This is a genomic window from Corallococcus sp. M7, from assembly GCF_054512695.1.
On record NZ_CM137252.1, the window covers coordinates 4,322,684 to 4,379,045 of the forward strand.

Annotated in this window: 53 protein-coding genes (2 of these 53 cut by a window edge); 33 read left to right on the top strand and 20 right to left on the bottom strand. The window is 68.2% G+C overall.

From position 1 onward, the window contains the following. A protein-coding gene (locus ACX114_RS17665) for an SgcJ/EcaC family oxidoreductase (protein WP_459299261.1) crosses the window boundary here: on the bottom strand, nt 1-18 show its beginning. It extends 441 nt beyond the left edge of the window; the window shows 18 of its 459 coding nt (coding positions 1-18); its start codon is at nt 16-18; its stop codon lies off the left edge, out of view. Nucleotides 19-80: 62 nt separating this feature from the next. On the opposite strand from ACX114_RS17665, the gene ACX114_RS17670 reads away from it, so the two are divergent. Continuing rightward, on the top strand, nt 81-1,019 hold the full coding sequence (locus ACX114_RS17670; protein ID WP_459299262.1) for a LysR family transcriptional regulator: 939 nt from the start codon (nt 81-83) through the stop codon (nt 1,017-1,019). Nucleotides 1,020-1,023: 4 nt separating this feature from the next. Then, nucleotides 1,024-1,257: a hypothetical protein gene (locus ACX114_RS17675; protein ID WP_459299263.1), complete on the top strand. Its 234-nt coding sequence runs from the start codon at nt 1,024-1,026 to the stop codon at nt 1,255-1,257. 111 nt (nt 1,258-1,368) lie between these two features. Here the strand turns inward: ACX114_RS17675 and ACX114_RS17680 are convergent, their stop codons facing one another. Continuing rightward, nucleotides 1,369-2,427, bottom strand: a complete 1,059-nt coding sequence (locus tag ACX114_RS17680) for an SDR family oxidoreductase (protein WP_459299264.1) — start codon at nt 2,425-2,427, stop codon at nt 1,369-1,371. A gap of 115 nt (nt 2,428-2,542) precedes the next feature. Here ACX114_RS17680 and ACX114_RS17685 point away from each other — a divergent pair, with 115 nt between their 5' ends. Further along, nucleotides 2,543-3,445, top strand: coding sequence for a LysR family transcriptional regulator (locus ACX114_RS17685; protein WP_459299265.1), 903 nt, complete (start codon nt 2,543-2,545; stop codon nt 3,443-3,445). 10 nt (nt 3,446-3,455) lie between these two features. On the opposite strand, the gene ACX114_RS17690 is transcribed toward ACX114_RS17685, so the two are convergent. The 4 genes from ACX114_RS17690 to ACX114_RS17705 form a co-directional block, all read right to left on the bottom strand. Further along, nucleotides 3,456-3,938 carry an SMI1/KNR4 family protein gene (locus ACX114_RS17690; protein WP_459299266.1) on the bottom strand — a complete coding sequence of 161 codons (483 nt, stop codon included), beginning with the start codon at nt 3,936-3,938 and terminating at the stop codon, nt 3,456-3,458. Nucleotides 3,939-3,948: 10 nt separating this feature from the next. Beyond that, nucleotides 3,949-4,485: a hypothetical protein gene (locus tag ACX114_RS17695; protein WP_459299267.1), complete on the bottom strand. Its 537-nt coding sequence runs from the start codon at nt 4,483-4,485 to the stop codon at nt 3,949-3,951. Nucleotides 4,486-4,636: 151 nt separating this feature from the next. Beyond that, a complete protein-coding gene (locus ACX114_RS17700) occupies nt 4,637-5,542 on the bottom strand; it encodes a hypothetical protein (protein WP_459299268.1) in 906 nt (301 codons plus the stop codon). Between the two features lie 72 nt (nt 5,543-5,614). Further along, entirely contained in the window at nt 5,615-6,022 is a 408-nt protein-coding gene (locus tag ACX114_RS17705) for a hypothetical protein (RefSeq protein ID WP_459299269.1), read from the bottom strand. 182 nt (nt 6,023-6,204) lie between these two features. Here ACX114_RS17705 and ACX114_RS17710 point away from each other — a divergent pair, with 182 nt between their 5' ends. After that, entirely contained in the window at nt 6,205-7,098 is an 894-nt protein-coding gene (locus tag ACX114_RS17710; protein WP_459299270.1) for a helix-turn-helix domain-containing protein, read from the top strand. On the opposite strand, the gene ACX114_RS17715 is transcribed toward ACX114_RS17710, so the two are convergent. After that, nucleotides 7,001-7,564 (bottom strand): NADPH-dependent FMN reductase, encoded by a 564-nt coding sequence (locus ACX114_RS17715; protein WP_459299271.1) that lies wholly within the window; start codon nt 7,562-7,564, stop codon nt 7,001-7,003. The genes ACX114_RS17710 and ACX114_RS17715 overlap by 98 nt on opposite strands. Before the next feature lie 224 nt (nt 7,565-7,788). Between ACX114_RS17715 and ACX114_RS17720 the strand changes: the two genes are divergently transcribed. Genes ACX114_RS17720 through kdd form a run of 3 tightly spaced genes read left to right on the top strand, consistent with a single transcriptional unit; the run spans nt 7,789 to nt 10,911 of the window. Next, nucleotides 7,789-8,829, top strand: a complete 1,041-nt coding sequence (locus ACX114_RS17720; RefSeq protein ID WP_459299272.1) for a uracil-DNA glycosylase — start codon at nt 7,789-7,791, stop codon at nt 8,827-8,829. Between the two features lie 34 nt (nt 8,830-8,863). After that, nucleotides 8,864-9,871 (top strand): alpha/beta hydrolase, encoded by a 1,008-nt coding sequence (locus tag ACX114_RS17725; RefSeq protein WP_459299273.1) that lies wholly within the window; start codon nt 8,864-8,866, stop codon nt 9,869-9,871. Nucleotides 9,872-9,885: 14 nt separating this feature from the next. Then, nucleotides 9,886-10,911 carry an L-erythro-3,5-diaminohexanoate dehydrogenase gene (gene kdd, locus ACX114_RS17730; RefSeq protein ID WP_459299274.1) on the top strand — a complete coding sequence of 342 codons (1,026 nt, stop codon included), beginning with the start codon at nt 9,886-9,888 and terminating at the stop codon, nt 10,909-10,911. Here kdd and ACX114_RS17735 read toward each other — a convergent pair. From ACX114_RS17735 to ACX114_RS17745, 3 genes are all read right to left on the bottom strand, one after another. Next, entirely contained in the window at nt 10,908-12,683 is a 1,776-nt protein-coding gene (locus tag ACX114_RS17735) for a glycosyl hydrolase family 18 protein (RefSeq protein WP_459299275.1), read from the bottom strand. The two genes, kdd and ACX114_RS17735, sit on opposite strands and share 4 nt — an antisense overlap. Nucleotides 12,684-12,849: 166 nt before the next feature. Next, on the bottom strand, nt 12,850-13,473 hold the full coding sequence (locus ACX114_RS17740) for an ankyrin repeat domain-containing protein (RefSeq protein WP_459299276.1): 624 nt from the start codon (nt 13,471-13,473) through the stop codon (nt 12,850-12,852). A gap of 75 nt (nt 13,474-13,548) precedes the next feature. Then, nucleotides 13,549-15,093, bottom strand: a complete 1,545-nt coding sequence (locus tag ACX114_RS17745; protein WP_459299277.1) for a catalase — start codon at nt 15,091-15,093, stop codon at nt 13,549-13,551. Between the two features lie 327 nt (nt 15,094-15,420). Between ACX114_RS17745 and kamD the strand changes: the two genes are divergently transcribed. Genes kamD through kce form a run of 5 tightly spaced genes read left to right on the top strand, consistent with a single transcriptional unit; the run spans nt 15,421 to nt 19,462 of the window. After that, nucleotides 15,421-16,971 (top strand): lysine 5,6-aminomutase subunit alpha, encoded by a 1,551-nt coding sequence (gene kamD / locus ACX114_RS17750; protein ID WP_459299278.1) that lies wholly within the window; start codon nt 15,421-15,423, stop codon nt 16,969-16,971. Beyond that, nucleotides 16,968-17,453 (top strand): hypothetical protein, encoded by a 486-nt coding sequence (locus ACX114_RS17755; RefSeq protein ID WP_459299279.1) that lies wholly within the window; start codon nt 16,968-16,970, stop codon nt 17,451-17,453. Before kamD ends, ACX114_RS17755 begins: the two co-directional genes overlap by 4 nt. Nucleotides 17,454-17,457: 4 nt before the next feature. Beyond that, a complete protein-coding gene (gene kamE, locus ACX114_RS17760) occupies nt 17,458-18,243 on the top strand; it encodes a lysine 5,6-aminomutase subunit beta (RefSeq protein ID WP_014396340.1) in 786 nt (261 codons plus the stop codon). After that, nucleotides 18,240-18,638 carry a 3-aminobutyryl-CoA ammonia lyase gene (kal, locus tag ACX114_RS17765; RefSeq protein WP_206795532.1) on the top strand — a complete coding sequence of 133 codons (399 nt, stop codon included), beginning with the start codon at nt 18,240-18,242 and terminating at the stop codon, nt 18,636-18,638. Before kamE ends, kal begins: the two co-directional genes overlap by 4 nt. Then, nucleotides 18,635-19,462 (top strand): 3-keto-5-aminohexanoate cleavage enzyme, encoded by an 828-nt coding sequence (gene kce / locus ACX114_RS17770; protein WP_223761997.1) that lies wholly within the window; start codon nt 18,635-18,637, stop codon nt 19,460-19,462. Before kal ends, kce begins: the two co-directional genes overlap by 4 nt. A gap of 84 nt (nt 19,463-19,546) precedes the next feature. Here kce and ACX114_RS17775 read toward each other — a convergent pair whose 3' ends face one another. After that, nucleotides 19,547-20,995, bottom strand: a complete 1,449-nt coding sequence (locus ACX114_RS17775) for an FAD-dependent monooxygenase (RefSeq protein WP_459299280.1) — start codon at nt 20,993-20,995, stop codon at nt 19,547-19,549. 91 nt (nt 20,996-21,086) lie between these two features. On the opposite strand from ACX114_RS17775, the gene ACX114_RS17780 reads away from it, so the two are divergent. The 7 genes from ACX114_RS17780 to ACX114_RS17810 all read left to right on the top strand — a co-directional run bounded on the left by ACX114_RS17780 (nt 21,087) and on the right by ACX114_RS17810 (nt 26,127). Further along, nucleotides 21,087-21,713: a TetR/AcrR family transcriptional regulator C-terminal domain-containing protein gene (locus ACX114_RS17780; RefSeq protein WP_459299281.1), complete on the top strand. Its 627-nt coding sequence runs from the start codon at nt 21,087-21,089 to the stop codon at nt 21,711-21,713. A gap of 163 nt (nt 21,714-21,876) precedes the next feature. Continuing rightward, a complete protein-coding gene (locus tag ACX114_RS17785) occupies nt 21,877-22,653 on the top strand; it encodes an SDR family NAD(P)-dependent oxidoreductase (protein WP_459299282.1) in 777 nt (258 codons plus the stop codon). Continuing rightward, nucleotides 22,643-23,437, top strand: coding sequence for a class I SAM-dependent methyltransferase (locus ACX114_RS17790; RefSeq protein ID WP_459299283.1), 795 nt, complete (start codon nt 22,643-22,645; stop codon nt 23,435-23,437). Before ACX114_RS17785 ends, ACX114_RS17790 begins: the two co-directional genes overlap by 11 nt. Before the next feature lie 91 nt (nt 23,438-23,528). After that, on the top strand, nt 23,529-24,080 hold the full coding sequence (locus ACX114_RS17795) for a hypothetical protein (protein WP_459299284.1): 552 nt from the start codon (nt 23,529-23,531) through the stop codon (nt 24,078-24,080). Nucleotides 24,081-24,207: 127 nt separating this feature from the next. Next, nucleotides 24,208-24,594 (top strand): hypothetical protein, encoded by a 387-nt coding sequence (locus tag ACX114_RS17800; protein WP_459299285.1) that lies wholly within the window; start codon nt 24,208-24,210, stop codon nt 24,592-24,594. An 82-nt stretch (nt 24,595-24,676) separates the two neighbouring features. After that, nucleotides 24,677-25,621 carry a hypothetical protein gene (locus tag ACX114_RS17805; protein ID WP_459299286.1) on the top strand — a complete coding sequence of 315 codons (945 nt, stop codon included), beginning with the start codon at nt 24,677-24,679 and terminating at the stop codon, nt 25,619-25,621. A 110-nt stretch (nt 25,622-25,731) separates the two neighbouring features. Beyond that, nucleotides 25,732-26,127: a LysM peptidoglycan-binding domain-containing protein gene (locus ACX114_RS17810; RefSeq protein ID WP_459299287.1), complete on the top strand. Its 396-nt coding sequence runs from the start codon at nt 25,732-25,734 to the stop codon at nt 26,125-26,127. Between the two features lie 56 nt (nt 26,128-26,183). Here ACX114_RS17810 and ACX114_RS17815 read toward each other — a convergent pair whose 3' ends face one another. Beyond that, a complete protein-coding gene (locus ACX114_RS17815) occupies nt 26,184-26,864 on the bottom strand; it encodes a hypothetical protein (protein ID WP_459299288.1) in 681 nt (226 codons plus the stop codon). Between the two features lie 59 nt (nt 26,865-26,923). Beyond that, complete coding sequence (locus ACX114_RS17820) at nt 26,924-28,483, bottom strand: ChaN family lipoprotein (RefSeq protein ID WP_459299289.1); 1,560 nt, start codon at nt 28,481-28,483, stop codon at nt 26,924-26,926. 112 nt (nt 28,484-28,595) lie between these two features. On the opposite strand from ACX114_RS17820, the gene ACX114_RS17825 reads away from it, so the two are divergent. Then, on the top strand, nt 28,596-31,781 hold the full coding sequence (locus tag ACX114_RS17825) for a TonB-dependent receptor plug domain-containing protein (protein WP_459299290.1): 3,186 nt from the start codon (nt 28,596-28,598) through the stop codon (nt 31,779-31,781). Further along, a complete protein-coding gene (locus tag ACX114_RS17830) occupies nt 31,781-33,013 on the top strand; it encodes a 5'-nucleotidase C-terminal domain-containing protein (RefSeq protein ID WP_459299291.1) in 1,233 nt (410 codons plus the stop codon). Before ACX114_RS17825 ends, ACX114_RS17830 begins: the two co-directional genes overlap by 1 nt. Here the strand turns inward: ACX114_RS17830 and ACX114_RS17835 are convergent. Further along, complete coding sequence (locus ACX114_RS17835; protein WP_014396356.1) at nt 32,948-33,157, bottom strand: TIGR04563 family protein; 210 nt, start codon at nt 33,155-33,157, stop codon at nt 32,948-32,950. The genes ACX114_RS17830 and ACX114_RS17835 overlap by 66 nt on opposite strands. Before the next feature lie 435 nt (nt 33,158-33,592). Between ACX114_RS17835 and tilS the strand changes: the two genes are divergently transcribed. The 10 genes from tilS to tsaE all read left to right on the top strand — a co-directional run bounded on the left by tilS (nt 33,593) and on the right by tsaE (nt 45,497). Then, a complete protein-coding gene (tilS, locus tag ACX114_RS17840; protein WP_459299293.1) occupies nt 33,593-34,963 on the top strand; it encodes a tRNA lysidine(34) synthetase TilS in 1,371 nt (456 codons plus the stop codon). A 181-nt stretch (nt 34,964-35,144) separates the two neighbouring features. Beyond that, nucleotides 35,145-37,061 (top strand): ATP-dependent zinc metalloprotease FtsH, encoded by a 1,917-nt coding sequence (gene ftsH, locus ACX114_RS17845; RefSeq protein WP_459299295.1) that lies wholly within the window; start codon nt 35,145-35,147, stop codon nt 37,059-37,061. Nucleotides 37,062-37,279: 218 nt separating this feature from the next. Continuing rightward, nucleotides 37,280-38,011 carry a CBM96 family carbohydrate-binding protein gene (locus ACX114_RS17850; RefSeq protein WP_459299297.1) on the top strand — a complete coding sequence of 244 codons (732 nt, stop codon included), beginning with the start codon at nt 37,280-37,282 and terminating at the stop codon, nt 38,009-38,011. Continuing rightward, the gene (locus tag ACX114_RS17855; protein WP_459299299.1) at nt 38,008-39,318 is read left to right on the top strand and encodes a hypothetical protein; all 1,311 of its coding nucleotides are present in this window, start codon (nt 38,008-38,010) and stop codon (nt 39,316-39,318) included. Before ACX114_RS17850 ends, ACX114_RS17855 begins: the two co-directional genes overlap by 4 nt. 159 nt (nt 39,319-39,477) lie before the next feature. Next, nucleotides 39,478-40,701: a dihydropteroate synthase gene (gene folP, locus ACX114_RS17860; protein ID WP_459299301.1), complete on the top strand. Its 1,224-nt coding sequence runs from the start codon at nt 39,478-39,480 to the stop codon at nt 40,699-40,701. A gap of 164 nt (nt 40,702-40,865) precedes the next feature. Then, on the top strand, nt 40,866-42,260 hold the full coding sequence (gene glmM, locus ACX114_RS17865) for a phosphoglucosamine mutase (RefSeq protein WP_014396361.1): 1,395 nt from the start codon (nt 40,866-40,868) through the stop codon (nt 42,258-42,260). Between the two features lie 101 nt (nt 42,261-42,361). Next, complete coding sequence (locus tag ACX114_RS17870) at nt 42,362-43,087, top strand: pyridoxine 5'-phosphate synthase (RefSeq protein ID WP_120550607.1); 726 nt, start codon at nt 42,362-42,364, stop codon at nt 43,085-43,087. Between the two features lie 6 nt (nt 43,088-43,093). Further along, nucleotides 43,094-43,468, top strand: a complete 375-nt coding sequence (locus tag ACX114_RS17875) for a holo-ACP synthase (RefSeq protein WP_120588133.1) — start codon at nt 43,094-43,096, stop codon at nt 43,466-43,468. A 14-nt stretch (nt 43,469-43,482) separates the two neighbouring features. Continuing rightward, entirely contained in the window at nt 43,483-45,015 is a 1,533-nt protein-coding gene (locus tag ACX114_RS17880; RefSeq protein ID WP_459299304.1) for an NAD(P)H-hydrate dehydratase, read from the top strand. Then, nucleotides 45,012-45,497, top strand: a complete 486-nt coding sequence (gene tsaE, locus ACX114_RS17885; protein ID WP_459299306.1) for a tRNA (adenosine(37)-N6)-threonylcarbamoyltransferase complex ATPase subunit type 1 TsaE — start codon at nt 45,012-45,014, stop codon at nt 45,495-45,497. Before ACX114_RS17880 ends, tsaE begins: the two co-directional genes overlap by 4 nt. A 1-nt stretch (nt 45,498) precedes the next feature. Here tsaE and ACX114_RS17890 read toward each other — a convergent pair whose 3' ends face one another. From ACX114_RS17890 to ACX114_RS17905, 4 genes are all read right to left on the bottom strand, one after another. Then, nucleotides 45,499-46,368: a class II glutamine amidotransferase gene (locus tag ACX114_RS17890; RefSeq protein ID WP_459299308.1), complete on the bottom strand. Its 870-nt coding sequence runs from the start codon at nt 46,366-46,368 to the stop codon at nt 45,499-45,501. An 87-nt stretch (nt 46,369-46,455) separates the two neighbouring features. After that, complete coding sequence (hutI, locus tag ACX114_RS17895; RefSeq protein WP_459299310.1) at nt 46,456-47,721, bottom strand: imidazolonepropionase; 1,266 nt, start codon at nt 47,719-47,721, stop codon at nt 46,456-46,458. A gap of 2 nt (nt 47,722-47,723) precedes the next feature. Continuing rightward, a complete protein-coding gene (locus ACX114_RS17900; protein ID WP_459299312.1) occupies nt 47,724-48,443 on the bottom strand; it encodes a hypothetical protein in 720 nt (239 codons plus the stop codon). Further along, a complete protein-coding gene (locus ACX114_RS17905) occupies nt 48,443-48,709 on the bottom strand; it encodes a transposase (RefSeq protein WP_459299314.1) in 267 nt (88 codons plus the stop codon). The genes ACX114_RS17900 and ACX114_RS17905 overlap by 1 nt, the downstream gene beginning before the upstream one ends. 578 nt (nt 48,710-49,287) lie before the next feature. Between ACX114_RS17905 and ACX114_RS17910 the strand changes: the two genes are divergently transcribed. Next, nucleotides 49,288-52,035 carry a restriction endonuclease gene (locus ACX114_RS17910; protein WP_459299316.1) on the top strand — a complete coding sequence of 916 codons (2,748 nt, stop codon included), beginning with the start codon at nt 49,288-49,290 and terminating at the stop codon, nt 52,033-52,035. 726 nt (nt 52,036-52,761) lie between these two features. After that, complete coding sequence (locus ACX114_RS17915; RefSeq protein ID WP_459299319.1) at nt 52,762-53,895, top strand: PIN-like domain-containing protein; 1,134 nt, start codon at nt 52,762-52,764, stop codon at nt 53,893-53,895. Nucleotides 53,896-54,521: 626 nt separating this feature from the next. Here ACX114_RS17915 and hutU read toward each other — a convergent pair. Together hutU and ACX114_RS17925 are read right to left on the bottom strand one after the other, a co-directional pair. Beyond that, nucleotides 54,522-56,177 (bottom strand): urocanate hydratase, encoded by a 1,656-nt coding sequence (gene hutU, locus ACX114_RS17920; protein ID WP_459299321.1) that lies wholly within the window; start codon nt 56,175-56,177, stop codon nt 54,522-54,524. 108 nt (nt 56,178-56,285) lie between these two features. Continuing rightward, nucleotides 56,286-56,362, bottom strand: partial view of a hypothetical protein gene (locus tag ACX114_RS17925; protein WP_459299322.1) — the 3' portion only. Its footprint extends 355 nt past the window's final position; 77 of the gene's 432 nt are visible here — the last part of the coding sequence; its start codon lies beyond the right edge, outside the window — the gene reads right to left on this strand; it ends in the stop codon at nt 56,286-56,288.

Consider the following 56,362-nt stretch of genomic DNA (forward strand, 5'->3'; position numbering starts at 1 on the left):
TTCAGTGGGGGATGACATGGGACCTCGCTTTCTGTGCCCATGACTACGGCCCCTGGGGCCATCTCCACCAGTGATGGTCCATGATGGTTAGAATCACGGGTGTGAATCTCTCCGCCATCGACCTCAACCTGTTCCTCGTGTTGCACGCGGTGTTGGAGTCCGGCAGTGCAACGGGTGCGGCGCGGGAGCTCCACGTCACGCAATCCGCGGTGAGCAACGCACTGGCCCGGCTTCGCGACGTGCTGGGGGATCCGCTGGTGGTGCGCAGCGGAAGGGGACTGGTGCCGACGCCACGATGCGAGGAGCTGCGACCATTCATCGCGTCCGCCGTGGACCAGCTCCGGTTGGCGCTGGAGGGCGGGCAGGGCTTCAAGCCGGAGACGTGCACGCGGACCTTCACCGTGGCGGGCGCGGACCACCACGGAGTCTCCGACGTGCCGAAGCTCGCGGCGCTGTTCGCGAAGCGTCTTCCCGCCGGGCTCCTGCGCGTCGTGAGCATCGACTACCTCGTGGAGCGGGATGGCCTCGCCACGGGAGCGGTGGACGTGGCGCTGGGGCCACCAGAAGCCACGAGGCCGGGGTGCCACGCCGAACCGCTGTACACGGATGACGCCGTGCTGCTCGTGCGCCGCGACCATCCGCGCATCCGGGGCAAGACACTGACGAAGGCGCTCTACAACACGTCGAAGCACATCGACCTGCACCTCGCGGAAGGCCGACCGGGCATCGGGCACCAGCAGCACGCGCGCATCCTGAAGGAGCACGGGCTCACGCGGGAGGTGGGGCTCGCCGTCCCACACTTCTTCGCGGCGGCCATGGCGGCGGCCCGGTCCGACCTGGTGGCGGGAGTGCCCCGCCGCGTCGCCAAGGCCTTCTGCGACATGCTGCCCCTGCGCACGGTGGAGATGCCCTTTCCGTCACCGCGCATGACCAAGAGCCTCATCTGGCACACCCGGACGGACGCGGACCCGGGTGCGCGCTACTTCCGCTCGCTCGTGGTTGAAGCGCTGAGGGAATGACCTCATGTCGAAGACGAAGAAGCGGTTGAAGATGAGTAGGAAGTACAGGGTTGCCTACATGGCGCCAGAGGGTGCCCCTCAAGAGGCATGTCGCTTACTCGATGCACTCCCGCAGGAAGCCCCACTGGCCGCGATCATCACGAACTGCCGTGAGCTCAAGGTCGAAGCCGTTCTCAGCGCGGAGGATGGAGAGGCCCAAGGGTGGGTGAACGCGGACGGAACGTACCGGCTCGATTGAACGGGCTTCCGTGCGTGGCAGGCACGTGTCCGCCGGGTAAGAAGGCTGCCGCAGTGCTCAAAGCCACTCGACTTCGCCCAGGTGGGCATGTCCCGGCTGACCGCGAAGCGCTCAGGGAATGACCTTGCGGCGGCGGTAGTCCTCGAAGACCTCGCGGAACATCGTCTCTGTTTCGATGTGCCCCGGGAACCCGTGGCGGCGCGCCTTGGACGGGTCCGCGAGGAAGTCGAAGTTGATCGAGAACACCCCCTGGGCATGACGCCAGGGGTTGATGTCCGTGTAGGGATTGGGAGCGAGCCCATGCTTCGCCACCATCCTGTCCCAGAGCGGAGCCTTGTCCGCCATCACGTCGACCAGTGACATGGGCAGGGGAGGGGCCACCTCCAGGTCGAACATGCGAGCAATCTTCGGCCACAGCTCGCTCCACCGGAACTGGTCGCCGTTGTTGATGTTGAAGGCCTGGTTGGCGGCCTTCGGGCTTGTCGCCGCCCACAGCATGGCGTGCGCCAGCAGCCTTGCATCCGTGATGTCCATGAGGATGTCGTACGCGGACGGCGGCCCGGGGAAGCGCAGCGGAAGGCCCAGCTCCTTCGACATGGACGCGTACACGGAGATGGCCAGCCCCAGGTTCATCGGCGTCCCCATCGCGTAGCCCACCACGACGGACGGGCGGAGCGCGGACCACGTCCACGCCTTGCCCTGTTGCCGCTGCTCCAGGAAGTCCTGCTGCTCCACGTTGAACTCGGGAGGCATGTGGTGCGCGTCCGTCTCCCGGGCGGGCGTCTTGAACGGTCCCAGGTGCGCGCCGTAGACCTTGTATCCCTGCATCAGGTTGATGTGCTGGAGGTTCCTGGCGACGGGCTCCACCGCGTTCACCACGTTGACGAGCATGGCGACGTTGGGCGCCACCAGCTCCGCGGGAGTCGGCCGATCCTGGTAGGCGGCGTAGAAGATGTGCGTCACCTGCGTCAGGCCGCTCAGCTTCTCGCGGCTGTCGGCGGCGTCGAGCAGGTCCACGGGGATGTAGCGCACGCCCTGGCGAGCTTCGCCACCGCGTCGCGACAGGCCGATGACCTCCCAGCCTCCGAGCGACTCCAGGTGTTCGATGAGATTGAGGCCAGCGATTCCATGGGCCCCGACGACCAGGGCCACGTTCTTGGGGGAAGACATGGGGATCTCCATGCGGCCCCACGTGGATCCGTTTCCGGGCCGCACGGGTCTAGTATTCGTGGGCCTCGTTACGCAGTAGAGCTGCCCCAGGCACAAGGCTTGTGAGTTCAATTCAATGGCGCGTCTGGAAATCAATCGCTCCGGGGAGATGGAGGTCTTCGTCCGGGTCGTGGAGCAGGAGGGGTTCTCCGCGGCGGCGCGGACGTTGCGGATGACGCCGTCGGCGGTCAGCAAGCTCGTCGCGCGGCTGGAGGCCCGCCTGGGGGCGCGGCTCATCCACCGCAACACCCGGGGCTTCCAGCTCACCTCCGAGGGCTGCGTCTTCTACGAGCGAAGCCTACAGGTGCTCGCGGAGCTGGAGGCCGCCGAGCGCGGTGTCACAACCCATGACGCGCCATCGGGCCGCGTGCGCGTGAACACCAACGTGCCCTACGGCACGCACGTCCTCATGCCACAGGTGCCCGCGTTCCAGGCCCGCTACCCGGGCATCCGCCTGGACATCGAGCTCACGGACCACGTGGTGGACCTGCTGGAGGATCGCGCGGACGTGGCCATCCGCGCGGGCCCGCTCAAGTCGTCCAACCTCGTCGCGCGCAGGCTCGGAGAGACGCGCAAGGTCATCGTGGGTTCACCCGCGTACCTGAAGCGCGTGGGAACGCCGAAGTCAGTCGCGGACCTGGGACGGCATACGCGCATGGGCGCCAGTCACACGCCCGCGTTGGAGCAGTGGCCCCTCGTGGAGCGCGGCGCCACTGTGAACGTGCCTGTCTCCGGCACGCTGTTCGCGAGCGACGGCGAAGCCTTGCGGCAACTGGCGCTCACGGGTGCAGGCCTCGCGCGGATCGCGGCGTTCCAGGTGCACGAGGACCTCAAGGCCGGACGGTTGGTCGCGGTGCTGGAGGATCGCAACCCCGGGGACACCGTGGTCTTCCACGCAGTGTTCCTGGAGCCCACGAAGCACCTCCCGGCGCGCATCCGGGCGTTCCTCGACTACTTCGCCGAAGTGGGCATGGGCTGACCGGGCACGCCTATTCCGCCGATGTTTCGCTGCCAAGCCAGAATGCCTGATTGCCGCTACGAAGGGCCTTCTCCAAGAACTCACCGAAGGATGCGGTGATCTGCTCAACGACCGGATACGTCTCGTGAAATGCGTCAAGCAGGACGAATCTGCCATCGACCTGATTGGCCACGTCCACGAGTACGTAGTCGCCGTCCTGCAAGTAGAGGAGCGTGTACCAGGATGCGGCTCCGAACGTATCGGTGTCCTCATGTCTCATCCTGATGCGCGCGCGTTCAATTTCGCTGAGCGGAAGAATTCGGTAGTTCGGCGCCTTCTCTCGTGGAGCAAACAACGTGGCGCCGTCGCAGTGCAGATAGAAGGCGCGCAGGTCATCATCCAGTCGCCAGCCTACACGTGCCTCGAAAGCTTCGACCTCTGTATGGGTGGCCGGAGGGTTGGGGTAATGGTGCGCGGAGACTTCAGCGAGCAGGCGCCGCATGAGCGTCGTCATGGTGTCGTCCTCAGTCGACGTAGGGCCGCGCGGGGCCGGGGGTGAGCCACTTGCCGCCCGGTGCATAGCAGGCGGGGTACTCCTTGCTGAAATGGTCGTGCACGTCTGGAGGCGTGGGGAGGATGTTTCCGGGGGCGGTGGCAGGGCCTCCGTGCGCGAGGTCGAAGATGTGGTGGCCTGGCCAGGGGTCCTTGCCTGCCGGCCACGCGCCGAACTCCTGGGCCCAGTCCTCGCGGAAGCCGGGACGCGCCTTGTTCCACTGCGTGCGCAACTGCTTGAGGTTGGACGCTGCCGGATAGTCACAGCAACAGTGGGTGATGGCCATGCGTCCACCTGCCTCCGCGGGCATGAAGAAGTAGCGCCCCTTCCAGTCTCCCTTGATGTCGGCCAGCCACATGCAGCCCATGAGTGCATGGCCCTGCGACGCGCACTTTGACTCGCAGCGGGACAGGAACTCAGCACTGCACTGCCAGGGCCCGTAGTAGATGGTCGTCTGGAGTTGCCCTCCGTCCGGTGTGCTGACGACCGGCGCCACCCACTTCGCCATGGCGGGCTTGCCCGTGGTGCCGATCGTGGCCGAGCCACACCCGAAAAGAGCAAGGACGATGGCTGCAACGGCGGCACATCGAATCGGCGGAGTGGTCTTCACGGCGACGCGTGATAGCGCGGCGTGCCCGCGTCCGACAATCAAGCTCGGGCTAACGCAAGCCCACGGACGCGACCTGTCCCGGCACCGCTTCCACGCCGTGAAGGAACGTGTACTGCTCCACGTGTACGGACTCGTGGTAGTCGGGCTCTTCACCTTCGTCAGCCCAGTTCACGCGATCCATGCGGATGAGCCGCGATGAGTACGGCAGCAGCGTCGCGGGATCCGTCACCAGCTCCAACTCCAGCCGCGCGTAGCGGCCCTGCGTGTCATCCTTCTGGCCCACGGGCTCGCGCACGACGTGCAGCCTCGCGCATCTGGGCTCAGGCACGGCGTCGGAGCAGGGCACGCCTACGTCCAATTGCTGGCGGTCCTCCGCGGGCACCTCTTCGGACTTCTTGAGGCCAGTGCCTACGGCAATCGTCGATTCAATGACCTCCAGCTTGCCCGGCTTGAAACGCCCGCCATGCCAGCTGCCCACCCACTGGTTCCACCGGTCGCGGGCGTCCTGCTCCAGGCCATTCGTGAGCGCCTTCACCATCTGCGCCTTCTTCCGGGGGCTGACCGGCAGCGCATCCAACAGGTCCTGACCGGGGCCTTCCTCCAGTGGGTCGATCCCCTGGAAGTCTCCCTGCGCGTCGATGATGGATGTGGCCAGGGGCTCCACGAAGGCAGGGAAGGGGGCCTCCGTCACCTCCACGTCGTGAATGCCCAGTCTCCGGGAGCCCTGTGCGTCCGCAGGGCCCAGCGTCAGCGTGAAGCGACGCTGCGCTGTCCTCCGGTCGCTCCAATCCGTGCGCACATCCACCGTGTGGACCACCCGCATGATGGATTGCTCCGGCCAGCCGTAGCGCAGCGACACCAGGTCCCGGTTCAACAGACCGCCCATCGTGGCGCAGCCCATGACACCGGGAAGCAAGACGGCGACGAAGAGCCACGGGCGCGCGAAAGAGGCCATGTCCCGTCACGATAACAACGCCAGCCTGTCCGCGCGGCACGGCGGGAATCCCGAACCGCGCGGACCGGACACTCAGGCCATGGCCGTCGTGGCCCCACGCCGCAGGCCCGCGTACTCCAGCGCCGCGAACACCGCGACCGCCAGCGCCTGCGCCATGACGAACGCCACCCCCAGGCCCGTGGGCGTCGTCGGCCCGTGCGTCAGCAGCAGCACGCTGTCCACCACCCACATCGCGTTCACCGCGACCACGCACCACACCGGCCAGGCGGGCAGGGTGGCCCGCGCCGCCAGGTACACCAGCAGCAACGCGAAGGGGATCAGCCCCAGCCCCGCCGCGCGCAGGATGCCCGGCTCCAGGCCCGTCAGCGCCCCGAGCGGATCCGCCGCCAGCGCCCCCAACAGGCCCGTTGCTCCGCTGGCGACTCCGTCCAGCAGCAGCACGCGGCGCAACAGGCTTCCCGACACGTTCGTCTTGCTCATGGCACACGTCCCCTTCAGTGGAATGGATGAACGCGACGGCGCGGACCTTGGGAAGGCCGTCCGTCGTTGATGGACAAGATGCGCGGCCGGGTGCGCGACGTCGATTACCTCCGAGGGAATGGAAGCGATGACGTGCGCCTCCTATCTTCCCCTCCATGACGAGCCTTCAGCAGAGCCGCCCCGTGGGAGAACTGCTGCGCGGCTGGCGGCAGCGGCGCGGGCTGAGCCAGATGGACCTCGCGTTGCGCGCGGAGGTCTCCACCCGTCACGTGAGCTTCCTGGAGACCGGCCGCTCCCAACCCAGCCGCGACATGCTGCTGCACCTGGCGGAGGAACTCGACGTGCCTCTGCGAGACCGCAACAGCCTGCTCGTCGCCGCGGGCTTCGCGCCCGTCTTCGCTGAGCGCTCCCTGGACGATCCCGCGCTCAACGCCACGCGCGAGGCCGTGGAACTGGTGCTCGCGGGCCATGAGCCGTACCCGGCGCTGGCGGTGGACCGGCACTGGACGCTCGTCACCGCGAACCGCGCCCTGGGTATCCTGATGGAGGGCCTGGCGCCAGAGCTCCTCACGCCTCCCATCAACGTCCTGCGCCTGAGCCTGCACCCCCAGGGGCTGGCCTCCCGCATCGACAACCTGCGCCAGTGGCGCGACCACGTCCTCCACCGCCTCACCCGGCAGGTGGACGTCTCCGCGGACGCCACGCTCGCGGCGCTGCTGGAGGAACTGCGCGGCTACCCGGTGCCGGAGCCCACCCCGGACGCGAAGACGCGCGACTTCGGCGGCGTGGTGGTGCCGCTGCGCATCCGCACGTCACTGGGATTGCTGTCGTTCTTCGGCACCATCACCGTGTTCGGCACGCCCGTGGACATCACGCTCGCGGAGCTGGCCATCGAGTCGTTCTTCCCGGCGGACCCGGAGACGGCCGAGGCGCTTCGGCGGGCCGCCACGGAGCGGACCGCCAGGACACCTGAAGCCGCTACGGCTTCACGCGCACCGTGCGCAGCGCCGTGCCCCAGGACACGACCTGATCCAGCAGCGTGTTCACCTGCTTCTCCTTCGCAGGGTCCGGCTTGAAGACGGTGTAGTGCTCGAAGTCGGTGGCGAGGAACAGCTGCACCTGCGCGCGCACCGTGGCCATCTGCAGCTCTGCGGCGACGAGGCGCAGCTGCTCCACCGCTCGCACGCCGCCCGCGCTGCCGTAGCCCACGAAGCCGGCGGCCTTGTTGTTCCACTCCCGGTAGACGTAATCGAGCGCGTTCTTCAGTGCTCCGGACGTGCCGTGGTTGTACTCGGGAGTGACGAAGACGTACGCGTCGTAGCCCTCCACCGTCGCGCTCCACCTCTTGGTGTGCTCCTGGGTGTACTTGCCCGCGGACGGAGGGGTCGGCTCGTCCAGCAGGGGCAGGTTGAAGTCCTGGATGTCGACAAGCTCGTACGTGGCGTCGCTGCGCTTCTTCGCGATGTCGTGGACCCAAGCCGCGACTTTGTCCGCCTTGCGGCCGGGCCTCGTGCTGCCGACGACGATGGCCACCTTGATCATGTGCGAGGAACTCCTGGGAAAGGTGCGTGGAACCAGCGCCCGGCATCTTCCCCAGGTCCGCCCCGTGGCCAAGGGCGTTACGCCGCGGGTGTGTCCTGATTCGACCAGTGCCCGGGGGCTCCGCCCGGAAGGTGGCGCAAGCCCCGACCCTGGGCTAAGCGTACAGGCAACTTCGCCGGCTGCTTCCTTGCGCCGGGACGGTCCCTCCGATACCGATCACCCCCGTGAACGACGACACGCCTGATTCCACGCAGGAGCTGGCCGACGTGCTCCAGGACGTGCGCCGCCACCTGCTCTGGCAGGAGGAGACCGCGGGCCGCTCGCTCCTCGTCGACGCGAAGGTCGCCGCCGAGCTCCAGCAGCAGCGCGCCGCCGCCTCGTCCGTGCGTTCCATGATCGCCCGGACCAAGGCCCCCGAGGCGGCCGCCGCCCCCCTGCCTCCCCGGCCCCCGGCGGAGTCCCCGACGCGCGACACCCTGCACGCCGCGATGAAGCAGCCCCTGGGCGCTTCCCGTCCGCTGGCCGCCGCCACTCCGCCTCCCGCCGCCCCCCTGGCCGCGTCGCGTCCGCTGGCCTCCGAGGGCCCGTCCCCCCGTGTCGCGGTCCCTCCGGTCCCGGGTGTCCCCGGCGTGCTCCTGGACGTGCCCAAGTCCACGCCCCGTTACAACGGCGCGCTGCCCGGCGTCGTGGAGGGCGAGCGCCCCACGCTGGATCAGATCCGCCGCGAGCTGGGTGACTGCCGCCGCTGCAAGCTGTGCACGGGCCGCAAGAACATCGTGTTCGGCTCCGGCAACCCCCGTGCGGACCTGGTGTTCGTGGGCGAGGGCCCCGGTGAGAACGAGGACCTCCAGGGCGTGCCCTTCGTGGGCGCCGCCGGCGACCTGCTCACCAAGATGATCGGCGCGATGGGCTTCACGCGGAACGACGTCTACATCGCGAACGTCGTGAAGTGCCGCCCGCCCGGCAACCGCAACCCGGAGCCGGATGAGATCGCCGCGTGCGAGCCCTTCCTGCGCTCGCAGTTGCTCGCCATCCAGCCCAAGGTCATCGTCGCGCTGGGCAAGTTCGCGGCGCAGACGCTGCTCAGGGACACCACCCCCATCACCAAGATGCGGGGCCAGTGGCGCGCATACGAGGGCATCCAGCTCATGCCCACCTTCCACCCCGCGTACCTCCTGCGCAACAGCGCGGAGAAGCGCAAGGCGTGGGAGGACCTGCAACAGGTGATGAAGCTGTTCGGCAAGCACCCGGGCTCCAGCGCGTAGAACGCGCGGCGCACCGCGACCAGGAGAAGCACCGATGAAGGGCGTGCTCGAGACGCGTGAAGTGCATTCCCCCGCGCTGGAGAACAACCCACTGGGAGATCCGGCCCGCCGCCGGCTCACCGTGTACCTGCCGCCAGGCTACGCGGAAGGCTCGCAGCGCTATGCGGTCGTCTACTTCCTGCACGCCTTCGGCAACGGCGGCGGCTCGTGGACCAACGCGTCCGGCTTCTCGCCCTCCGTGCCGGACCGCCTGGACGCGCTCATCGAGCAGGGCGCCATCCCGCCCGTCATCGGCGTCTTCCCGGACGCGTGGACGAAGCTGGGCGGCAGCCAGTGGGTGAACAGCGACGCCATCGGCCGCTACCGCGACTACCTGGTCAAGGACATCGTCGGCTTCGTGGACAAGACCTTCCGCACGCTGCCCAGGGCCGCGTCCCGCGCGGTGGTGGGCCACAGCTCCGGCGGCTACGGCGCGCTGGTGATGGGCCGCTACCACCCGGAGATCTTCTCCCTGGTGGGCGCGCACGCGCCGGACTCCTACTTCGAATACTCGTACATGCCGGACCTGCCCAAGGCCGCCACCGCGCTGATGAAGGCCGGCGGCGTGGATGCGTGGGTGACGGAGCTGCGCCAGCGCGCCGTCGCCACCAAGGTGCGCGGCGACGACTTCCCGGTCATCAACATCCTGGCCATGGCGGCGGCGTATTCGCCGAAGAAGGGCGAGCCGCTCAACCTGGAGCTGCCCTTCGAGCAGCACAACGCGAAGCTGCGCCTGGACGTGTGGAACCGGTGGCTCGTGCACGACCCCGTGCGCTTCGTGCCCAAGTTCATGGACTCGTTCCGCAAGCTCAAGACGGTCTACCTGGACGCCGGCACGCGCGACGAGTTCAACCTGCGCTGGGGCACGCGCATGGTGGCGGACGACCTGAAGGCCGGCGGCGTGGACGTGGCCCACGAGGAGTTCGAGGACGGGCACTCCGGCGTGTCGTACCGCTTCGAGCGGTCGCTGTCGGTGCTGGTGCCGCTCCTGGCTCGGGACTGATAAGGGGGGAGCCCATGGATACCTACGGACTGTCGCGCGTCATGGGAGAGAAGGGCGTGCTGCCGCAGCGCGCCCGCAAGCTGGACCCCTCGCTGCCCTGCCGTGAGGCGGAGCTGCTCATCGACGTGGAGAGCCTCAACATCGACGCCGCGTCCTTCAAGCAGATCAAGGACGACGTGGGCGGCGACCCCGCGCGCATCGCATCCCGCATCCAGGACATCGTCCGTGAGCGCGGCAAGATGCAGAACCCCGTCACCGGCTCCGGCGGCATGCTCATTGGCCGCGTGAAGGAGCTGGGCGCGAAGCACCCCGCCAACGGCGTGCTCAAGCCGGGGGACCGCATCGCCACGCTGGTGAGCCTGACGCTCACGCCGCTCGTCATCGAAGAGGTGAAGGCGGTGCACGCGGACATCGACCGCGTGGACATCCGCGGCCATGCGCTGCTCTTCGCGAGCGGCATCTACGCGAAGCTCCCGGAGGACATGCCGGACACGCTGTCGCTGGCGGCGCTGGATGTCTGCGGCGCGCCCGCGCTGGTGGCGCGCCACGTGCGCCCGGGCATGACGGTGGCGGTGCTGGGCGCGGGCAAGAGCGGCGCGCTGTGCCTGGCGCAGGCCCGCCGCAGCCTGGAGAGCCGCGGCAAGCTGCTGGCGCTGGACATCTCCCAGAAGGCGCTGGACGCGCTGTCCGCCATCGGCCTGTGCGACGAGGCCCTCAAGGTGGACGCCACCCAGGGCGTGGACGTGATGGAGGCCGTGTCCAAGGCGACGGGCGGTCAGCTCTGCGACCTGGTCGTCAACTGCGCCAGCGTGGGCAACACGGAGATGGCGTCGCTCCTGTCCGTGAAGGACGGCGGCACGGTCATCTTCTTCTCCATGGCCACCAGCTTCACCACGGCGGCCCTGGGCGCGGAGGGCGTGGGCAAGGACGTCACCATGCTCGTGGGCAATGGCTACGTTCCCAACCACGCCGCCCTCACGCTGGACCTCCTGCGCACCGAACCGTCGCTGCGCCAGCTCTTCGAGTCCCGCTACGTCTAGGGCTTGAGGAAGGCCGTGTGCACGGCCTGCATCAGCGGATCCTTGGAGCCCAGGGCCTTGGTGCGCATGTGGCCCTGGTTGATGGTCCAGATGATGCTCCCGCCCAGGCCCTTCTCCCGCGCCCAGCGGCCCTTCTCCGACACGGACGCGACGTCCTCGTAGGAGATGTAGTTGCAGGACTGCGGGCCGTACGCGGTGGGGAAGGAGAGGTAGGGCGCCTTGGCGACGTCGTCCCAGCGGTACGCCTCCGGCGAGTAGTAGAGGGCCTGGATGTTGGCGTAGCTCATCGCGTTGTCGCTCTGCTCCTCCGCGATGTCGTCGCGCCCGTCCAGCGGGGTGCCCGGCTCGGTGATGCCCTTCCAGCAGGTGCCGAAGAAGCCCACGCCCACGCCCATGCGCTGCGCCGGCACGCCCGCGTCCAGGAACGCCTGCACGGAGCTGGCGACGGAGCTGGGGTGTCCGGAGCTCTCACCGAAGAGCGCGCTGGAGTGCCAGCTCTGCCACTGCCCCCAGTGGCCGCTCATCTTGTAGGCCATGATGTTCATCTGATCCACGCGGGCGGCCAGCTGCCGGTGGAACTCCGCGTCCACCTTGCCCAGCGGGAAGTTGGAGTTCACCCAGCCCACCGGCACCGTGATGATGATGTTCTCGTCCGCGGCGCGCAGCTCATCCAGCAGCGCCAGCAGCGGCGCGCTGTCCTGCGGCAGGAGGATGGGCTCCCAGTCCACGTCCACGCCGTCGAACTGCAGCTCGCGCATGGTGGTGATGATGTTGCGCACGAAGTTGCGGCGCTTCTCCAGCGTCTCCGTCGCGCCCTTGAAGCCGTCGTACTCGCCCATGCCGCCCAGCATCAGCAGCGCCTTCTTGCCCGCCGCGTGCGCCCGGTGTGACAGGGCCCGGGCCATCTTGGGGCCCTCCACGGCGTCCACGTCGAAGTCGGTGTAGAGCGTGCCGTCGATGCGCGGACGGATGCGGCCCACCACGATGTGCGTGAGCAGGGACATGTCCACCGAGTCCACCGGATACAGGTCGCGCTGGTAGCCCACCCAGTAGCCCATCACCCAGTTGGTGGGCGCGCCGCCCGGACGCGGCGTCACCGCGGACGTCTGGCGCGTGCAGGGGCCTTCGCCCATCTCGTTGGCGGCGCAGACGGTGAAGGAGTACGCCGTCCCGTTGTCGAGGCCCTCGATGAGCGTGCCCGACGCGGGCGCGTCCACCCGCTGCACCCGGCCGCCCGGCTCCACCATGACCTTGAAGTACGACAGCGGCCGTCCGCCGTAGCTCGCGGGCGCGAGCCAGCTCACGTACGCCTGGCCATTGCCCGCGGTGGGCACCACCGAGCGCGGCTGTCCCGGCACCGTGGGGTTCGGGATGCTCATGCCCGCCTTCGGCGTCACCAGGTCCGTCTCCACGGAGGCCTGGCCCTCGCCCACCGCGTTCACCGCGGCGACCTTGAAGACGTAGGTGAAGCCGTTGTTCAGCCCCAGCACCGTGGCCTGCGTGTCGGGCACCTTCACCAGCGCGCCGCCGCACTCGGGGACGCAGCGCACCACGTAGTAGAGCAGCGGGCTGCCGCCATCGCTGGGAGGCACCGTCCACGTCACCAACGCGGACGCGTCTCCGGCCTGCGCGACCACCTGCTTCGGCGCTTCAGGGGGCGTGAGCGGAGGCGCGGGTTCATCCGGACCTCCGCCAAAGTCGCAACCGCTCAACATCACCGCGAGGGCCAGACCCACCCACCCGCGCACTGGCATTGCCCGATGGCTTTTCATCCCTGCACTCCTGGAAGGACGCGCGATGTTATGCGGCCAACCCCCCACTTGGAGTCAAGGCAAGCTGGAAAAATGTGGCAATTTTGTATGAATTGGAATTCGTGCATTAAGCCGACTAATCCCATCCCTCCAGGGAATCACAAAACCTCAGCAGATGGGAAATCGGTCATTCGAGGACGGCTGCTGTAGGGGCTGCCGGGGCGGGTACGGCGGGCGCCACGGGGGCGGCGGGGACCTGGGTCTGGGCCCAGTCATTGGCGGAGCGGCCGCTGGCGTCGCGCAGCGCGGGGGAGGCGCCCTGGTGGCGCAGCTGGTCGGCCACCTCCGTGCGGCCGAAGAGGACGGCGAACATCAGGGCGGTCTGGCCCAGCCGGTTGGTCTGGTCCACCGCGCAGGGCTGGGCGGAGAGCAGCTTCACCACGTCCGCGTAGCCCTTGAAGGCGGCGCCCATGAGGGCGGTGTTGCCCCGGCTGTCACCCGCGCACGCGTCCGCCCCGGCGTCGAGCAGCGTCCGCACCGTCCGGGTGTGGCCGTGGTAGGCGGCGAGGATGAGGGGGGAGAAGCCTCGCGCGTCGCGGGCCTCCACGGGCGTGCCGGCCTTGACGAGCCCCTGGACGATGTCCGTTTCGCCCTCGCGCGCGGCGGCGAGCAGGTAGCGCTCCGCATCGCTGGTGGCGAGCAGCCGTCCGGCGGGCGTCGCCGGTGCGCGCAGGGACATCCACGCGGCGGTCAGGACCGTGCACACCAACATCACCAGACCCAGCGAACCGAGCAGCAGCTTGCGAACCATGAGGGCATCTCCAGGAAGAGGGTGAAGGGGGAGACGGGGCCGCCGTCGTGTCACCGGCGGCCCGGCGAAGTCAGGTCACGGCACGCTGTTGGTGGCGAGCGGGGCGAGGGTGGCCTTCGCGTCGTCCAGCTTCACGTTCACGGCCTTGGCCAGGCGCGTGCCGTAGTCCGCGTTGGCCGCGTAGAAGTGGCCCACCATGCGCGCCTTGACCTTCGCGTCGCGCACCTGGCCCAGGTCGCCGGCCAGGTTCTGGATGAGCCGCTCCTTGCCGCCCGCGTCGAGCGACAGCCAGAAGGCGCCCGCCTGCGAGAAGTTGTCCGTCTTCTCGATGGGGCGCTGCTGCGTGGTGCCGGTAAGCGGCGCGTGGGAGAAGAGGGCGGAGGGCGTGTCCTGCGTCTCACGCGTGATGCTGGGCTCGTAGTTCACGTCCGACTTCGTGTTGCCGCTGTTCATCGCGCCGGCCTGGCTGTTGTTGTTCACCGCGGCGCGGGCGCGGTTCACCGGCAGGGACAGGTAGTTGGCGCCCAGGCGGTAGCGCTGCGTGTCCGCGTAGGAGAAGAGGCGGCCCTGCAACAGGCGGTCCTCGGACGGCTCGATGCCCGGCGGCATCACGCCCGGAGCGAAGGCGGACTGCTCCGTCTCCTCGAAGAAGTTGTCCGGCGTCTTGTTGAGGGTGAATTTGCCCAGCTTCACCGGGGGCAGCTTGTCCTTGGGCCAGTCCTTGGTGGCGTCCAGCGGATCGAACGTGAAGCTGTCCAGGTCCTTGGGGTCCAGCACCTGCACGCTCAGCTCCCACGAGGGGAACTTGCCCGCCTGGATGTTCGTGTAGAGGTCGTGCGTGGCGTGCTGGAAGTCCTCGCCGCCCAGCTTCGTGGCCTCCGCCGCGGTGAGGCCCTTCACGCCCTGCTGCGACTTCCAGTTGAACTTGACGTACTTCACCTGGCCCTTGGCGTTGACGAACTTGAAGGCGTGCACGCCGTTGCCGTCCATCTGCCGGTAGTTCGCCGGGATGCCCAGGTCCGAATAGAGCTGGGTGATCATGTGCGTGGATTCCGGCTGGTGGCTGAAGAAGTCGAAGTAGCGGTTCGGGTCCTGCCGGTTGGTGACCGGGGAGGGCTTCAGCGAATGCACCATGTCCGGGAACTTGATGGCGTCACGGATGAAGAAGATGGGCAGGTTGTTGCCGACCAGGTCCCAGTTGCCCTCGTCCGTGAAGAACTTCAGCGCGAAGCCGCGCGGATCGCGCAGCGTCTCCGGCGAACCGCTCGGGTGGATGACCGTGGAGAAGCGCACGAACATCGGCGTCTTCTTGCCCTTCTGGGAGAAGACGGACGCGCGCGTGAGGCTGGAGAAGTCGCCGTAGCTCTCGAAGGTGCCGTACGCGCCCACGCCTCGCGCGTGCACCACGCGCTCCGGGATGCGCTCGCGGTCGAAGCGCGCGAGCTTCTCGATGAGGGCGAAGTCCTCCAGGAGGATGCCGCCCCGCGGGCCGGCCGTCTTGGAGCTCTGGTTCGTGCCCAGCGGCGCGCCCGAGTCGGTGGTGATGGGGGGCGGATTGCCGGCGGCGAGGACGGGGGCGCCAGACAGCAGGACGGCGAGCATCAACGAGCGTTGGTTCAAGGGGAACTCCTTGGGTTACGGGGGAACCGGGCCACCCCTAGAGCACGCCTCGTGCCGAACCCTCAGTCCTTGTGAATTCAATGGGTTGAGTTCAGGCTGGGCGTTCTCTCCACCGCCATTTCGGTGGAGACACCGAACTCCCGGTGCTGCTCACCACTGATTTTTCGGTGTTGTATTCAACAACGAAATTTCGGTGGAGGCTTGCGGCGCGCGGCGTTCGCGTGATGCGTCTCGCCATTCAAGAGGCGCGGTGCGGCATCGTTTGCTGGCGGTGCGAGGGCCTGTGTTCTTGAGCCGAAGGACGCGGCGCTCGGGTAGGGTGCGCGCATGTCAGGCCCGTTCATCGACGACGCGCGGATTGCCGAGGCGCGCAAGCTGGCGGACGAGATCGTCAATCCGATCTTCGACCTCATCCAACGCAACACCACTGTCTCCAATGAGCGCACCGTCTTGCGCTTCTTTGGCATTTCCGGCGCGGGTGCGCGTGGCGTGCCCCTGGCCAACCTCATGGTGGACAAGCTTCAGTCCGCCGGAGTGCTCAACCGGGGCGCCGCGTACTGGTACGGCCGCGCGCTGCAACTGGGCGCCAGCAGTCCGCTGGACGCCGTGGAGCGCATCACCGCGCTGCCCACGGACAAGCTGGGCGCGCTGTCTCCAGAGATGGAGGCCAACCTGCGCGACGCCGTGCGCGAGGAGGCCCGCGCGGCGATGACGGAGCTGAAGTCCCGCATCGCCCAGCGCAACGCCCTGCGCGAGCAGTTCCCCATGTCCCCCGCGCCGCACAAGTACGTCATCGTCGCCACCGGCAACATCTACGACGACGTGGACCAGGCGCGTGCGGCGGCGCAGGCGGGCGCGGACGTCATCGCGGTCATCCGCTCCACGGCGCAGTCGCTGCTGGACTACGTGCCCCACGGCGCGACCACGGAGGGCTACGGCGGCACCTACGCCACCCAGGAGAACTTCCGCGTGATGCGCGAGGCCCTGGATGACGAGAGCCGCAAGCTCAAGCGCTACATCCAGCTGACCAACTACTCGTCCGGTCTGTGCATGTCGGAGATCGCCTTCTGCGCGGCGTACGAGCGGCTGGACATGCTCCTCAACGACGCGATGTACGGCATCCTCTTCCGCGACATCAACATGCGGCGGACGTTCATCGACCAGTACTTCAGCCGCCGCATCTGCGCCCTGGCCGGCATCATCATCAACACCGGCGAGGACAACTACATCACCACCGCGGACGCCTACGACGCGGCCCACACCGTCATCGCCAGCCAGTTCATCAACGAGTGCTTCGCCAAGCGCGCGGACCTCAAGGACTGGCAGCTGGGCATCGGGCACTCGTATGAAATCGACCCGTACCGCGACGACACGCTGCTCCTGGAGCTGTCGCAGGCGATGCTAGTGCGCCGCTGCTTCCCGGACGCGCCGCTCAAGTACATGCCGCCCACGAAGCACAAGGAGACGGACATCTTCTTCAGCCACGCGTACGACGTGATGGCGGACCTGGTGGCCATCTGGACGCGGCAGGGCATCCAGCTCTTGGGCATGATGACGGAGGCCATGCACACGCCGCTGCTCGCGGACCGGTACGTGGCGCTCAAGTCCGCGTCGTACATCCACCGCGCGGCGCGGGGCATCGACGAGGAGTTCACCGTCCGCGAGGACGGGAAGATCGCCAACCGGGCGCGGGAGGTCTTCGCCAAGGCGGAGGAGCTGCTGCGCGAGTGCCACACCGAGGGCATGGTGGCGGCCATCGGCAAGGGGCGCTTCGGCGACGTGAAGCGCGAGGAGACCGGTGGCAAGGGCCTGGACGGCGTGCTGGAGAAGGCGCCGGATTACTTCAACCCGTTCCTGGAAATGCTGGAGGCGTCATGATCCTGGGTACTTTCGTGGCTGTGATGATGGCCGCGGGTGGCAGCGCGGATGCGTTGAGCAGCGTGACGGTGAAGAACATCGCGCTGAAGGCGCCGGCGGCGTGGACGCGCTCCAACGTGGACGGCTCCGAGAAGTTCCTGGCGCCCTCCGGCGACGCGTACTTCCTGGTGGACGTGGGCACGGTGCAGACCGCGGGCATGAAGGCGGAGCTGTGCCGCACGAAGATCCTCGCGAACATCGGCGGCGACAGCTGGACGATGCTGAAGGTCGGCGGTCAGCCGGCGGCCACCAAGACGGACACGGACGCGGCGCCGGACGGCAGCGGCAACGTGGACACGGTGACGTACGTGGGCTGCAACGGGAAGACGACGTGGTCGGTGGTCTTCTACATGGAGCAGGGCAAGAAGGACCGGTTCTCCGCGGTGGCCGAGAAGGTGGGCACCAGCGTGTCGTTCACGCCGCCCAAGGGCAAGAAGGGGTAGTTCGATGGTGAAGCCGAGCAAGCAGATCATCCGCCCCTACGGCGACCGTCGCGACGACGGCATGGTGCAGTTGTCTTTCACGCTGCCCGTGCCGCTGTCGGAGAAGGCCAAGGAGGCCGCCGCCCAGTTCACGAAGAAGATGGGCTTCACGGACGTGAAGGTGGCCGCCGCCGAGCGCGCGGCGGACCAGTACACGTTCTTCGTCGTCTACGCCCGCTCCAACGTGACGCTGGACTACGCGGAGATCGACGTGCCGGAGGTGGTGGTGCGCAAGATGGGGTTCGACGACCTCAACGCGCTCATCAAGGAGAAGGTGCGCCGGCGCATCGTCGTCTTCGGTGCGTGCACGGGCACGGACACGCACACGGTGGGCATCGACGCCATCCTCAACATGAAGGGCTACGCGGGCGACTACGGCCTGGAGCGCTACCCCGGCTTCGAGGCGTTCAACCTGGGCAGCCAGGTGCCCAACGAGGACCTCATCAAGAAGGCCACCGCGAAGCACGCGGACGCCATCCTCGTCTCGCAGGTCGTCACCCAGCGCGACGTGCACAAGGACAACTCGCGCCAGTTCATCGACGCGGCGAAGGCGGCGGGCATCCACGGCAAGACGCTGCTGCTGTTGGGCGGGCCGCGCGTGGACCACAAGCTGGCGCTGGAGCTGGGCTTCGACGCGGGCTTCGGGCCGGGCACCAAGCCGTCCGACGTGGCGAACTACATCGTGCACGCGGTGATGAAGAAGGAAGGCACGGAGTCCGCGGACTCCCACTACCAGGGGGAACCCTCGTGAGCACTGGCACGAAGGCGGTACTGCGGCTGCGCATGGGCAGCCACGACGCGCACTACGGCGGCAACCTGGTGGATGGGGCGCGGATGCTCGGTCTGTTCGGGGACGTGGCCACGGAGCTGTGCATCCGGTCCGACGGGGACGAGGGCCTGTTCCGCGCCTACGACTCCGTGGAGTTCCTGGCCCCGGTGTACGCGGGGGACTTCATCGAGGCGGAAGGGGAGATTGTCAGCGAGGGCAACACGTCGCGGAAGATGCGCTTCGAGGCCCGCAAGGTCATCAAGCCCCGGCCGGACGTGAATGACTCGGCGGCGGACGTGCTGCCGGAGGCGGTGGTGGTGTGCCGCGCTTCGGGCACGTGCGTGGTGCCCAAGGACAAGCAGCGGGTGAAGCGATGAGCAAGCCCATGGTCATCACCGCCGCCCTGGTGGGCGCGGAGACGACGCGCGAGCAGACGCCGTACCTGCCCATCACCGCGGAGGAGATTGCTGAAGACGCGGCGAAGTGCCGCGAGGCCGGCGCGGCGATGGTGCACATCCACGTGCGCACGGCGGAGGGCAAGCCGTCGCAGGACGCGGAGCTGTTCCGCGCGGCCATCCGCGCCATCCGCAAGCGCACGGACATCCTCGTCCAGGTGTCCACGGGCGGCGCGGTGGGCATGGACGTGGACGAGCGGTGCGGCGGGCTCACGCTCACCGGCGCGGACAAGCCGGACATGGCCACGCTCACCACGGGCACGGTGAACTTCGGGGAAGAGGTGTTCTGGAATCCCCGGCCGCTGGTGCGCGACATCGCGAAGCGCATCAAGAGCATTGGCCTCAAGCCGGAGCTGGAGTGCTTCGACGTCGGGATGATCGACGAGGCGCGCTACCTGGCGAAGGAGGGGCTGGTGGAGCTGCCGGCGCACTTCGACTTCGTGCTGGGCGTGCCGGGCACGCTCCAGGCGCGGCCGGAGGTGCTGGACTTCATGATCGCCTCGCTGCCGGAGGGGAGCTCCTGGACGGTGGCGGGCGTGGGGCGCCAGCAGCTCCCGTTCGTGGAGGAGGCCGCCAAGCGCGGCGGCAACGCGCGCGTGGGCCTGGAGGACAACATCTACCTGTCCAAGGGCGTGCTCGCGAAGGGCAACTTCGAGCTGGTGGCGGAGGCCGCGAAGCGGGCCCGTGCCGCTGGCCGTGAGCTCGCCACCCCCGAGCAGGCCCGGCAGCTGCTGCGCCTGGGCTGAAGAAGCCTGGATTCGTGACGCGAGGCCCGGGGCGGACACGTCCCGGGCCTTCGTATTTCATCCCCCGCGCCAGCTTTGGGTGGCTTACGCGGCCCAGGCCCAGCCGACATGGCCGTCCGGACGCACCAGCAGGCCACCCACGCCTTCGAAGTCCGGGCGTCCGAGGCGACCGCGCAGCGTCGTCACCTGGGAGGGCCAGCCGGGTTCCCAGCGGGGCAGGGGGCTTGAGTCGTCCTCGCCCAGGCCCAGCAGCAGCCACCGTCCCGGGTGCAGCGCCGCGTAGAGCCGTGTGTCCGCGCCGAGCTCCACGTCGCTCAGGCGCCGGCCGCACCAGTCGGACAACAGCGGCGAGGGCGTCTCTGGCGCGGGCATGTCCAGCGGCGCGTACCCCACGTCGAGCGCCCCGATGTTGTCCGCGAGCTGGCGGTTCAGCCGGGGCTCACGGAGCAGGCCGCTCAGCAGCTCACGCAGGGCCAGCGTCTCCCGCGTGGCACCCATCAGCGCGGTCTGCGCCAGCGTGTTGTGGATCAGCGCCTCACCCACGGGACGGCGCTCGCGCGAGTAGCTGTCGAGCAGTGCTTCCGGCGCTCCGTCCTTCACCACCGCCGCGAGCTTCCATCCCAGGTTCATCGCGTCCTGCAGGCCGACGTTGAGCCCCTGGCCTCCCGCCGGGAAGTGGATGTGCGCGGCGTCGCCCGCGAGCAGCACGCGTCCCTCGCGGTAGCGCTCCGCGAGCCGCGTCTCGTTGCCGAAGCGGGACAGCCACCGGGGCTCGCGCATGCCGAAGTCCGAGCCCACGATGCGCAGCGTGCTCTCCCGCAGCTCCTCCAGCGTGACGGGCTCGCGCACCGGCGCCTTCTCGCGAAGCGGATCATTCACGACGAGGCGGTGGACGCCCGGCGACATGGGCACCACCATCACGCCGCCCCGCTCGTTCGCGATGCCGAGGGCGGGCTGGGCCGGCGGCGCGCCCAACGTCACGTCCCCGAGCATCGCCGTGCGCGTCACGTCCGTCCCCGGGAACGGGATGCCCGAGAGCCTCCGCACCGCGCTCCGGGCCCCGTCCGCGCCCACCACGAAGCGCGCCCGGACGCGGAATGTGCCCGCGCCCGTGGAGCCCTCCAGATCCACGCCCTCGTCGTCCTGGCGCAGGGCCTCCACCATGTGGCCGCGCCGGATGGCCACACCCAGCTCCCGCGCCCGCTCCTCCAGCAGGGCCTCCGTCACCGCCTGCGGAAGGAACAGCGTGTAGGGGAAGCGCGTGTCCAGGACGCTGAAGTCCAGGCGCGTGTCGAGCATCGCGAAGTGGCCGGTGGGCAGCGGTCGGCCCCGTTTCAGGAACCGGTCCTCCAGCCCTCGCAGCGCCAGCACCTCCAGCGAACGCGGATGCAGCGTCAGCGCCCGGGACTCGCGCACGGCCTCCACGCGCCGCTCGAACAGCTCCACCCGGACGCCCGCCAGCGCCAGCTCGCACGCGAGCCACAGCCCGGTGGGACCTCCTCCCACCACCGCCACATCGAGGATCTCCGCCATGACCGACCTCCCGCCCGAAGGCGTCAAACTAACGTTGTTAGGGATCAACTAACGGCGTTAGATTGTCAAGCCAGCGAGGGCCAACGCGGGCATGCGAATCCAGCGGGAGCAGGTGGTGGCGGCGGCGTGGACGCTGCTGGACGAGCACGGCCTGGAGGGCCTCACGATGCGCGTGCTGGCGAAGGCGCTCTCCATCCAGGTCCCGTCGCTGTACTGGCACTTCCCGGGCAAGCAGGCCCTGCTGGACGCGATGGCGGACACGCTGGTGCGGGACGTGGCGCGGACGCTGACGCCGGAGTCTCCGTGGGAGACGGTGGTGCGCACGGTGGCGGAGGAGCTGCGGCGCGCGTTCCTGGCCCACCGGGACGGCGCCCGCGTCTACGCCGGCACCCTCGTCGTGTCCGAGCACACGCTGCGCGTCTCCGACACCGTGATTGGCGCGCTGACGCGGGCGGGGCTCGACTCGCGGGCGGCGGGCTGGGCGGCCTTCACCGTGCTCGACTACGTGCTGGGCTTCACCATCGAGGAGCAGGGCTTCACCACGCAGGACGCCGAAGCGAAGGAGCGGGAAGGGGCACTGCGTCAGCTTGCCTCGGCGCGCTATCCGCATGCGGCGGGCGCGGTGGACGCCATCCTGGACCGCGACTTCGACCGCCGGTTCGCCTTCGGGTTGGACCTGCTCGTCGCGGGCATCCGAGCGCGGCTGTCCACGCCGTAGCGCGGCGCCGTCAGGAACCTCGCGCGCATTTCGTCCCGCTGCCCGGCTCTCAGCGCATTCGGCGACACCGCCTCTTCGTCCCGGCTGTCCGCACCGGAGGGCTCGGGCATCATGCCGCGCATTCCTCCCGCTCTGACGGGAGCCCACGAGGAGTCGCGAAGCGATGGACACGGGACTGCAGGGCAAGGGCGTGCTGGTGACGGGCGGCGCGGGCGGCATCGGCTCCGCGCTGGTGCGGGCGTTCGCGGGCGAGGGCGCGAAGGTGGCGGTGCACTACCACCGCAGCCAGGAGAAGGCGGCGGCGCTCGCGCGCGAGGTGGGCGGCACGGCCGTGCGCGCGGACCTCACGGTGGAAGCGGACGTGGACGCGCTGGTGCCGCAGGCGGTGAAGGACCTGGGCCAGTTGGACGTGCTGGTGTGCAACACCGGCGTGTATCCCGCGCCGGACGAACCGGTGTGGCAGATGTCGCTGGAGCGCTGGCGCCGCACGCTGGCGCAGAACCTGGACAGCGTGTTCCTGAGCTGCCGCGCGTTCCTGCGCCACGTGGAGACCACGGGCACGGGCACCATCGTCATCATCAGCTCCACGGCGGGCCTCTTCGGTGAGGCGGGCCATACGGACTACGCGGCGGCGAAGGGCGCGCTGGCGGCGGGCTTCGTGAAGAGCCTGAAGAACGAGCTGCACCGCATCGCGCCCATGGGCCGCGTCAACGTGGTGTGCCCGGGCTGGACGGAAGTGGGCCGCAACCGCGACAAGCTGACGGACCCGAAGTTCGTCGGCCGCGTCACGCGGACGATGCCGCTGCGCAAGGTGGGGCAGCCGGAAGACGTGGCGCGCGTCGTGGTGACGCTCGCGTCGGATCGCATCTCCGGCCACGTGACGGGCGAGGTCGTCACCGTGGCCGGAGGCATGGAAGGACGGGTGCTGCATGAAGACTGACCTGGACGTGCGGACGTACAACCGCGAGGCGTGGAACGGCGAGGTGGGGCGCGGCAACAGGTGGACGCTGCCGGTGGCCCCGGAGGTCATCGCCGCCGCGCGGCGGGGCGACTGGAGCGTGGTGCTCACCCCGACGAAGCCCGTGCCGCGCGCGTGGTTCGGAGACCTGAAGGGCAAGGACGTGCTGGGCCTGGCGAGCGCCGGCGGCCAGCAGTGCCCGGTGCTCGCGGCGGCGGGCGCGAACGTCACCGTGTTCGACAACTCGCCCGCGCAGCTGGGGCAGGACCGGAAGGTGGCGGAGCGCGAGGGCCTGGAGATGAAGTACGTGGAGGGCGACATGCGGGACCTGTCCGCCTTCGCCGACGGGAGCTTCGACCTCATCTTCCACCCGTGCTCCAACTGCTTCGCGGAGGAGATCCTCCCGGTGTGGCGCGAGGCCTTCCGCGTGCTGCGCCCCGGCGGCGTGCTCCTGTCGGGCATCTGCAACCCGGTGCGCTACCTCTTCGATCCGGTCGAGGAGGAGAAGGGCGTGATGAAGCTCAAGTACCCGATGCCGTACTCGGACTTCACCAGCCTCACGGACGAGGAGCGCCGCCGCTACAGTGACAAGAACGAGCCCATGTGCGTGGGCCACTCGCTGGAGGATCAGCTGGGCGGACAGATGGCGGCGGGCTTCGTGCTCACGAACCTGTTCGAGGACAAGTACGAGCAGAAGGATCTGCTCTCCACGTTCCTGTCCACGTTCATCGCCACGCGTGCCCTGAAGCCCGTATCGCGTTCGTGACGCAGAAGGGCGTTGCGCTTGGCCACCGCGAAAGCCTACAGGTGAGATGTCCGGGTCCTTCCGGACATCCCCCCTTTCGTAGGAGTCGTCCATGAAGGTGTCGCTGCGTCTTTCCGCGGTCGTGTTGATGGGTGTTTCGCTGATGGGCCTGGGCTGTGAGGGCGCGGGCGCGCGGGATCCGCTGAACGCCATCGAGGCGGGCGCCCAGGTGGCGGTGGAGCCCTCGCTGGCGGAGGTGAAGCAGGGCGCGGTGGGTGACACGGTGCTGCGCTGCACGCAGCCGCAGGACGGCAGCTACCTGGAGGTGGTCCAGACGGCCACGGGCTACGAGGCGGCCACGGTGACGGAGGCCTATGATCCCTGGGACTGCCGCTGCACGTACGAGCAGCGCACGGTGCTGGGGCAGTACACGCGCTGCAACCGCTCCACGGTGGACCCGCGCATCCTGAACTGCTTCCGCATCGAGCCCAACGGCACGACGGGCAAGGTGGTGCTGTCCACCACGCGCGTGCAGCGCACGCAGATGGTCATCGGCGGCACGCAGACGGTGTCGTACACGGACCTGAGCATCGCGGCCATCAACCAGGACCCGGGCCACACGCCGCGCCAGGACTTCAACTACGGCATGGCGGACTGCCAGTAGCCGGCGGTTTTCCGGAGGCGATTTAACCTTCGGCGGGCTCCGGGGTTTTGAGTGTCAGAGCGCGACGGGAAGCAGGCTGCACGGCTGCTCCCGGAGCGTTTTGACCTGAACCCGGAGTCCACACACCATGTCGCTCAAGTCCATGCTTCGCGGTACCGCCGTCGCCACGCTGCTCCTCGCCGTTCCCGTGCTCGCCCAGACGGCCGCGCCGTCCGACTCCAACGCCAAGGCCGGCCAGTGCGAGGGACGCCGGGGCAAGCACGGCGGCGGGGGCCACAAGTTCGGCCGCATGGAGCACCGGCTGGACAAGCAGGTCGCCGAAGGGCGCCTGACGCAGGCCCAGGCCGACGGCTTCAAGGCCGAGGCGAAGCAGTTGCACGAGGAGATGAAGGCCGCGCGCGCCTCCGCCAACGGCCAGGTGGACGAGGCCACCCGCGCGCAGTTCAAGGAGCGCCGCAAGGCCCTGAAGGAGAAGATCAAGGCCGCGCTGGCGCCCACGCAGCAGGGCGCCTGAGGTCCCGCCGTGAGTGGGGGACGTGACGCGAGGGCCCCGGCCGGCACAGACTGACCGGGCCCCCTCGTCCCCGGGAGTCCCCATGCTTCGCAGTCTCCTCGTCGCCTTCGTCGCATTGATCGCCGGTTGCCGCGCGCACTCCAGCGCGACGCAGGCCGCGGCGGCTCGGGCCCCGGTGGACGCGCCGGACGCGGCGCAGGCTCCGGTGGAGCTGGTGGCGGACGCGGAGCTCCAGCGCGTGCAGAAGCGCGCGCTGTACATCGTCGAATCGGAGAAGGGCGCCATCAGCGCCACGGACCTGCTGATCGCACGTCCGGACCTGGACCGCGCGCGGATGAACTGGTTCTTCACCGTGCCGCGCGGCAACGCCTGGTACTCCGTCTTCGGCCGCTTCAATCCGCAGGACGTGTTCGTTCCCGCGTACGCGTACCGCGCGCCCATCGAGTTCTCCGGCGAGATGGAGGACTTCCCCGTCGGGTCCCTGCCCGAGGGCATGGACGCCCTGGCCCGCGCCGTGAGCGCCGCCTGCGAGCGCGTCTTCCAGGTGCACGGCCGCAAGCAGCTCAACCCCGTCGTGGTGGAGGAGGATGACGGCATCACCGTCTACGTGCTCCAGGGCTTCGACGACTCGAACCTGTACCTGCTGGGCGGCGACTTCCGCTTCAAGTTCAGCAAGGACGGCCGCCAGAAGCTCCTGGAGCTGCCCCTGCACCAGGGGCTCATCCCCGTATCCGTCGCGCCGGATGGGGACGGCGAGCGGCCCCAGTTCTCCGCGCACGCGCACGTGCTCTTCCCGGGGCCGCTGGAGACGGAGCTCGCGCTGGTGATGCTCTATCCCGCGCTGGGCGGCCTCTTCGTGGGAGGAGGGGACCAGGACCGCGTCTACGCGCTGTCGCCGGATGGCACCATCCGCGAGGTGCGCCTGAGCCGCGAGGAGGTCCTGCGCGAGCTGCGGCCGGACGGCACCTTCGCGCCGCCCGAGGAGCTGAACGTCGCACCGGAGCCCGGCGCGGACGTGGTGCTCTGAACAGCTCCTGGCCGTGCAGTGTTGAGCTTCGTTCACGGCTTGCCCGGCGGTCCGTCATTGCCAGCGGGCGCGGTGCTTGAGTTCGCGCCCTCACGACAGGAGGACGCCGGATGGCCCTGCAGAACGACTACCAGGACGTGCTGGACGTGGCGAAGAACGTGGGCGCGAAGATCGAAACGCGCGAGGAGAACGGCAAGCTCATCATCAAGGGCAGCGTCAACCACGCCTTCGACCGCGATCGCATGTGGGATCAGATCAAGGCGAAGCACCCGAAGTGGAACGACGAGATCATGGTCATGCTCGACGTGACCCACGCCGAGCCCTACGGCCTGCACACCGTGAAGTCCGGCGACACGCTCAGCAAGCTGGCCAAGGACATCTACGGGGACATGAAGCTGTACACGAAGATCTTCGAGGCCAACAAGGATCAGCTCAAGGACCCGGACCACATCAAGGTGGGCCAGGTGCTCAAGCTGCCGCCGAAGACCATCGCCAACCGCGCCTGAGTCTCAAGCGCCGCCGGTGGACCGCTGTGACGCGGCCCACCGGCCGGTGCGGTGCCTCAGGGGCAGTACGGGCACTCCACCGTCGCTTCGAGCGAGTCGTAGACCAGGCAGTTCTGGTCCGCGGCGGAGTCGTTCTTCTGCTGGCAGCGGTAGTTCCACACGGACGCGCACTGGGTATAGACCTGCGCGTCGCCGGTGGGGCCCTGATAGGTGGCCGTGCAGGTGCCGCCCGAGCTTCCACCCGACACGGTGCAGGTGTTGGGGTCGGTGTTGCTCGTGCACTTCATGCTGGAGCAGTTGGTGCCGCTGCCCATCCACTTGCCTGAACAGCTGGACGCATTGGTGCGCTGCTCACAGAGCACGCGGTTCAGGTTCCCGTCGTAGTAGGCGCACGCGCCGCTGCTGCCTCCGCCACCCCCACCGCCGCCACCGCCGCCAGAAGGCGTCCCCCAGCTCCACTCCGGCGTTCTCGGCTCGGAGAAGCTCTCCAGGTACACCTCGCCGTCAGAGAAGCCCACGTCCTCGCACGAGTCGCCGTCGAAGTAGCCGCAGTAGTCCCAGCCGTCGCACCAGAAGTCGCGGCACTCGTCTTCGGTGTCCTCATTGCAGAAGTAGATGGACGAGCCATGGACGCAGGCGCTCTGAGTGGAGAAGCACCCGGGCAGCACGAGGCCGACGGCGAGGGATAGGAGGACAGCGGACACGACGCCCGTGAGCGGACGAGGGGATGGGTTCATCCGCCGGAATGTAGCTTCAGGTGGGCGCGGGATTCAGCTGGGTCTTCGCCACCACGGGCCTAGAGACCGCGCAGGCGCGCGGCCCAGGCGAGGTAGGCGGCGCGCGGATCCACGAGCGGGTCGCGGAAGAGGGCGCGGATCTCGGCGGTGTCCACCTGGCCGGCGTCAAAGGCCCGGTAGAGGCTGTCCCCCAGGAGGTAGCCCAGCGCGTGGCTGACGCCGTGGAACAGGCGGTCGCGGCGCAGGGGGAGGAGCTTCACGGCCTCGTCGGGGGCCTCGGACTCCGTGGCCTTGTGGGCGAGGACGAAGGCGGCGATCTGCCGCTCCAGGCCCCGGGCCTCGCCGAAGCGCCGGGCCCACTCCGTGACGTTGGGGCAGGTGCGGCGCGGGTTGATCAGCTTGGAGCCGAAGAAGCCCAGGGCCTCTTCCAGGCAGCGCGCGTAGAAGGCCTCGGAGGCGCCGCGCGGGGCGTCCATGGCGTCCCCCACGGCGCAGTGGCGCACGAAGTGGGCGGCCTCCTCCGCTGCGTGGTTGAGGGACAGCGACGCCAGCCAGGCCGTGCGCGCGCGGGGGATGTAGCAGCTCTCGCGCGACAGGATGTGCTTGCGCAGTTGGGACAGCTCCGCCTGGGTGAAGCGGCCCCTGCGGCGGATGCGGGCGAGCACGTCGCCGTCCGCCGCCGTGGTCACCTCCACCGAGTCCAGCTCGCGGCCCACGGGCACGCCCGCGAGCCCGCCGATGAGCTCCGCCATGTCCCGGAAGCGCTCCGCGGCGCTGCGGTCCAGGAGGGGCGCGTCGTCGCCTTCGGCCTCCAGGTAGTCCAGGAAGCTCTGCTGGCAGAGGACGGGGGAGGCGTTCATCAGGCACAGCGCGCCGTCCGCCAGCTCCACGGCCTCCGCGCTGCCCAGCCGGCCCTCGCGCGCGAGGCGCCACCAGAGGCCTTCGGCGTTCTGGTACACGACGAGGCCGCGGCGCGGATGGGCATCCCCCAGCGCGCGCTCCACCTGCGCGGGCAGGTGGCAGGGCGCCGCGTGGAACTGGCCCACCAGCACCATCACCAATGGGACGTCCTCCGCGCGGGCCACGCGGGCGATGCGCTCCGCGGCGAAGGCGTCGCGCAGTGCGAGCGAACGCTCACCCTGGGCGCGCCGGTCGATGGCGGCCACCTGGAGCTTGAGGCGCTTCGCGAAGGCCAGCACGGCGCGGATGCCGGCGCCGGGACCGAAGCCCGGGGTGGGGCCGTGGCCCAGCCGGGACATCAGGGTGCGCTCGGGCAGGCGTCCAGAGAGGTACGCGTCGAGGGCGGCCTGATGACGGCCTTCCACGCACTCGAGCGCCAGCACGACGCGGCGGCCGGAGGCGAGGGCGCGCTCGGCGAGGTCCAGGTAGGTCTGCTGGGCGAGCGGCAGCGTGTGGTAGTCGCCCACGTAGACGAGGTCCGACGCCGCGATGCTCTGGTGCACGTGGGCCAGGGAGACCACGCTCTGGTAGGTGCTCGTGCGCCGGCGGTAGCGGGCCTCGTAGGCGCGGAAGGCTTCGGTGCGGCCTTCGACCACCCGGGCGATCTGGGCGCGTTGGCGGCGGAAGAGGGCGAGGTGAAGGGCAAGCGACGCGCGCATGGAGCGACAGGCACCGTCGCATGCGCTCGCGGGGGCGGCAAAAAATCAGCGGGGCTCGGGCGGGTGGCCTGCTTGACTCGCATGGCCCTGCAACGGACCATCGTCGTCAATCTTGCAGACCGTTCTTCCTCGCACGCTCATCCTCTGTGCCGTGGTGTTCGCCGCGGCCCCCGTTCACGCGCAAGAGGCCGCGCTGCTGCACGCATCTCCGCCGCGCGCCGAGGCCCGGCAGCCCCTCCAGTTGGACGCGACGCTGGTGGATGGCGGCAAGGTGCTGGAGCTCTTCGTCCGCTATCGCGGCCCGGGCGAGCCGTACGTCCAGGTCCCCATGGAGCGGCAGTACGGAGACCTGTACCGCGCGGTGATTCCCGCCGAGCACATGGTGTCACCCGGCGTGGAGTACTTCGTCGAAGCGGCGATGCTGGATGGGGCGCGCACGCCGCTCTTCATGTCCGCGCTGCGGCCCGCGCGGGTGATGGTGGGGACGCAGACCCCGGAGCCGCCGCCGGGCCGAGCGCCGCCGGGCCGCAAGGGGGCCCGTGACGCCCCGAGGTCCTCGCCCGACATCGATGCCTTCGCGCCGCCGTCGGGGGCAGGGGAGGACGATGACGCGAGCAGCGCGCCGACGCCGCCTCCGTCCACCGTTCGTCCGGACGCACGCGCGGGGACCCCCGATTCGCGGACCTCGAATCGAGGGGACAACGTGGACGCCCGTCCGGGGGCCTCCGACTCACGCGCAGCGAATACCTCCAGCGGGATGGACCCGCGCGCTTCGAACCGGACGGCCGCGTCCGATTCACGCGCTTCGAGCCGCACGGATGCGTCCGACTCACGCGCTTCGAGCCGCACGGATGCGTCCGACTCACGCGCTTCGAGCCGCACGGAGGTCACGGACTCGCGGGCTTCGAGCCGCACGGATGCGTCCGATTCACGGGCTTCAAGCCGCGCGGACGGCACGGACTCGCGAGCCCCATCCTCGCCCACGGCTCGAACGGACGGTTCGCGCGCTTCGACCCGCACGGACATGTCCGACCCGCGCGCCTCGACTCGCGCGAACGGTACGGATTCGCGGGCGCCAGCCCGTGCTGACGGAAGCAGCACGCGCGCTTCCAGCTCCGACGACGCCATGGCCGCGCTCAACGCGGACCTTCCTCCGGAACCCCGCGCTTCCTCTTCCTCCCGCAACGCCATGGACGACGACCTGGCGCTCTACAGCGCTGAGGACGTGCTCGCGGTGACGACCCTCCAGGAGGAGTCCGTCCGCACCGTGCCGGCCATCGGCGCCTCCTTCAACCGCGCGCAGATGATCGCGCTGGGCGCCCGCACGGTGGCGGACGTGCTGGACGTGGTACCCGGCGTGTCCGTCAGCCGCGACGTGCAGGGCTTCCACCGCACCTCCATCCGGGGCCTGCGCAACGACGCGGAGGTGCTCTTCCTCCTCGACGGCCACCGCCTCAACAACTTCTTCGACGGCAAGGCGCTCATGAACCTGCCGGTGGAGAACCTGGAGCGCATCGAGGTCATCCGCGGTCCCGGCTCCGCCGTCTACGGCGCGGGCGCCTTCCAGGGCGTCGTCAACCTGGTCACCAACCACGCCGACGGCGTGCGCGGCGCCATCACCACCGGCGGCGTCCCCCGCGACGATGGCCGCCTGGCGCTCGCCACCGACGGCCACCTGTCCGCCGCGCACACCACCGGCGACCTGCGCCTGTTCGCGGACCTGGACCTCTGGACCCAGGAGGGCGACTCGCTCGTCATCGACCACGACGCGCTCGACGATGAGGCCGTGGCCCAGGGCCTGCGCGACGTGGACCAGCCCGCGGGCCGCACCCGCGACGGGCGCTTCCTCGTCAACGCGGGCGGAGGCGTGTCCTACGGCCTGGACAGTGCCGGCCGCCTGGGCGTCACCGCGCGCTACCTCTCCGAGAAGCGCGACGCGCTCGTCGGCCTGTTCGACACCGTGGGCAACGACTCCCAGCTGTCCTGGGACATGCTCCTCGCGGACCTCACCTGGGAGCGGCCCCTCTCCGAAGGCGGGCAGGTGCGCGCCCGGCTGGGCTTCGATCAGCAGTCCACCGACCGCATGTTCCAGCTCACGCCGCTCGACTTCCGCACCGGCGACGGCCTGGACCGCCTCTTCCCCGAGGGCCTCCAGGAACAGACGCGGGTCACCGTGCGCACCGTGACGGCCTCCGTGGACGCGGACTTCGCCCTGGCGAAGGAGAACCACCTCACGCTGGGCTTCGTCGCCGAACAGCAGTCCCTGTCCCAGTACGACTACACCACGAACTACACGCTCGACGGCCGCCTGCGCCCCAGCCCCGCCGTCCCCGAGGGGCTGGTGGACCTCACGCAGGGCGCGGCCTCCCGCCGCCTCAACCTGGGCCTCTCCGCGCAGGACCAGTGGACCGTGCTCTCCGCGCTCACGCTCACCTTCGGCCTGCGCCTGGACGCCATCCAGCTCCCTGACGCGGAGGCGTCGGGCACGCTCGACACCAGCAAGATGGTGGTGCGGGTCAACCCGCGCGTGGGCCTGGTCATCGCCGCTTCGGACGCGCTGGTGCTCAAGGCGCTGTACGGCCGCGCCTTCCGCGCCCCCACGCCCCAGGAGCTGGTCGAGCGCATCCCCGACACCGACTACAACCAGGGCCGCTTCGAGGGAAACCCGCTCCTGAAGCCCACCACCGTGGACACCTTCGAGCTGGGCATGGACCTGGTCCAGGCCGCGGGCGACACCCGCGTGCGCGTGCGCGCCAACGCCTTCCTGCAGAACTTCGCCTCGCCCATCACCCCCGTGGACACCAGCGGCAACATCGTCCCGCTGCGCAACCGCGAGCTGGGCGTGCGCGTGTACGGCGTGGAGGCGGAGGTCCGCCTGGAGGCGTCCAAGCGCGCCGTCGCGTGGGTCAACGCCAGCCTTTCCCGCGCGCAGGACCTGGAGCTGCCGGAGCAGTCCCGGCTGCTCACGGACGTGCCCCAGGCGCGCTTCAACGCGGGCGTGTCCATGCCGCTGGGGGACTGGCTGAACCTGGACGTGGTGGTGCGCTCCGGCGCCGAGCGCCGCAACAACAACCGCTCCACGCTGGAGCTCATCCGCCGCTACGAGATCCCCGCCTACAGCCTCATCACCGCGCAGCTGCGCACCGAGCCCATCTGGGAGCACTTCGAGGTGACGCTCTACGCCCAGAACCTCTTCGACCACGACCTGCGCGACGACGTGCCCCGTCCGGACCGCGTCACCGGCCTGCTGCCGCGCGAGGGCGTGTCCGGCTACCTCACCCTGAGGGCCTCCTACTGATGGACCGCCGCCACCTCACCGCCGCGCTCGCCGCGCTCACGCTGCTGCCCGGCTGCCTCGCGTACAACGACTCCTGCACCCCGCTGGTGGACGACCCCGACGCCGTCGTGGGCTACCTGGGCGAGGAGGTGCAACTGGGCTCCGCCTTCACCCGCCACGACAACAACGCGCTGGGGCAGCTGGCCGCGGACGCATTCCTCCACGCGGAGGACGGCGCCGCGAAGCCCACGGACCTGGGCATCATCAACGGCGGCTCGCTGCGCGACGAAGGCCTGTGCGTCACCCGCACGTCCCTGCGCACCGGGCCGCTCACCGACGGCGTCCTGCACGAGGTCATCCTCTTCGAGAACCTCCTCGTGACGGTGGACCTCACGGAGAAGCAGCTCGTGGACCTCTTCGAGCACTCCGTGGAGGCGCTGGCCGTGGAGGGGCAGGCCATCGTGTCGCCGTCCGGGGCGTTCCTCCACGTCTCCGAGGGCACCACCCTGCGCGTGGACTGCGGGCGTCCGGCGGGCCAGCGCGTGACGGCGCTGCGGGTGCGCGGACGCGACGTGTCCATCCCCGCGCGCGACGACGCGTCCATCCGCTACCGGGTGGCGATGTCCACGTTCCTGCTGGAGGGAGGGGACGGCTACGGCGGCATCCTGGGCAACGCGGGACAGGACCCGGACCGCAACCCGGTGACAGCGCGCAAGCTGGGCGGCACGGACGCCAACATCGCGGCGGCGTACATGAAGAGCACCTACCCCAGCCCGGTCCAGGCGCTGAAGGAAGCCCCGCGCATCGTCTTCACCAACTGCGCCCGGCCGCCCGGCCCGCCCCGCGCTGACGTCGCGCGCGGTGTCGAACTTACGGGGGCCGGGGTGGATGAGCCCTCAAGGCTTGGAGGGCTCGTCCGAGGATGCCGGGGCGCTGGAGGTCACCACCGCTGGAGCGGAGGTGGCCGTCTGCGCCGCGGCGGCCACCGGCCGTGGAGGCAGGGGGCCCAGCACGTCGTTGACCGAAGGCATGCGGCGGATGTCGGCGCGGGCGACCTTCCATGCCTGCTGGACGATCCACGACAGGGAACGGTCCTGCCGCGTGGCCTCACGCTGGATCTCTTCCAGCATGTCCTCGGGAAAGTAGAGGGATTGCTTGCGGTGATCCGTGGTGGCCATTGCCCTGCCTTACGGCCTTTCTTCGCGCGGGTCCGTGCGCTCGTCGCCCGTCACGTCATTGACGGCAGGGAATGACTTGATGCGGTCGCGGGCGATCTTCCAGGCCTGCTGCACCACCCATGAGAGGGAACGGTCCTGCCGGTTCGCCTCCTCCTGGATCTCCTTCAGCATCTCCTCGGGGAAGTACAGCGACTGCTTGCGCTTGTCGGTGCCTGCCATGCCTGGGTCTCCGGGGCGGATTCGAGGTGACGACCTGAACACACCGGAGCGGTTATCCGACAGACGCCCTGAAGGGTCAACGGTTTCGGAGCACTCAAGCGTGCGCCCGCGGGCTGAACGCCCCACTTCCGACAATGGGTGGCAGGGAAAGAAAGAGAAACGCCCCGGCCTCCACGAGGGAGACCGGGGCGTTTCGGAAAGAGGGACCGCAGGGAGCGAATCTCCGAGCGGCCCCGTGGACCCAGAGGGGGAGGGGGGGGACCCCTAGGTCCAACGTCATGAAGTTGAGAACGTCCGACCAACAACCGCGAAGCGCCGTTCTATTTCCGCCCCGCGTCCCTGCGTTGTGGGAATCATGGAATGCATCCCCACGCCTTCCGTCCACCGCGAATCTGTAACCCGGTCATCTGACACTCCATTCCGAACGCTGGCGCCATGCCTCGCGCGTCTCCTGAAAGTTCCTCGCTGCCGGGCAGGCTCGCCCGCTCGTATGCCGAGCACGGCGCCCGCTCGCGCTCGGTGCTGCTCGCCGTCTCCGGAGGCGCGGACTCCACCGCGCTCCTCGTGGGGACGGCCCGGGTGCGCGAGGCGCTGGCGATGCGCGTGGAGGTGGCGACGGTGGACCATGGCCTCCGGGCGGAGGCCGCGCACGAGGTGACCTCCGTCGTAGGCCTGGCCGAGCGCCTGGGGCTGACCTGCCACGTCCGGCGGCTCGCGCTGTCGCCCGGGGCGGGGATGGAGGCGCGGGCACGCGAGGCGAGGTACGCGACCCTGGAGGTCCTGCGACAGGAGCGCGGGCTGGACTTCGTGGCCACCGGCCACACGCTCGACGACCAGGCGGAGACGCTGCTGATGCGCCTGTCCCGGGGAGCGGCGCTCCGGGGCGCGCGCGCCATCCACGCCCGCGCGGACACGCTCCTCCGCCCGCTGCTCGCGTGCTCGCGCGAGGACGTGCTCGCCTTCCTGGCCACCGAGGAGGTGGGGTTCGCGGTGGATCCGATGAACGCGGACCCCACCTACTTCCGCACGCGCGTGCGCCACGACGTGCTCCCCACGCTCCACCGCGCGGCGGGCTTCAGCACCGTGGAGCACCTGGCCACCTTCGCGCGGCTCGCCTCCGAGGACGAGGCCCTGCTCGACGGGCTGGCGGACGGGGCGTGGGCGCGGCTGGTGCTGCCCGGGGGCGGGCTGGACGCCGTGGGCCTCCGCGCGCTGGAGCCGCCGCTGTGGCGCCGCGTGCTCGCACGGCTGCTGGGCGTGGCCGGCGCCCGGGTGGACCACGCCACGCTGGAGCGCGCGAGGGAGGTGGTGGCGCGCGGGGGCGTCATGCCGCTGAGCGACGGCTTCCTCCTGAAGGCCACCGGCGGGCGGGTGCGCTGCGTGGCGCCGGGAGGGGAATCACCGCCCGCGCCGCTGGTGCTCGCGGGGCCGGGAGCGCGAGGGGACTTCGGCAGGTGGCGCTTCGAGGTGGCCGCGGAAGGATTGCCGCCCCCGGGTGTGTTGGCCCTGGTGTTGGAGGAGGGGACGGCGTGGCCGCTCACGGTGCGTTCCAGAAAGCAGGGCGATCGCGTCCGCACGCGCGCGGGCCACCGCAAGGTGCAGGACGTGATGGTGGATGCCCGCGTCCCCTTGGAAGAGCGCGACGCTCGACCCGTCGTGGTGGACGCGCGCGATGTACCGCTGTGGCTTCCCGGCGTCCTGCCGCGCTTCGTCGAACCCGGAGGGGTTTCGCGCGAGGTGGCTTCCCGACACTCCCTGTGGGCCTTGCCTCCGCTCACGAGCGAACGGAAGACCCCTCCGTTATAGAGTCGAAGCCTTGAATCGGGGGATGGTCGCGGTCCCCTAAATAGTTGAGGGCTTTTTGCTGTTGCTGATACGGTCCGTCGCTGGCCTGCACACGGGCGGGCGCCGGGCACATGACGAACTTCGCCAGGGTTCCTCCTGGCACGGCCCTCATCCCGCCGAGTACCGAAAGGGCAGCTGAAACGTGCGTTCGACCTACAAGACCATCGGGCTCTGGGTCATCCTGATCGTCCTCTTCGTCGCCTTCTACAATTTCTTCTCGCAAGGCAACGAGCAGGTGCAGGAACCGACCTTCACCCAGCTTCTGACCAAGGTGGAGGAGAAGAAGGTCCGTGCCGTCTCCGTCAAGGGCAACACCTACTCCGGCACGTTCAGCGACTCGAACGACAAGTTCCGGACGACGGGGACCGCGCCGGACGTGGCCGTGCTCAACCAGCTCCGCGCCTCTGGCGTGGACGTGAAGTACGAGCGCGAGGAGCAGAACAGCCTCTGGCTCACCATCCTCGGGCAGTGGATGCCCGTCGTCTTCCTGTTCCTGTTCTTCATCTTCTTCATGCGCCAGCTCCAGGGCGGCAGCGGCAAGGCGATGACGTTCGGGAAGTCGAAGGCGAAGCTCCTCAGCGAGAGCCACAACAAGGTCACGTTCGCGGACGTGGCTGGCGTGGACGAGTGCAAGGAGGAGCTGGAGGAGATCGTCGCCTTCCTCAAGGACCCCAAGAAGTTCACCAAGCTGGGCGGCCGCATCCCCAAGGGCGTCCTGATGATGGGCCCCCCGGGTACGGGCAAGACGCTGCTCGCCCGCGCGGTGGCCGGTGAAGCAGGCGTCCCGTTCTTCTCCATCTCCGGCTCGGACTTCGTGGAGATGTTCGTGGGCGTCGGCGCCAGCCGCGTGCGCGACCTGTTCGAGCAGGGCAAGAAGAACGCCCCCTGCATCATCTTCATCGACGAGATCGACGCCGTGGGCCGCCACCGTGGCGCGGGCCTGGGCGGCGGTCACGACGAGCGTGAGCAGACGCTCAACCAGCTGCTGGTGGAGATGGACGGCTTCGAGTCCAACGACGGCGTCATCCTCATCGCCGCCACCAACCGTCCGGACGTGCTGGACCCGGCGCTCCAGCGCCCGGGCCGCTTCGACCGCCGCATCATCGTTCCCCGTCCGGACCTCAAGGGCCGCCTGGGCGTGCTGAAGGTGCACACCCGCCGCGTGCCGCTGGCGCCGGAGGTGGAGCTGGAGGTCATCGCCCGCGGAACGCCCGGCATGACGGGCGCGGACCTGGAGAACCTGGTCAACGAGTCGGCCCTGATGGCCGCGCGCCAGAACAAGGAGCGCGTGGACCTGGCGGACTTCGAGCAGGCGAAGGACAAGGTCTTCATGGGCCCGGAGCGCCGGTCCATGATCATGACTGACAAGGAGAAGCGGAACACGGCCGTCCACGAGGCCGGCCACGCGCTCCTCGCCAAGCTGCTGCCCGGCTGCGACCCCTTGCACAAGGTCACCATCATCCCGCGCGGTCAGGCCCTGGGCGTCACCTGGAGCCTGCCCACCGAGGACAAGGTGAACGGCTACCGCAAGCAGATCCTCGACCAGATCACCATGGCCATGGGTGGCCGCATCGCCGAAGAGCTCATGTTCAACGAGATGAGCAGCGGCGCGGCGAACGACATCGAGCGTGCGACGGAGACGGCGCGCGCCATGGTGTGCCGCTGGGGCATGAGCGAGAAGATGGGCCCGCTGGCGTTCGGCAAGAGCGACGGTGAGGTCTTCCTGGGCCGCGACTTCAACGCGTCCAAGGACTACTCCGAGGACACCGCCCGGCAGATCGACGCGGAGGTCCGCAGCATCGTGGTGGGCTGCTACACCCTGGGCAAGCAGCTGCTCACGGACAAGCTGGACGTGCTCCAGCGCGTGTCCGACGCCCTGGTGGAGTACGAGACGCTCGACGCCGAGGACGTGAACATCATCCTCCAGGGTGGCCAGCTCACCCGTGAGCGCCCGGCGCCGCGCATCAGCTCCACGCCGAAGCCGACGGAGAAGAAGGACAAGCGGAAGATCCTCGACGCGCTCGAGGGCCTGCCCAACATGGAGCCGAAGAAGGCGTAAAGCCTCTCAAGGTTCCCTCGACGTAACGAAGGCCCTTCCCTTGGTACCGGGGAGGGCCTTTTCGTTTGTCTTTGTGGACTCCAGGCGCCACTCCGCGCCCTCCGTCTTCCCTCCCTTGAGGCTGAGTCCCCTGTCCGCGAGCGGACTCACGCTGGCACCCCGGATGCAATTCAAAGGACCGCGGGGCTGGGAAGGCCTCGTCGGGGGACGACACGACGATGCGGAACGGATGGAAGCGGGGAGCGCAGGGCGTAGCGGCGTTGGCGATGCTGGCGGCGTTGCCACGGTGCGGCGGAGCGACGGGGGCGGAGGACGGGGTCCAGGAGGGGGCGTTGAAGGCGGTGGAGCAGGCGGCGTTGCCCGCCTCATGCCAGCCCCAGACGTATCTGGACTCACGGACGCTGGTGGCGGTGCAGGACGGCGCGGTGCGGAGTGACTACCCGGAGCTGCCCATGAGCAGCCTGTCCACGCTGTACGTGGACGCGGCTCCCACGCGCTACCAGTCGTATCTGCGCTTCAACCTGGAGGGGGAGGGCGGCGAGCTCATCCAGGCGCGGCTGCGGCTGTACGCGAAGCAGGGCACCTCCACGGGGCTGTCGTTCCATCCGGTGACGGGCGGCGTGCGCGAGGACGACCTCGTCTGGAACACCCGGCCGGTGGAGGGCTCCGCCATTGCCACCGCGTCGTATGTCGACCCCGACACCTGGCTGATGGTGGACGTGAAGGACGCGGCGCGGTCGCGCTCCCTCCTGGAGGTGGGCGTCCTGCCCATGGGCGACGACGGGGCGGAGTTCTCCTCGCGCGAGGCGTCCAACGCTTCGCGGCGGCCGCAGTTGGACACGATCTACCGCTACGACTGGTGCACCTACCGGGGCGCGGGCACGCCCGGACAGACGTCTGGACGAAGACGCTGGGAGGCACGGCGCGGGAGCGCGCACGGGCGCTGGTGAACCTGCCGGATGGGACGGGCTTCGTGCTGGGCGGGCAGTATGACGGCGGCCCGGCGAAGGCGGGCGGCGCGGCGCTGCCGGGGCCCTCGGGCTTCCTGGTGGCGCGCTTCGACACGGCGGGCCAGCACCAGTGGTCGCGCGCGTATGGAGTCGGGGAGAAGGTGGTGTTGCAGGCGATGACGGTGACGCCGCTGGGCAACGTGCTGGTGGTGGGCTCCTACGAGGGCAGCCCGGACCTGGGCACCGGCCCGCTGGCATACGTCGAGACCCACCTGGGGGCGCAGGGGGTGTTCGTGCTGAAGCTGTCCCCCACCGGCAACCCCGTCTGGGCGCACGGCTTCCGGGCGGAGAAGCGGCCGGGCCGGGAGGAGGGGCGGATCTACCCGTCCATCGCCGTGCCCACCGCCGTCGCCACCGATGCCAACGGGAGCGTCATCGTCGCGGGGCACTTCGAGGGTTACGTGAACCTGGGCGGCGGCGAGCTCTACGCGGGGCGCATGAGCGAGTCGACCGATGATCAGACCCAGTCCCTCTTCCTGGTGAAGTACGACTACAACGGCGGCCACCAGTGGTCGCAGGCCTTCGAGACCGTGGATGAGTGGAGCTCGGCGTCCGCGCTCGCCACGGACGCGGCGGGCAACATCGTGATGGGTGGCCGCGGCAACAACGCCGTGCTCGCGGGCCCGGGTGCCATGGCCGGGGCGGCCTTCGTGGCGCGCTTCACGCCCAATGGCGCGCCGGTGTGGCGCTACGGGTTCAAGGGCAACGTCGGCCGCATCAACGGCGTGGCGCCCCTGCCGGACGGCGGCGCGGCGTTCGCCGGGGACTTCAACGGAGAGTTCACCTTCCAGGGCCAGACGTACACGAGCGGCGATCCCATCCACGAGTACTGGGCGGATGACGGCATGTTCGGCACGCTCACCGCGTCCGGCGGCGAGGGCTGGGTGCGCGTGCTGGCGAACCCGGGCCCCGGGGATACGGGCGAACAGGTGGCGGTGGATGGCGCGGGCAACCTCGTGGTGAACGGCATCGTGTCGTCGCCGACGCCGGACCTGGGCGGCGGCGAGCTGGGCACGGACGGCCTGCCCAGGACCTACCCGCCCCGGTTCGTGGCCAGCTTCAGCCCCACGGGCGCCCACCGCTGGTCGCGCATGCTGGGGCCCCAGGTGTCCGACGCGTTCATGGCGGTGTTGCCGGACGGCGGCGTCCGGCTGGCCTTCACGTTCGAGGGCTCCACGCCGGTGGGCGCCACGACGTTCTACTCCTCCGGGCTGACGGACATGGGGCTCATCCAGTTCAACCCGTGACGGCTTCGCGGCCGGTGTGACCGACGCACGCGGGGTCCGGTGCCTTCCACACGAGGCGCCGGGCCCCGTTGCGCGTTCCCGCCGTCCTCCCTTCCCTGGACCGCCCGAAGCGGCGACACTGACTGCTCGCCGTCCTCACGCTCCGAAGGGGTCCTGACCGTGCTGCGCGCACGCCTCATCTCTCGCGACCGTCCCGACGACCTGTCGCTGGTCCTCCGCCGCCTGAACCTGTCCCCCCGCAACCGCGAGCACCTGACGCGCGAGCTGGGCTACGCGCACGTGCTCGTCACCGGGGGCCGCCCCTCCTACGAGGAGGAGCTGGTGCCGCCGTACGGCTCCAAGGAGCGGGAGAAGCTGCCCACCTGGACGCCGGGCGGACACGTGGACCACCCCGGCGAGGTGCTCCTGTCCGGCAGCCGCCAGCAGTTCGACCGGCTGATTTCGCTCGCCCGCAGGTCGCCGCGCACGGACGGCCTGGCGCGGGCGCTGGAGGAGGCGCTGTCCCCGGCGCCCCTGCCGGCGCTGACCCTGAGCGGGCGCCGGTTCGAGTGGGGCACGCGCACGTACCTCATGGGCGTGGTGAACGTGACGCCGGACAGCTTCTCCGACGGCGGCAACCTCCCGGACGCGGCCAGCGCCGTGGAGCACGCGCTGAAGCTGGTGGACGCGGGCGCGGACCTCGTCGACGTGGGCGGTGAGTCCACGCGCCCGGGCTCGCTCCCGGTGTCCGCGGAGGAGGAGCTGTCGCGCATCCTCCAGGTGGTGGAGGGCATCAAGCGCCGCTCCACCGTGCCCATCTCCGTGGACACCACGAAGGCGGCGGTGGCGAAGGAGGCCCTCAAGGCCGGCGCCCACCTCATCAACGACATCACCGGCTTCCACTCGGACCCGGCGCTGGCCGGCGTGGTGGCCGCCGCGGGCGCGGCGTGTTGCCTCATGCACACCCAGGGCATGCCCAGGACGATGCAGGAGGCGCCTCGCTACCAGGACGTGGTGGGCGAGGTGATGGACTACCTGGAGGAGGGGATGTTCCAGGCCACCGAGGCCGGCATCCCCCGCGAGCGCATCCTCCTGGACCCGGGCATCGGGTTCGGCAAGACGCTGGAGCACAACCTCTTCCTCCTGCGGCGCCTGGAGGAGCTGCGGGGGCTGGGGCAGCCCCTGCTGGTGGGCACCAGCCGCAAGTCCTTCCTCGGGAAGCTGACGGGCGGCAAGGGCCCCCAGGAGCGCCTGGCGGCCACCCTGGGCTCCGTGGCGGCCATGGCCGTCCTGGGCGGCGCGGACGTGGTGCGGGTGCACGACGTGGGGGAGACGCGGGACGCGCTGGCCGTGGCGGACGCCATCCGGAGGGCCCGGGGCGGCGGCGACCTGTACGGCGGCTGACGGGGGCAAGCCCTGGCGTCTTGAACAAGGCGGGTCCGCACGCCTGGGCGCTTGCCTGGGTGACACCGCATCCCTAGCTTCGGGCCCATGTGCTGGACGGGGTATAAGCCCCGGACGCGAGTGGCCGGAGCCCTTCCGGCAATGGGAAAGGTGGAGCGGCACACATGGCGTACAGGATGGACATGCCCCCCAAGGAAGCGCAGAAGACGGAGCGGCTGTTCGGCACGGACGGCGTTCGTGGCGTGGCCAACGTCTATCCGATGACGGCCGAGGTCGCGATGAGGCTCGGCCGCGCCCTGGCGTACCTCATTCGCAACGGTCCGCACCGCCACCGCGTCATCGTGGGCAAGGACACGCGCCTCTCCGGCTACATGCTGGAGCAGGCCCTGTCCGCCGGCCTCATCTCCATGGGCGTCGACGTGGAGCAGGTGGGCCCGCTGCCCACGCCCGGCATCTCCAACCTCACCACGTCCATGCGCGCGGACGCGGGCGCCGTCATCTCGGCGTCCCACAACCCGTACCAGGACAACGGCATCAAGTTCTTCTGGCGCGACGGCTTCAAGCTGCCGGACGAGACGGAAGCCAAGATTGAAGAGCTGGTCTCCAGCGGGGAAATCGACAACATCCGCCCCACGGCGACGAAGATTGGCCGGGCCATCCGCCTGGACGACGCGCGCGGCCGCTACATCGTCTACCTGAAGGCCACCTTCCCCCGCGAGTTGACGCTGGAGGGGATGACCATCGTGGTGGACTGCGCCAACGGCGCGGCGTACCGCACGGCGCCCGCGGTGCTGGAGGAGCTGGGCGCGAAGGTCATCGCGCTGGGCGTGTCCCCGGACGGCAAGAACATCAACCACAAGTGCGGCGCGCTCCACCCGGAGGGCCTGGCCAAGGCGGTGGTGAAGCACGGCGCCAACCTGGGCGTCGCGCTGGACGGCGACGCGGACCGCCTCATCGTCGTGGACGAGAAGGGCAACGTCGTGGACGGCGATGCCATCATGGCCATCTGCACGGGTGAGCTCGTCGCGCGCAAGGAGCTGAAGAAGAAGACGCTCGTCTCCACGGTGATGAGCAACATCGGCCTGGAGCGCGCGGTGTCCCAGTGGGGCGTGAAGGTGGTCCGCACGCGCGTGGGCGACCGGCACGTCGTGGACGAGATGCGCCGCAACGGCTACAGCCTGGGCGGCGAGCAGAGCGGCCACCTCATCTTCCTGAACCACACCACCACGGGCGACGGCACGCTCGCGGCGCTCCAGCTGCTGGCCGTGATGTGCCGCCAGGGCAAGCCGCTGTCGGAGCTGGCCTCCATCTTCCAGCCGGTGCCGCAGACGCTGCTCAACGTCGTGGTGAAGCAGAAGAAGGAGCTGGGGGAGTTGCCCACGGTGATGAAGGCCATCAAGAACGTGGAGCAGAAGCTGGGCAGCAACGGCCGCGTGCTGGTGCGCTTCTCCGGCACGGAGCCCAAGGCCCGCGTCCTGATTGAGGGCGAGGACGCGGCGCGCAACGAGGCGTACGCCCGCGAAATCGTCGAGGCGCTCTCCAAGGCGCTGAACGGCTAGCGACAGCGGTTGACTTCCGGACGCCGGCCACGAATAGAGGGGCCGGCGCGGGCCCGGGTCCCTGGACAATCCCGCACCGCGCCAGCGCAAGGAGCGGGACGATGGGACAGCGACTGGGTGTCAACGTGGATCACGTGGCGACGCTGCGGCAGGCGCGGCGCACCGTGTATCCGGATCCGGTGACGGCCGCGGCGATGGCGGAGCTGGCCGGCGCCCGGCAGATCACCATCCACCTGCGCGAGGACCGGCGCCACATCCAGGACCGGGACCTGCGCATCCTCCGTGAGACGGTGCAGACGCTCCTGAACCTGGAGATGGCCGCCACCGCGGAGATGGTGAAGATCGCCTACGAGTACAAGCCGGACGTGGTGACGCTCGTCCCCGAGCGGCGCGAGGAGCTCACCACGGAAGGCGGCCTGGAGGTGGCGGGCCAGCGCGAGTCCATCGCGAAGATCATCAAGAACCTCAAGGACGGGGAGATCGCCGTCTCGCTGTTCATCGATCCGGACCTGGACCAGGTGCGCGCGTCGCACAAGGTGAACGCGGACCGGATTGAACTGCACACGGGCCGCTACTGCGAGGCGCGCAACGAGAAGGAGCGCGCGCGGGAGCTGGCGCGCATCGTGGACGCGGCCAAGGCGAGCGCCAAGCTGGGCATGGGCGTGGCCGCCGGGCACGGGCTCAACTACGACAACGTGCAGGCCATCGCTCGCATCCAGGAGATCGACGAGCTGAACATCGGGCACGCCATCGTGGCGCGCGCGGTGCTGGTGGGCTTCGAGCGCGCGGTGCGCGAGATGCTCGAACTGATGCGCGACCCGGGATAGGTCCGTATGCCCATCGTCGGACTGGGGTTGGACCTCTGCTCCATCGAGCGCATCCAGCGCATCCTCGACGGTCCGCGCGCGGAGGCGTTCCTCGCGCGCGTGTACACCGACGGCGAGCGTGCGTACTGCGCGCCCCGGCACGACGCGGCCAGCGCGTACGCGGCGAGGTTCGCGGCGAAGGAGGCGCTGGTGAAGGCGATGGGCGTGCCTCCGGGCGTGAAGTGGCGGGACATGGAGGTGGTGCGCGAGGGCGGTCCGCCGCGCTTCGTGCTCTCCGGCGTGGCCCGTGAAGTGATGGAAGCGCGGGGGTGGGAGGCGATGCTCGCGCTCACCCATGATGCCGGCGTGGCCGCGGCCACGGTGGTGCTCCAGACGAAGTAGGGAGGTTGGAAGCCATGCAGCGCGTGCTCACCGCGAACCAGATGCGTGAGGCCGAGAAGGCCGCCGAAGAGCAGCACGGGATGCCGTCCGGGTTGTTGATGGAGAACGCGGGCAGGGCGCTCGCGGAGGCGGCCCGGAGCGTCGCGGGACAGGGCGGGCGCTTCACGGTGCTCTGCGGCCCCGGCAACAACGGCGGGGACGGCCTGGTCGCCGCGCGCTTCCTGCTGGAGGGAGGCGCCCGGGTGGTGGTGTCGCTGGTGGGGGACACCGGCAAGCTGACCTTGGAGGCGAAGCGCAACCTCCAGGCGCTGGAGGGCTTCGGTGAGTCGCCCCGCGCCTTCGAGGCGCTGCCGGAGGCGGGCCCCGGTGACGTGGTGGTGGACGCCCTCTTCGGCACCGGCCTGAAGCGCGCGCCGGAGGGCTTGTTCGCGGACGCCATCGGCACGGTGGCGCGGTGGCGGCGCGCGGGCGCGAAGGTGGTGGCCGCGGATGTCCCGTCCGGCCTGCAGAGCGACACGGCGGAGCCCTTCTCGCCGTGCGTGGAGGCGGACGTCACGGTGGCCTTCGGCTTCGTGAAGCCCGCGCATGAGCTGGAGCCCGGAGCTTCGCTGTGCGGCGACGTGCGGCGCGTGGACATCGGCCTGGGCGGTGAGTCCACTCGCGCGGTGTCCGGGGCGGAGCTGTTCCGCGTGGAGGAGAAGGACGCGCGAGAGGCGCTGCCCAAGCGCCGCGCGGATTCGCACAAGGGCACGTACGGCCATGTGCTGGTGGTGGCGGGCAGTCCGGGCAAGACGGGCGCCGCGGCGATGGTGGCCCTCTCCGCGCTGCGCAGTGGGGCGGGGCTCGTCACGGTGGCCACGCGTCCGGAGGCGCTGCCGTGGGTGATGGCGCACTCGCCGGAGATCATGGGCGTTCCGCTGCCGGGTGAGGGCCCGCTGGGGAAGGGCGACCTGGAGGCCCTCAAGGCCGCGCTGGAGGGCAAGGACGCGCTGGTGATGGGGCCGGGCATCCCCCGGGGGCCGGAGACGGGCGCGCTGATTGGCGACCTGCTGGCGTCCGTGGAGGTGCCCGCGGTGCTGGACGCGGACGCGCTCAACGCGGTGGCCGAGGACCTCAAGGTGCTGCGGGAGGCGAAGGGGCCCGTGGTGCTCACGCCGCACCCCGGAGAGATGGCGCGGCTGTGGGGCCGGACGACGAAGGACGTGCAGGCGCACCGCGTGGGCGTGGCGCTCAACCTGGCCACGTCGCTCAACTGCACGGTGGTGCTCAAGGGCTCGCGCACGCTCATCGCGGAGGCCGGCGGGCGCGTGTTCATCAACCCCACGGGAAACGCGGGCATGGCCACCGGCGGCACCGGCGACGTGCTGTCGGGCGTGTGCGGCGCGCTGCTCGCGCAGGGGATTCCGCTGCCCAAGGCCGCGTGGACGGCGGTGTACGCGCACGGGCTCGCGGGCGACCTGATGGCCCAGCAGCGCGGGTTGATGGGCCTCATCGCCACGGATCTGCTGATTGGATTGGGCCACGTCTGGACCCGGTGGGAGCGATGAGCGGAGAGACGCAGCCCACGCGTTCGCGGCGGCTCGTGTCTCCGTCGCCGGAGGAGACGCACCGGCTGGGCGTGAAGCTGGGGCAGTTGCTTCAGCCCGGGGACTTCGTGGGGCTGATTGGCAACCTGGGCGCGGGCAAGACGCACTTGGTGCGTGGCGTGGCCGCAGGAGCGGGCGTAGCGGAGTCGGAGGTGGCCAGCCCCACCTTCGCCATCGTGTACCCGTACGCGGGCCGCATCCCGCTGTACCACGCGGACCTGTACCGGCTGACGGACTACGACGAGCTGTACGCCACCGGGTTCCTGGACCTGGTGGGCGGCGACCACGCGATGCTGGTGGAGTGGCTGGACCGCATCCCCCAGGCCGCGCCGCGCGACTTCCTGCGCGTCACGCTCCGCCATGAGGGAGAGGACGCGCGGAGCCTCGACGTGGAGGCCTTCGGCGCGCGTCCGGCCGCGTTGCTCGACGCGTGGCTGGGCTGAATCAGACCGTGGCGTGCTGCTCGTTCGGCCGCGGGTTCAGCACCCCGTCCGCCAGCGTCTGCACCTTCCAGCGGTGGAACGTGAGCCGCGAGTCCACGCCCACCACGTCCTCTTCATCCACCGGCACCCAGTGCGGCCCGCCGCACAGCGACTCGCTGGCGACCAGGAACTGCTGCAACGGCACGCCCGTGTTCGGCGCGCGCAGCACCTCCGGGCAGCCGCCGATGCCGGAGGAGATGAAGAGGGTGCGGTTGCGGCGCGTGGCCACCATCGCCTCGCCGTCCGTGACGAGGAAGTTCATCGCGGAGCGATCCTTCGGATCGCGGCTCCCCGGCACGTCCGTCAGCGTGGACACCAGCGTCATCGTCTCCGCGAGCGCCTGCGCCATCGCCTCCACGCTCACCGTGCCGTCGAGCGGCCCGCGCGCCGACAGCCGCGACAGGAACAGATAGAAGCAGCGCTCGCTGTCCGTGGTGCCCTTGATGTTGACGCGCAGCTCCGGGTGGATGAGCGCTTCCACGGTGGCCTTGTGCTTCGCGAACTCGCGCAGCGTGCCGTTGTGCACGAAGGACCAGCGGCCGAAGTGGAACGGGTGCGAGTTGCGCAGCTCCACCGCGCCCACGCTCGCCAGCCGGATGTGCGCCACCACGGTGCGCGCGGAGACCTGGCTCGACACGCGCTCGAAATCGGGGTCGCAGTGCGCGGGGCCCACGCCATGTGCGACGAGCGGCGAGGACTCCTGTCCGTACGTGGCGATACCCCAGCCGTCCTTGTGCTCACGCGACTGGATGAGGAGGGAATTCCTCTCCGTCACAAGGGCGGTATGGACAGCAGCGGGAACAGCACTCCTGAATCCAAATAATCGGCACATGGTGGCAGCTGATCTCTACAACGGCCGGCCCACGAGGGAAGTTCCACCTGCCCCCTTGTCTGATGCCAGTTGTTCAGCGGCATCCAATCAGGGGCAGTGATTCATACGCGCGCGAAACACCACACGTCCGCCCTTCACCACCACGCGCGCGTGACTGATACCCAGATGATAAGGCAGGTGCCGGTAGCTGCGACAGCAGAAGACCACCAGGTCGCCCGCATCGCCCACAGCCAGACGCCCCTGCTGTTGCAGCCCCAAGCATTTCGCGGCCCCTCGGGTGGCGGCCCAGTAGGCCTCCGCGGCCGACAGGCCGTTCTCCAGGCAGGCGAGCCCCAGCACCAGCGCCAGGTTCTCCGTCATGGAGGAGCCCGGATTCACGTTGGAACCCAAAGCAATGTTGACGCCCGCGTCGCGCAGCTTCCGGCCGGGCGCGTAGGGGCGCATGCGCAGGAAGAGGGTGGAGGTAGGCACGAGTACGGCGGTGACGTTCGCGGCGGCGAGCGCGCGGATGCCCTCGTCCGTCACCTGCTCCAGGTGGTCCGCGCTGGCGGCGCCCACCTCCGCGGCGAGCGCCGAAGCGCCACACGCGGTGAGCTGATCCGCGTGCAGGCGCGGCGTGAGGCCCAGCGCCCTGGCCGCGTTGAGCAGCCGGCGGGACTCCTCCACGGTGAAGGCGCTGTCCTCGGTGAAGACGTCGCAGAAGCGCGCCAGGCCCTCGCGCGCGACGGCGGGCAGGATTTCATTGATGCAGAGGTCCACGTACTCGGCGCGGCGGTCCTTGTACTCCGGGGGCACCGAGTGCGCGCACAAGAGCGTAGGCACCAGCTCCAGCGGCGACAGCGATCCCAGCCGGCGCACCGCGCGCAGCATCTTGAGCTCGTCCGCCAGATTCAGTCCGTAGCCGCTCTTCACCTCGGCGGTCGTCACGCCTTGCGCGAGCAGCCGCTCCATGCGGGGCAGGGCGAGCGCGGCCAGCTCCTCCTCGCTCGCGGCGCGCGTGGCGCTCACCGTGTTGGCGATGCCGCCCCCGGCCTTGGCGATTTCCAGGTACGTGGCGCCCTGATTGCGCAGGTCGAACTCGGCGGAGCGCTCGCCCGCGAACACCAGGTGCGTGTGCGGATCCACGAAGCCCGGGCCCACGAAGCCGCCCTCGGCGTCGATGAGCTCCGTCGCGTCCGTGAGCGCGCCCTTCGGCAATCCGGACTCCGGGCCCACGTAGGCCACGCGTCCGTCCTTCACGCCAATGCCCGCTCCCGGGCGCGGGGTGAGGGCTTTCTCCGCGGGCTCGCGGTGGGTGCCCTCCACGGTGAGCACCTCGGAGGTATTGCGCACCCACAGGTCCAGGGCTTCCATGCTCAGCGTCCTCCGCGTACGCCCGCCAGGGGCGCGTTCCAGCTCGTGTCACCCGAGTGCGCCCGGCCGAAGCCGCCGGACAGCTCCAGCTTCGTGCGCGACTCGCCGAACTTGAGCTGCGCCGCCACCACGGCGCCGTAGAAGTGCGTCGTCACCTGCGAGCCGGGGTTCACCAGCGATTGCTGCACGCTGTAGAACGGCACCAGGCCCAGGGACATGCCGGGCTCCGGTTGCACGGTGAACGCGCAGGTGGCCTCCACGCCGAACAGGCTGCTGGTGCTGTCCGTCTCACCCAGCCCGAAGTCGGACGCGCCCCGGAAGGAGAGGGCCGGCGCCAGGCCCAGTTTCTCCGAGCCGATGTAATACGACATGCCCGAATACACGCCGTAGCCGGGCACCGGCAGGCCGACGAACTCGCCCTGCAGGCCTACGTGCCACGACAGCCGTTCACTCACGGGCACCGTCACCGAGCCGTCGATGTTGATGCCCCACTGATCATTGTGGAAGGGCTTCGCGTCCCCCTGGAAGGTGCCGTTCTCCCCGCGCTCCGACAGCTGCGGGGCGTTGAGGCGGGGGCCGGCGCGCAGGCCCAGCTGGAAGAAGTTCTGCTTGGGCACGCTCGGGCCCAGGCGCATCACCATGGGCCCGGCGGTGGTGGGCGTGCAGCCGGCGAGCACACCCATCACCGCGGTCATCACGAAGGGTCGGACGCGTCGTGGCATCAGGAGCACTCTACTACGGTGATCACGGCGGTTGATGCGGAGTCGCCGCAGTAAGAGAACCATGCAGCTGCGTCCTGCGGCCGCACGGTCGAGAGCGCGTCGCGCATGGCCTGGATGAGAGCGGCATAGATTCGTGCGCCAATGGCCCGCAGGCGTGTCTTCACCTCTAGCCAGCAGGACTCAATGGCATTGAGGTCGGGACTGTAGGGCGGCAGGAAGATGAGGTGCGCATTGAGGCTGCGGATGCGCGCCTCGACAACGGCCAATGATGAGTACTGAGGTTGTCTAGAACCACGACGTCGTGGGCTTGAGGATGATGAGCCCTTCCTAGATGTAGGTCTCAGACTGCTTGTTATTGGAAGCGCCCTCGAAATTCAGTACAGGTCCCATCTCTTGCGGCGTTAGGTACCCAACTATCGTGAGTAACTGCCGACGGCTCAATGGGGACATGGCCGTGTGTTCTCTGCTCTCGCCGCGCATGCGCATAGCGGCGAGTTCTGGTGAGGGTGGCGGTGGTTTCATCAATCAAGGGGAGGTGCAAAGGCTTTAGTTCGGCGGCCTCAGCTAGGTGCTGTCTTCTGGCTTTGCGGCTCTTTGCTATCCGGCCGCCGCTCCGCAGCGAGGAGTGACTTTTTGAGTGTAGCTCAGCTGCAGAAGGCACGGCCCTTGGTGAAGCGGCTCACGCGCACGCGTGAGAAATTTGGAGTAGGTCGGCGGACACTGTTCCGGGCAGCCGTAGCTTGTGTCAACTGCAGCCTTGGATCTTCGTGGCATACCTGCTTCGCTACGGCGAGGCCATATAGTAGCCTGCTCAACAACATCCTGCCGGACGGAGGGACGCCAGATGCCCAGTGAACTTCGCCACATTCTTGTGAAGGTGCCAGACGATTGGACAAACACAGAGAAGGGTAATTTTTTCGAAGCCTTGGTTGGCGAGCTAATCAGATCCATGAGATTCCGTGTGGCACAGCAGTTGCGTGTGACTGGGATGGAGATCGATTTATTAGCCAAGGGAATCGATGAGCCACGCACAATCCTTGTCGAGTGCAAGGCATACCAAGATGCACTCTCTGCAGACACGATTACCAAGCTCCTTGGTAATGTTCAAATTCGCCATGCAGATGCCGGCTGGCTCTTCTCTACCTCAGAACTCGGCAAAGATGGCGCAGGTATGTGGGAGGAGATTCAGCAAGACGAGCGTAACAAACGACTGTTCGTGTGGTATGGCCCGGAGAAGATCATAGAAATCCTTCTCCACCAAGGGGCAATTGTGCGCCCTCGCATAGAGTTGCCGCCAGTCACTAGGCTTGAGGTAGGCGCCTGGACTCTTGTTCTTACGCCATCGGGGCGATTTTGGATTGCTCAACTATTGCAAGGGGGCGTTCCAAAGTTCTATACGCCGTTCAATGCCATGGACGGCAGCCCTCTTTCCAAGAAGGAGGCTCAAGAATGTGCAGCAGTCTCGGGCCTCCCTGGCTCTCTCCATTTTTACCCCAGTGCTTCAGGCGCATCGCCGAGCATCTCTTCTCCTGGTGTTAGTGCAACATCAATGGTTCCTGTCGCGCGCGTGGCCTCCGGCGATAGATGGGATGATCCAAGACCAGCCCAGCCTGCCGATTTTGTCGGCCGCGCGGACATTATTGAGGACATATCCGGATTTTTGGCGCAGGCGCGAACGCAGCACACCTCGACCCGCAATTTTGCAATCACAGGGCCGAGCGGCTGGGGCAAGAGCTCACTTGTTCTTAAGCTTGCCGATCTCGCAGCCAAAGGCTTGATTGCAAAATGCTCATTGACAGTTATTGACACGCGCTCGGCGACTAGTTCCGGCTTCGTCATTGAGTCGCTACGGCAGTCATTTGTTGATGCGCAGTCTGCAGGAATGATTGCAGAAAGAAACAAGCTCCATGTCACCAATGCCAGCCATCCCTTGGATTCACCAGATCTTCAAGAGGGACTGGAAATCGTTGGCAAAAAGGGTGGGCTCATAGTCCTGATCCTGGATCAATTTGAAGAACTCTTCGTCAAAGAGCCCCTGTTTGGAATCTTTGAGTCCGTTCGGTCGCTCAGTCTGGAAATTGATGCACGACGCCTTCCAATCGTGCTCGGGTTCTCCTGGAAGACCGACATTTCGCTACCTCAGCAGCATCCCGCCTATCACTTGTGGCATGAACTTAGCGATAGGCGCCGAGCCTTTTCTCTCAAGGAGTTCGGAAAGACTGAGATTCTCAAGGTCTTGCATAGAGCCGGGAAGGCAACGGGTAGAACGCTCTCATCAGCACTGAAAGACAGGCTTGTTGAGCAGTGCCAGGGGCTTCCTTGGTTGCTCAAGAAACTGACGATTCATATTCTGACCAAAATCTCAACTAGCGAGTCTCAATATGCGCTTCTTGAGAGGCAGTTGGATATTGAGGATCTATTCAAGAGTGACTTGGCTTCGCTAAGCAAGGATCAAATCGGCTGTCTCGCCTATGTTGCGCGGAATTCTCCTGCGTCAATTGCGGCCGTTGAGGAAGCCTATTCAGCCCAAACCGCCAATCAGCTAATTCACGCTAGGTTGTTGATTCGGAGTGGAATGAATTATGCAGTGTATTGGGATATCTTTCGCGACTATCTTACTCAAAAACGCGTACCCGAGATTCCCTGGGCGAGGACATTTCAAGCAAGTCCGGCTTCTGCAGTCCGAATTTTAGGAGCAGTTGCCCGAGTCGGAGTAGGGGCAGTCGCGCAGATTGCAGCCACGGCTGGGACCAAGGAGGGGCCCTGTGCAAACGTGCTGAGCGATCTTGTTGCTTTGCAGTTGGTGGATCGGATGGCGACCGACTCTTATCGACTGTCTACGCATGTCAATCATTCGACAAATGCAGCCATTGCCAATCATGTCGAGCGGCAGCTTAGGCGGCACATCGCGTACCAAAAATCGATCCTCTCCATGGAAAAGGGGCAGTTGTTCACAGTTGACGATTGGATGGGTATATTTCGCGCAGTTCAGCCGCCAAGCATGCGCTGGTCTGAGAAGACGCTAAAATACTATGCTGAGTCTCTCCGTAGGTGGCTGATTTTCGCGGGACTGCTGGAGCAGCGAATGGGGGGCTTCGCGCGCCCGGATGGCATTGGCGGCCAGAAGGGTTTGGTTGGCGTCGGAGGACGCCGCAGTGGGCGATTCTTGGGGGCAAGCACGCCGACTGCTCTCTTGGGTGTCCTCCGGCGTGTAGCAACAGCACAGAATGGCATCTCGGCAGACAGACTGGAGAAAGAGGGGCTGCGCAATGCCGTTTCTGATGCATTGACGCTTGGGTTGGTGAAGCGGTCAAAAGAGGGAGTAATATGTCCTCATGAGAGACTGTCGGGCGAGAGGGATTTAGCAAGGACTGTGAAACAAATTGTGCTCCAGCAGGCAACGGTGCAGTACATTGCTGCGGCGGTTTCGGCTGGGCACATTGACATAATGCAGCTTGGAGAAGGGCTTCGAAGCTCGCTACGGGCAACCTGGACGCCAGCGTCAGTGAAGCGTTATACGACCGGCATACTCGGGTTTTATAAATGGGCTGCAGGAAAAGTCCCTCCTTCCGGCAATCGGCAATTGCTGTGATCAACCTTGCGGGACATGATGTTCGGTCTGTCGGGCATGACAGCCTGACGCAGGTTGGAGGAATGAACCTGGGCCGGCGTGTGGGAACAACTCCAGGCGTGGTTGCTGGATGCGCTGGGGCTGCGAAGCAAGGTGGATTTCTCCCGCGCCTCCCTCGATTTCTCGCCCGTGCGGGCGTCAAAAAGGGGGGCCCGCTTGGGCCCAAGCCCAAGGGATAGAGCGAAGGCGGGTGGCAAGGATCATTTTCTCGCAGAGGCCCGCGGCCTGCCGCTGACCGAGTCGGTGACGGCAACCAACGTGCACGACACGCACAAACTCTTCCCCCTCGTCAACTTTGCGCCCGCGGTGCGGATGCACTCGGGGCAGCGCCGCTTCCGCCCGGGAGTACTCCACGGCGACAAAGCTTACGCCTCCAGGAGGAGCCGGAGCGGGCTTGGCCTGCGCGGCATCGCCGCCCGCATCGCACGCCCCGGCGTCGAGTCCAAGGAAAGGCGCGGACGCTAACGTTGTGTCGAGGAGCGCACGCTGGCCAGGAAGAACCCGCTGCGCCGACTTCGAGTCCACGACGAGAGTAAGGACGACGTCCACTTCGGTTTCCGCGTTCTCGCCTGCTGCGTGATGTTTCTGCGTAGCCTTTGTCCAGGCATTTGCTGGGAGTCCCTAGTTCCTGGTTGCACCGATATACCAAGTCTGGACGGACCCGATGTGCCCCTCTAAGCTAGGGCAATGAAGGAACTATTTCCCGGCTATTATCGTCCGACTGAAGAAGAGTTTGACGAACTTTGGAGAAAGGCTGCGTTTGTTTTTGATGCAAACGTCCTGCTTCACATTCACCGGCGGAACCTGCAAGCCCGGAGGGCCATACTTGACACATTTAGAAAATTAGGAGAGCGGCTTTGGGTTCCTTACGAAATTGCCGCCGAGTACCAGCGGAACAAGCTCAAGGTGGCTCACAATCTCGCGGATAACTGTAAGACAGTCCTTGATGGGTTCAATGGAATCAAGGAGCAGTTGAAGTCAAGAGACCTTCGTGAGCACCCGTTCCTCGACGCCAATGCTTTGACGGAGGGACTAGACCAACTCATTGAGCAGGTCACGCAGGCCTGGGGTAACAGTCGCAGTGTTTCGCTGGATGATGCAGAAAGCAACGAGCTTGCGTCTCTCCTTCAGGGGCGGCTTGATGAGCCGTATTCCGGGGATGTGCTGATCCGGAGGATCGAAGAAGCAAAGACTCGGGGCAAGACAAAAATTCCTCCCGGTTACAAAGACTTCGACAATAAGGGGGACGAGGTCCGAGCCGGAGGTGACGTGCTTATTTGGTTCAAGATCATTGAGCGCGCGAAGGAAAAGCAATGCCCGGTTATCTTTGTCACTGAGGATCAGAAGGAAGATTGGTGGTGGATACACCAAGGGCGGACCCATGGACCTCGACCTGAGCTTGGGCAGGAAATGTGGAAACTCGCTCGGCAGCGATTTTACATGTACACGCTGTCATCCTTTCTCGGCCTTGTTGGCAAATATCTTGGTCAGAACGTGCCATCCGAGGTGGTTGATGTCATTAAGGAGCAAGAGCAAAAGTCGTTCGCGAAACTGCAAGCGTTGAATAAGGAAATGCTTCGCGAGCGTTATGAGGCGCTCTTGTTTCAGTCTCAGTTGCTCAAGGCGGACCGGGAAAATCTCGATGAGCAGCTTGCATCTGTTGATGCCAGAATTTCGGAGGATCAATATTCTCCACATGGATTGGAAGACAGGCGCCAGCTCCACGAGATTCAAAAACGCATTGACGTGTGCGATGAGTTGCTTGAGCGCGTTACGCGTGCAATTACTGATGTGCGTTCTCAACTTTTTGGTGTGATGTGAGGTCGGTCAGGCTGACAGTTCCTGACAAATGCCAGGACAGAGGCGGCGAAGGAGCTTGACGCAGCCTCTGAGGACGAGGAAGCCGAAGTGGACGTCGTCCTTACTCTCGTCGTGGACTCGAAGTCGGCGCAGCGGAGGCACGGGAGAAATCCACCTTGCTTCGCAGCCCAGCGCATCCAGCAACCACGCCTGGAGTTGTTCCCACACGCCGGCCCAGGTTCATTCCTCCAACCTGCGTCAGGCTGTCATGCCCGACAGACCGAACTGCTTGCGAGGCAGCATCACCCGGGGGATGCCGCTTCTGAGCACGAAGACAAGCGGCCTCCAGCACCGCCCGGTCGTCCGCCCGAGGACTGCCGAGTTTCATCGTCGGCCGAGGCGGAGGCCGCAGGGGGCAATGCGCTGCCAGAAGGCGCCGAGGACGAGTTCACGGACCATGTTCCTCAAGCTGAGGATGCTTCTTGCTAATGGTCAGCTCAGCCCTGACTTTCGTTACGTGCTCCAATGAGCCCCCTCGGCGCCCGCTGTAGCGGGCTCCCGTTGCATCAACGTGAACTTCGAAGGAGGAAAGCCTGCCCCCAGCATCTCTGGGGGCAGCGATGTTCCAGGTATTTGCGATCCGCCGTTCAGGCGGTGAGGCCGGGGATGCGCACGCCCCGCTCCTTCGCCACGTCGATGGCCTCCGGGTAGCCCGCGTCCGCGTGGCGCAGCACGCCCATGCCGGGGTCGGACGTGAGGACGCGCTCGATGCGGCGCGCGGCCTCCGGCGTGCCGTCCGCGACGATGACCTGGCCCGCGTGCAGCGAGTAGCCCATGCCCACGCCGCCGCCGTGGTGGAAGGACACCCACGAGGCGCCGTTCACCGCGTTCACCAGCGCGTTGAGGATGGGCCAGTCCGCCACCGCGTCCGAGCCGTCCTTCATGGCCTCCGTCTCACGGTTGGGGGACGCGACGCTGCCGCAGTCCAGGTGGTCGCGGCCAATCACGATGGGCGCCTTCACCTCGCCCTTGCGGACCAGTTCGTTGAACGCGAGGCCCGCCTTGGCGCGCTCGCCGTAGCCCAGCCAGCAGATGCGCGCGGGCAGGCCCTGGAACGCCACGCGCTCCTGGGCCATGTCCAGCCAGCGGTTGAGCGACGCCTTCTGCGGGAACAGCTCGCGCACCGCGCGGTCCGTGCGGCGGATGTCCTCCGGGTCTCCGGACAGCGCCACCCAGCGGAAGGGCCCCAGGCCCTCGCAGAACAGCGGGCGGATGTACGCGGGCACGAAGCCCGGGAACTCGAAGGCGTTCTCCATGCCGCCCACCTTCGCCTGACCGCGCAGGTTGTTGCCGTAGTCGAAGACGTGGCTGCCGGCGGCCTGGAAGTCGTTCATGGCCTGCACGTGCATGATCATCGACTCGCGGGCGCGCTTCACGTAGCCCTCCGGGTCGCGCTTGCGCAGCTCCGCGGCGGCCTCCAGCGACAGGTCCGTGGGGATGTAGCCGTTGAGTGGATCATGCGCGCTCGTCTGATCCGTCACGAGGTCCGGCTTGATGCCGCGCTTGTACAGCTCCCGGAACACCGACGCGGCGTTGCCGATGATGGCGATGGAGCGGCCCACGCGCTTGGCTTGAGCCTCCTTCGCCAGCGCCAGCGCCTCGTCCAGGTCCTTGGCCACCACGTCCAGGTAGCGCGTCTCCACGCGGCGCTGCGCGCGGTGCGGGTCGATTTCAACGCCCAGGAACACGGCGTTGTTCATGGTCGCGGCCAGGGGCTGCGCGCCGCCCATGCCGCCCAGGCCGCCGGAGAGGATGAGCCGGCCAGCCAGGTCCTCGCTGCCGAAGTGGAAGCGGCCCGCGGCGGCGAAGGTCTCGTAGGTGCCCTGCAGGATGCCCTGCGTGCCGATGTAGATCCACGAGCCGGCCGTCATCTGGCCGTACATCATCAGGCCCTTCTTCTCCAGCTCGTGGAAGTGCTCCCAGTTGGCCCAGTGGCCCACGAGGTTGGAGTTGGCGATGAGCACGCGCGGCGCGTCCGGGTGCGTGCGCAGGATGCCCACGGGCTTGCCGGACTGCACGAGCAGCGTCTCCTCGTCGGTGAGGCTCTGGAGGCTTGCGACAATGCGGTCGAAGGATGGCCAGTCCCGGGCGGCCTTGCCGGTGCCGCCGTAGACGACCAGGTCTCCGGGCTGCTCGGCCACTTCCGGGTCGAGGTTGTTCATCAGCATCCGGAGCGCGGCCTCCTGCACCCAGCCCTTGCAGGAGAGGGTGGTGCCGCGAGAGGCGCGGATGATGCGGGACATGCGGAAGACTCCTGGAAAGGGGGCGCCGCACCCTAACCGAACCCCCGGGGCCGCGGGGGGCTTGCGTGCAGGGCCAACGTCACTCCCGGACACGCTGGACGCCGTGCGTCAGTAGTCCTTGCGCGCGTCGATGTAGGCGCTGAAGTGGAACACGTTGGTGGAGTCGTAGAACTTGAAGTAGTTGC

Coding starts and splice junctions, on each gene's coding strand:
- ACX114_RS17775 (WP_459299280.1), bottom strand. CDS start 20,995: ATGGCGGAGATCCTCGATGTGGCGGTGGTGGGAGGAGGTCCCACCGGG.
- ACX114_RS17910 (WP_459299316.1), top strand. CDS start 49,288: ATGCCCAGTGAACTTCGCCACATTCTTGTGAAGGTGCCAGACGATTGG.
- ACX114_RS17725 (WP_459299273.1), top strand. CDS start 8,864: ATGAAGGGCGTGCTCGAGACGCGTGAAGTGCATTCCCCCGCGCTGGAG.
- ACX114_RS17785 (WP_459299282.1), top strand. CDS start 21,877: ATGGACACGGGACTGCAGGGCAAGGGCGTGCTGGTGACGGGCGGCGCG.
- hutI (WP_459299310.1), bottom strand. CDS start 47,721: ATGGAAGCCCTGGACCTGTGGGTGCGCAATACCTCCGAGGTGCTCACC.
- kamD (WP_459299278.1), top strand. CDS start 15,421: ATGTCAGGCCCGTTCATCGACGACGCGCGGATTGCCGAGGCGCGCAAG.
- ACX114_RS17900 (WP_459299312.1), bottom strand. CDS start 48,443: ATGCCACGACGCGTCCGACCCTTCGTGATGACCGCGGTGATGGGTGTG.
- ACX114_RS17670 (WP_459299262.1), top strand. CDS start 81: ATGATGGTTAGAATCACGGGTGTGAATCTCTCCGCCATCGACCTCAAC.
- ACX114_RS17695 (WP_459299267.1), bottom strand. CDS start 4,485: ATGGCGAAGTGGGTGGCGCCGGTCGTCAGCACACCGGACGGAGGGCAA.
- glmM (WP_014396361.1), top strand. CDS start 40,866: ATGGCGTACAGGATGGACATGCCCCCCAAGGAAGCGCAGAAGACGGAG.
- ACX114_RS17850 (WP_459299297.1), top strand. CDS start 37,280: ATGCGGAACGGATGGAAGCGGGGAGCGCAGGGCGTAGCGGCGTTGGCG.
- ACX114_RS17835 (WP_014396356.1), bottom strand. CDS start 33,157: ATGGCAGGCACCGACAAGCGCAAGCAGTCGCTGTACTTCCCCGAGGAG.
- ACX114_RS17700 (WP_459299268.1), bottom strand. CDS start 5,542: ATGGCCTCTTTCGCGCGCCCGTGGCTCTTCGTCGCCGTCTTGCTTCCC.
- ACX114_RS17875 (WP_120588133.1), top strand. CDS start 43,094: ATGCCCATCGTCGGACTGGGGTTGGACCTCTGCTCCATCGAGCGCATC.
- ACX114_RS17680 (WP_459299264.1), bottom strand. CDS start 2,427: ATGTCTTCCCCCAAGAACGTGGCCCTGGTCGTCGGGGCCCATGGAATC.
- ACX114_RS17740 (WP_459299276.1), bottom strand. CDS start 13,473: ATGGTTCGCAAGCTGCTGCTCGGTTCGCTGGGTCTGGTGATGTTGGTG.
- ACX114_RS17755 (WP_459299279.1), top strand. CDS start 16,968: ATGATCCTGGGTACTTTCGTGGCTGTGATGATGGCCGCGGGTGGCAGC.
- kdd (WP_459299274.1), top strand. CDS start 9,886: ATGGATACCTACGGACTGTCGCGCGTCATGGGAGAGAAGGGCGTGCTG.
- ACX114_RS17815 (WP_459299288.1), bottom strand. CDS start 26,864: ATGAACCCATCCCCTCGTCCGCTCACGGGCGTCGTGTCCGCTGTCCTC.
- ACX114_RS17880 (WP_459299304.1), top strand. CDS start 43,483: ATGCAGCGCGTGCTCACCGCGAACCAGATGCGTGAGGCCGAGAAGGCC.
- hutU (WP_459299321.1), bottom strand. CDS start 56,177: ATGTCCCGCATCATCCGCGCCTCTCGCGGCACCACCCTCTCCTGCAAG.
- ACX114_RS17790 (WP_459299283.1), top strand. CDS start 22,643: ATGAAGACTGACCTGGACGTGCGGACGTACAACCGCGAGGCGTGGAAC.
- ACX114_RS17915 (WP_459299319.1), top strand. CDS start 52,762: ATGAAGGAACTATTTCCCGGCTATTATCGTCCGACTGAAGAAGAGTTT.
- ACX114_RS17800 (WP_459299285.1), top strand. CDS start 24,208: ATGTCGCTCAAGTCCATGCTTCGCGGTACCGCCGTCGCCACGCTGCTC.
- ACX114_RS17715 (WP_459299271.1), bottom strand. CDS start 7,564: ATGATCAAGGTGGCCATCGTCGTCGGCAGCACGAGGCCCGGCCGCAAG.
- ACX114_RS17705 (WP_459299269.1), bottom strand. CDS start 6,022: ATGAGCAAGACGAACGTGTCGGGAAGCCTGTTGCGCCGCGTGCTGCTG.
- tsaE (WP_459299306.1), top strand. CDS start 45,012: ATGAGCGGAGAGACGCAGCCCACGCGTTCGCGGCGGCTCGTGTCTCCG.
- ACX114_RS17780 (WP_459299281.1), top strand. CDS start 21,087: ATGCGAATCCAGCGGGAGCAGGTGGTGGCGGCGGCGTGGACGCTGCTG.
- ACX114_RS17890 (WP_459299308.1), bottom strand. CDS start 46,368: ATGTGCCGATTATTTGGATTCAGGAGTGCTGTTCCCGCTGCTGTCCAT.
- ACX114_RS17685 (WP_459299265.1), top strand. CDS start 2,543: ATGGCGCGTCTGGAAATCAATCGCTCCGGGGAGATGGAGGTCTTCGTC.
- kce (WP_223761997.1), top strand. CDS start 18,635: ATGAGCAAGCCCATGGTCATCACCGCCGCCCTGGTGGGCGCGGAGACG.
- kamE (WP_014396340.1), top strand. CDS start 17,458: ATGGTGAAGCCGAGCAAGCAGATCATCCGCCCCTACGGCGACCGTCGC.
- ACX114_RS17690 (WP_459299266.1), bottom strand. CDS start 3,938: ATGACGACGCTCATGCGGCGCCTGCTCGCTGAAGTCTCCGCGCACCAT.
- ACX114_RS17820 (WP_459299289.1), bottom strand. CDS start 28,483: ATGCGCGCGTCGCTTGCCCTTCACCTCGCCCTCTTCCGCCGCCAACGC.
- ACX114_RS17795 (WP_459299284.1), top strand. CDS start 23,529: ATGAAGGTGTCGCTGCGTCTTTCCGCGGTCGTGTTGATGGGTGTTTCG.
- ACX114_RS17735 (WP_459299275.1), bottom strand. CDS start 12,683: ATGAAAAGCCATCGGGCAATGCCAGTGCGCGGGTGGGTGGGTCTGGCC.
- ACX114_RS17830 (WP_459299291.1), top strand. CDS start 31,781: ATGGACCGCCGCCACCTCACCGCCGCGCTCGCCGCGCTCACGCTGCTG.
- ACX114_RS17870 (WP_120550607.1), top strand. CDS start 42,362: ATGGGACAGCGACTGGGTGTCAACGTGGATCACGTGGCGACGCTGCGG.
- ACX114_RS17675 (WP_459299263.1), top strand. CDS start 1,024: ATGTCGAAGACGAAGAAGCGGTTGAAGATGAGTAGGAAGTACAGGGTT.
- ACX114_RS17810 (WP_459299287.1), top strand. CDS start 25,732: ATGGCCCTGCAGAACGACTACCAGGACGTGCTGGACGTGGCGAAGAAC.
- tilS (WP_459299293.1), top strand. CDS start 33,593: ATGCCTCGCGCGTCTCCTGAAAGTTCCTCGCTGCCGGGCAGGCTCGCC.
- ACX114_RS17805 (WP_459299286.1), top strand. CDS start 24,677: ATGCTTCGCAGTCTCCTCGTCGCCTTCGTCGCATTGATCGCCGGTTGC.